Below are 46,152 nucleotides of genomic sequence, written 5' to 3' on the forward strand. Positions count from 1 at the left end.
GGTGGGCGAGGAGATCGCCCGGGTGTGGCGGCTCTATCTGGTGGGAGGCGGGCTGGCGTTCGAGTCGGGACGCATGTCCGTCCACCAGATCACCCTGGCCCGCCCCTCGTGAGGTGTCGTAGCCGATCCGGTTGATCTGCCGTCCCGGTCACATGCCCAGACGGGCCCCCATCAGCTTCTCCACCGCCCACGGCTCCCCGTCGAGCGCCACCCGCGCGTGGTCCTGCCGGCCGAACGCGAACAGCAGCAGCTCCTGCGACGGCCCCGTGACCACCACGGCCGGGTCGGACATCTTCGCCCCCGCCTTCTGCCCCGTGCCCGCCCGGCGCAGCACCACCCCCACCGGCGACTTGCGGAAGAACACCCGGGCCCCGGCGGCGACGCGCTTCCACAGCAGGTCGTCGAGGTCGGCCGGGAGCTCGCGGGGTTCCCAGCCCGCCTGGGCACGCCGCACGTCCTCGTGGTGGACGAAGAACTCGATCGTGTTCACCGCCGAGTCGAGGCCGGGGATCAGGCCGTAGGGCGTCCACAGGGGAGGACCCTGGCGGACCTCGTTCACCAGCTCGGCGTAGGGACGTGCCCGGACCTGCTCCTGCACGGTGCGCGTGTAGGGCGCCAGGAACTTCACCGCGATCCCGGCGGCGGCGTCGATCCGCCGCTCCCGGACGACGAGGTGGGCGGCGAGGTCGGCGGTCTCCCAGCCCGCGCACAGGGTGGGCGCGAACGGCCCCAGATCGTCGAGCAGTTCGGTGATGGCGGCACGTTCCGCGCGGGCGTAACTCATGACTCAACCCTAAGCACCCGCCCGGCGGGAATAAGAGCGGTGATCGTCGTGATTTCCCCACGTGGGCTTTCCCGGCCCTACGCCCATGGGCCCGGGCCGTGGTCAGACCTTGGCCCGATCCCGACTGTCGGCCGTCGTTTGTATGGTCGAACCCGAACCACCCGAACGGAAGGAACCCGAGTGCCCGACAAGGTGTCAACCGCGGTCATGCGCCAGGGGTTCCGCGTCATCGGTCACGCCGTCAGGACCGAACCGAAGATCTTCACGGGGGCGGTCCTGGCCAGCGCCGTCTACGGCGTGACGACCGTGCTCTCCTCGTGGGCGCTCGGCTGGGCGACCGAGAACGCCGTGCTCCCGGCCTTCCGCGACGGCGACGCCACCGGGGGCACCCTGGCGCTGGCGGCCACGCTGATCATCGGGGTCGCCGCCGTCAAGGCGCTCGGGATCATGGGCCGGCGCATCATGGCCGGCATCCACCAATACCGCATGCAGGCCCACTTCCGGCGGTCGCTGGGCCGCCAGTTCCTCCGCCTGCCGCTGTCGTGGCACCACCGCCATCCGACCGGCCAGCTGCTCTCCAACGCCAGCTCCGACGCCGAGGCCGCCTGGGGGCCGCTCGCGCCGCTGCCGATGGCGGTCGGCGTGATCGTGATGCTCGTCGCGGCCGCCGTCGCGATCGTGCTGACCGACCCCGTGCTCGCCGTGGTCGGCTTCCTGATCTTTCCGGCCATCGCCCTGCTGAACCTCGTCTACCAGCGCAAGCTCACGCCGCTCGCCACGCGGGCGCAGGAGTTGCGCGCGGCGGTGTCCGAGGTCGCCCACGAGAGCTTCGAGGGCGCGCTCGTGGTCAAGACCCTCGGCCGCGAAGACGCCGAGTCGGCCCGCTTCGACGACCGGGCCGCCGCGCTGCGCGACGCCAACATCGCCGCCGGGCGGGTGCGCGGCATGTTCGACCCGCTGCTGGAGGCGCTGCCGACCCTCGGCGTGCTGGCCGTGCTGCTGTTCGGCTCCTATCGCCTCGCCTCCGGCGACGTCACCGCCGGCGAGCTGATCCAGGTGTCCTACCTGTTCACGCTCCTGTCCTTCCCCGTGCGGGCGCTCGGGTGGGTGCTGGGTGAACTGCCCCGCTCCGTCGTGGGCTGGACCCGGGTGCAGGAGGTGCTGCAGGCCGAGGGCTCCATGAGTTACGGCTCCGCCCAGCTGCCGGCCGACCGACCCGCGGAGCTGACCGTCACAGACGTCTCCTTCGCCTACGAGCCCGGCGTGCCGGTGCTGCGCGACGTCGGCTTCACCGTCGAACCGGGCCGCACGGTCGCCGTGGTCGGGCCCACCGGCTCCGGCAAGTCCACTTTGACCCAGCTGCTGGCCCGCCTGGTCGACCCCGACGAGGGCGCGGTCGCGATCGACGGCGTCGACCTGCGCGAGGTCGGGCGCGACGGCGTGAGCGGCGCGGTCTCGCTGGTCCCGCAGCAGACCTTCCTGTTCGACGACACCGTCCGGGGCAACATCACGCTCGGCGCCGACGTCTCCGACGAGAAGGTGTGGGCCGCGCTGCGGCTGGCCCAGGCCGACGGGTTCGTCAGCGCCCTGCCCGACGCCCTCGACACCCGGGTCGGCGAACGCGGCACCACCCTGTCGGGCGGCCAGCGCCAGCGGCTCGCCCTGGCCCGCGCGCTGGCCCGCGAGCCCCGGCTGCTGATCCTCGACGACGCCACCTCCAGCGTCGACCCGCAGGTCGAGAAGCGCATCCTGTTCGGCCTGCGCGACCAGCACGCCACGGTCATCGTGATCGCCTACCGCATGGCCACGATCTCCCTGGCCGACGACGTCGTCTACATCGAGAACGGCACCGTCGCCGACCACGGCCCCCACGAGACCCTGCTGGCCCGCTGCGCCGGCTACCGCGATCTCGTGACGGCCTACGAACGTCAGGAGGCCGAGAACACGGCCCTCGAAGAGGAGGCCGTGGCCCCGTGACGACCCAGACGCTGCAGAACGTCGAGCGCGGCGCGCTCGAGACCATCCGCCACGGCCTGCGGTTGTCGCCGGAGTTCCGCCGCGGCCTCGGGGTCACCCTCGGGCTGGCGATCCTGGCCACCGTCGGCAAGGTGATCGTCCCGATCGCCATCCAGCAGGTCATCGACCAGGGGCTCAGCGGCTCCGCGCCCGACCTGCCGTTCATCCGCAACGCCGTGCTGGCCTGCGCGGCCGCGATCCTGCTGACCGCGCTGGCGGGCTACGCCATGAACGTGCGGCTCTACCGGGCCACCGAGTCGGGCCTGGCGACACTGCGCGGCAAGGCGTTCCGGCACGTCCACGACCTGTCGGTGCTGACCCAGAACACCGAGCGCCGGGGAGCCCTGGTGTCGCGGGTGACCGGTGACGTCGACCAGATCAGCACCTTCATGCAGTGGGGCGGCCTGCTGATCATCGTGGCCGGCGGCCAGCTGGTGATCGCGACCGTGCTGATGGCCGTCTACTCCTGGCAGCTCACCCTGCTCGTGTGGGCGCTGTTCCTGCCGCTGGTCTTCGCGCTGCCGAGGTTCCAGCGCATGGTGGCCCGCAACTACCTGACCGTGCGCGAGCGCACCGGCGACACCCTGGCCGCGATCAGCGAGTCGGTCGTCGGCAGCGCGGTGATCCGGGCCCACGGCGCCGAGGAGCGCACGGCCACCCGCATCGACGCCGCCGTCGACGCCCAGCGGGCCGCGCAGACCCGGGCCCAGAAGATCATCGGCTTCACCTTCCCGATCACCGAGCTGGTCGCCTCGATCGCCATCGCCGGGGTGGTCGTCGTCGGCGTGCTGCTCGGCGTCGGCGGGTCGATCACCCCGGGCCGCCTGGTCGCTTTCCTGTTCCTGATCACCCTGTTCATCGCGCCGCTGCAGACCGCCACCGAGGTGCTCAACGAGGCCCAGAACGCCATCGCCGGCTGGCGGCGCGTGCTGAGCGTGCTCGATACCCCGGCCGACGTCGCCGACCCTGGCGAGGCGGGCGTCACCCTGCCGCGCGGCCCGATCACCGTGGCGTTCGAGGACGTCGGCTACGCCTACCCCGACGGCCCGCCCGTCCTGCGCGGGGTCGACGTCGTCATCCCGCCGCGCCGCCGGGTCGCCGTGGTGGGCGAGACCGGCTCGGGCAAGACCACCTTCGCCAAGCTGCTCACCCGCCTGATGGACCCGGTCGGGGGCCGCGTCACGGTCGACGGCGTCGACCTGCGCGACCTGCGCTTCACGTCGCTGCGCGAGCGCATCGTGATGGTGCCCCAAGACGGCTTCCTGTTCGACTCGACCCTGGCCGAGAACATCCGCTTCGGCCGTCCCGACGCCACCGACGCCGAGATCGCCGAGGCGCTGACCGAGCTCGGCCTGGCCGACTGGCTCGACGGCCTGCCGGGCGGGCTGCGGACGGCGGTGGGCCAGCGCGGCGAGTCGTTGTCGGCGGGCGAACGCCAGCTGGTCGCGCTGGCCCGCGCCTACCTCGCCGATCCCGACCTGCTGCTGCTCGACGAGGCGACCTCGGCGGTCGACCCGGCGACCGAGGTCCGCATCGCCCGCGCCCTCGACAACGTCACCCGGGGCCGCACGGCCGTCTCGATCGCCCACCGCCTCTCGACGGCCGAGGCGGCCGACGAGGTGCTCGTGTTCGACCGGGGCGAGATCGTGCAGCGGGGCTCCCACGCCGAGCTGCTCGCGGAGCCGGGCGTCTACGCCGACCTGCACGCCTCCTGGGCGAGCGCCACCCGAAGTTGATGATCATCGTTGTGCCGTTGTCGCTGGTCGCTGCGGCAGAATGGTCATATGTCCCTGGACCCGAAGATCGCAGACCGGCTCAAGCGCACCGGCGACGGGCTGGTGCCCGCCGTCGTCCAGCAGCACGACACCGGCGAGGTGCTGATGCTCGCGTGGATGGACGACGAGGCGCTGCACCGCTCGCTCACCACCGGCCGGGCCACCTACTGGTCGCGCAGCCGGGGCGAATACTGGGTCAAGGGCGAGACCTCGGGCAACGTGCAGCACGTCCGGCACGCCGCGCTCGACTGCGACGGCGACACCATCCTGCTCAAGGTCGACCAGCGCGGCCCCGCCTGCCACACCGGCACCCGCACCTGCTTCGATGACGACGTGCTTCCGGTGATCGAGGGATCATGAACCGCCGCGCGCTCTACGCCTGGCTGATTCTCAGCGCCGCCGCCGGGGCGCTGGCCCTATTGGCGGGCGGCCGGGTGTGGGCGCAGTTGCTCGCGCCCACCGGGCCGGCCAACCCGGAGGCCGTCCACGACGTCCCCGGCGCGGAGGTCGCGCCGGTGATCACGCCGGTCGTGCTGGCGGCGCTGGCCGGGTGCGTGGCCGTACTCGCCACCAAGGGCGTCCTCCGGCAGGTGATCGGCGTGCTGGTGGCCGTCTGCGGCGGAGCGGTCGTGGTCGGGGTGACGCGGGTGTTCGACGACGTCCTGCTGCTGGAGTCGGCCGACCTGCCCGGCGCGTCCGTCGACGTCACCATGTGGCCGTGGATCACCGGCCTGGGCGGGTTGCTGCTGGTCGCGGGCGGTCTGTGGGCCGCGGTCTCGGGCGGGAACTGGCCGGGCATGTCGTCCCGCTACGACCGCCCCGACCGGAAGAGGCCGGCTTCCGAACGGTCGATGTGGGATGCCATCGATCGCGGAGACGATCCCACCTGATTACAACTTGTCCTCAGGTTGCCCTGATTTGATGGGGATGTCGGCGCCCGTCGCTACAGTCGTCGCATGACTTACGGGAACCAGCCCGGCGACACGGGGGACCCAGGCAACTACCCGGGTTACGGTCAGCAGCCGGACTACGGCCAGGGCGGCTATCCCCAGCAGCCCGGCCACCCCCAGCAACCCGGCTACGGCCAGCAGCCCGGCTACGGCCAGCCCGGCTACGGGACGCAGAACACCCAGCCCGCCGGGGGCTACGGCCAGCCCGACTACGGCTACGGCCAGCAATACCAGCAGCCCGGCTACGACCAGCAATACCAGCAGGGCTACCAGCAGCCGGGCTACGGCTACGCCCCGCCCCGGCCCACCAACGGCCTGGCGGTCGCCTCGCTCGTGATGGGCCTGATCGGCCTGGTGTTCTGCGGCGTGACCGCGATCCTGGGCGTGATCTTCGGCCACATGTCGCTGAGCCGCATCAAGACCAGCGGCGAAGACGGCCACGGCCTCGCGGTGGCCGGCCTGGTGACCTCCTACATCACCATCGGCCTGTGGGTGATCCTCTGGCTGATCTTCGGCGCGGCCCTGCTGACCCTGGTCGGCCTGGCCGAGAGCGCCCAGGAGCTGAGCGACCCCAGCCTCTACGACTTCCCCACGGACTTCCCCACCTCCTGATCTAACCTGGGGCGATGACCTCCAGAACCGCCGCGGTCGCGCTGCCGGTGTCCGTCGGCGGCCTGCTCGCGGCGGCGACCGCCTTCGTCGCGGTCGTCGACCCGTCGCGGCCCGGCCACTACCCGCCGTGCCCGTTCCTGCTGGTCAGCGGTTTCCACTGCCCGGGGTGCGGCGCGCTGCGGGCGGTCCACGCGCTGACCCGCCTCGACGTGGGCGGCGCGTTGTCGTTCAACCCGCTGTTCGTTGCGGTCGCACCGTTCCTGGTGTACCTGTGGGCGAAGTGGCTCTCGTCCGCCTGGCGGGGGAGGCCGCTGCGGACCCGCCTGACGGCACCCGTGGCCGTCTGGTCGTTCGTCGCGCTGGCCTTGTTGTTCGGGGTTTTCCGCAATACGCCGTACGGTGCTTTCCTGGCTCCGTGACCGGCACCCGATGGCGGGCCGACGTCGGCAAGGCCGATACCATCGGCAGGACGCAGTCGACCTGGAGGGATCCGGAGCACGTGAGCGAACGAGCCAGCAAGGGCGGTGAGGTCCGATGACGGTTCTCGACGACATCCTCGAGGGCGTCCGCGAAGACCTCGCCGAGCGGCAGAAGGCCGTGTCGATCGATGAGCTCAAGGAACGCGCCCGGCGCGCACCCGCTCCGCGTGACGTCTACGGAGCCCTGAAGGCCGACCGCGTCTCGGTGATCGCCGAGGTCAAGCGGTCGAGCCCGTCCAAGGGCGCGCTGGCCGCGATCGCCGACCCGGCGGCGCTGGCCGTCGACTACGAGGCCGGCGGCGCCCACGTGATCAGCGTGCTGACCGAGCGCCGGCGTTTCGGCGGGAGCCTCGACGACCTCGCGGCCGTGCGCGCCGCGGTCGACATCCCGATCCTGCGCAAAGACTTCATCGTCACCGCCTACCAGCTGTGGGAGGCCCGCGCCTACGGCGCCGACCTGGCCCTGCTGATGGTGGTGTCGCTCGACCAGAACGCCCTGGTCTCGCTGATCGAGCGGGCCGAGTCGATCGGGCTGGTCCCGCTGGTCGAGGTGCACACCGAAGAGGAGCTGGAGCGCGCGGTCGACGCGGGCGCCAAGCTCATCGGCATCAACGCCCGCGACCTGCGCACGCTCGAGGTCGACCGCGAGGTCTTCGCCAGGCTCGCCCCGAAGGTGCCCGAGGGCGTCATCCGGGTCGCCGAGTCGGGCGTGCGCGGCCCGCACGACCTGCTCGCCTACGCCCGCGCCGGCGCCGACGCGGTGCTGGTCGGCGAGAGCCTCGTGACCGGCAAAGACCCGCGTTCGGCGGTGAACGACCTGGTCACCGCGGGCGCCCATCCTTCGTCCCGCCAAGAACGGCAGTCGTGACCGGAGACTCGTCCATGTCCATCTCTGAGGGCACCCTCATCACCCCCGCCGACTTCACCGGCGCCGGTTCCGGCGGCGACGTCAGCGAGCGGGGCAAGTTCGGCGTGTTCGGCGGGCGCTACGTGCCCGAGGCGCTGATCCCGGCCCTCGACGAGGTGGCCGCCGAATACGAGAAGGCCCGCACCGACCTGGCCTTCATCCGCGAGTTCGACCACCTGCTGCGCACCTACGCCGGCCGTCCCACGACGATCACCGAGGTGCCCCGGTTCGCCGAGCAGGCGGGCGGCGCCCGCATGCTCCTCAAGCGCGAAGACCTGACCCACACGGGCGCCCACAAGATCAACAACGTGCTCGGCCAGGCCCTGCTGACCAAGCGCCTGGGCAAGAGCCGCGTCATCGCCGAGACCGGCGCGGGCCAGCACGGCGTCGCCACCGCGACCGCCGCCGCCCTGATGGGTCTCGAGTGCGTCATCTACATGGGCGCGGTCGACTGCGAGCGCCAGGCGCTCAACGTGGCCCGCATGAAGCTGCTCGGCGCGCGGGTGGTGCCGGTCACCAACGGCAGCCAGACCCTCAAGGACGCCATCAACGAGGCGTTCCGCGACTGGGTGACCAACGTCGACTCCACCCACTACCTTTTCGGCACGGTCGCCGGTCCCTATCCGTTCCCCGGCATCGTCCGCGACTTCGCCCGCATCATCGGGGTCGAGGCCCGCCGCCAGGTGCTCGAACTGACCGGCAAGCTGCCCGACGCGGTCTGCGCCGCCGTCGGCGGCGGCTCCAACGCCATCGGCATCATGCACGTCTTCATCGAAGACGAGGGCGTGCAGTTGCACGGCTACGAGGCCGGGGGCCGGGGCGCCGAGACCGGCGAGCACGCCCTCACCCTGACGCAGGGGTCGATCGGCGTCCTCCACGGCAGCCGCACCTACGTCCTGCAGGACGACGAGGGCCAGACCATCGAGTCCCACTCCATCTCGGCGGGCCTCGACTACCCGGGCGTCGGCCCGGAGCACGCCTGGCTGAAGGACAGCGGCCGCGCCACCTACCACGGCATCACCGACGCCGAGGCGATGGACGCGTTCGCGCTGCTCGCCCGCACCGAAGGCATCATCCCGGCCATCGAGTCCTCCCACGCCCTGGCCGGCGCGCTCAAGCTGGGCCGTGACCTCGGTCCCGACGCCACGATCCTGGTCAACCTGTCCGGTCGTGGTGACAAGGACATGGGGACCGCGATGAAATACTTCAACCTGTAGCCGGAAGCCAGCCATGACGACACTTGCCACGGTCTTCGAGAAGGCCCGCGCGGAGAACCGCGCCGCGCTGGTGGGCTACCTGCCCGCCGGGTTCCCCACGATCGACGGCGCCATCGCCGCCGCGACCGCCATGGTCGAGGCCGGCTGCGACGTGATCGAGATCGGCCTGCCCTACTCCGACCCGCTGATGGACGGCCCGACCATCCAGGACGCGGTCCACCGCGCCCTGGAGAACGGCACCCGCATCGCCGACGTGATGCGCACCGTCGAGGGCGTGGCCAAGTCGGGCGCGGCGACCCTCGTCATGACCTACTGGAACCCGATCGACCGCTACGGCGCCGAGCGGTTCGCCCGCGACCTGGCCGACGCCGGGGGAGTCGGGACCATCACCCCCGACCTCACCCCCGAAGAGGCAGGGCCGTGGCGTGAGGCCAGCGCGTCGGCCGGCATCGACACGGTCTTCCTGGTCGCGCCGAGCTCGACCGAGGAGCGCATCGCGATCGTGACGGAGTGCTGCACCGGCTTCGTCTACGCCGCCTCGCTGATGGGCGTCACCGGCGCCCGCGAGTCGGTCGGCGCGGCCGCCGCCGGGCTGGTCGAGCGCACCCGCCCCCACGCGAAGGTCCCGGTCTGCGTCGGTCTCGGCGTCGGCACCGGCGCCCAGGCCGCCGAGGTCGCCGCCTACGCCGACGGCGTGATCGTGGGCTCGGCCTTCATCCGCCGCCTGCTCGACGCGCCGAACGAGCAGGAGGGCCTGCGGGCCGTCCGTGAACTCGCCGCCGAACTGGCGGAGGGCGTCCGCCGCTAGTTCTCCCGTACGAAGCCAGCCGGCCGGTCACCTGTGAGGTGGCCGGCCGTCGGCGTGAGTGAGGCGATCATGGTGAACCCGCGAAGTGCGGCGGCGTTGCTGGTCCTGGCGTTGGCGGCGGTTCCGGCGCTCGCCGCCGCCGGCCCTCCGGAGTGCCGGGTGCGGCCACTCGGCGCCGCCGAGCGCTCCGCGCTCTACGAGGCGGCGCTGAGGAGGGCGATGGAATGGCCCCTCCCTCTGGAGGGACCTGCTTCGTCCGGGCAGCGGCCCGGCGGCTTCCCCGCTGACTCCAAGCCGGGAGTGGTGCCGGCGATCGGGATCGAGATCGCGGATCCGACGGTCTGCCTCCCGTAGTCGTCGGCGGTTCGGGGTGCGGGATTTACCGGGACCACCCTCCCCATACCCGCCCCCAGGTTTCGCCTTACCCGGTGTTTATCGAGGTCATGGTGGGGTGGACTCCAATAGGTTCCGTGTCGGTGGCCGTAGAGGCGGCCCCGGGACCTGGGAGGAGTCTCCGTGTCAACGCATCGTCGCGGCCCGAGTTCGTCACTCAGCGCATCTGTGGTTGTACCCTGGGTGACGACCGTCGCCCGGCTCGTGCTCGCCGGCGTGCTGATCGTCGCGGGGTGGCTGAAGGTCGGCGCCCCCGCTCTGTCGGTGCAGGCCGTGCGCGCCTACGAACTACTGCCGGACCGGATCGCCACGGCCGTCGGATACGGCCTGCCCGTGCTGGAGATCGTCGTCGGAGTGCTCCTTGTCCTTGGCCTGCTCACCCGCCTGTCGGCGGTCGGCGCGGGGCTGCTCATGGTCGCCTTCGTCATCGGCATCGCCTCGGCGTGGGCGCGGGGGCTGCGCATCGACTGCGGCTGCTTCGGCGGCGGCGGGCCGCTCGCCGAAGGACAGGAGCCGTCGTATCTCCCGGAGTTGCTCCGCGACTTCGGGCTGGTGCTGCTGGCGGGCTGGATCGCCTGGTTCACCCCGGGCCGGTTCGCGCTCGACACGCCCCTGGGCCTGGCCCCCCGCCCGTACGCCGAGGAGGAGTCCGGCGATCACGAGCCCGGTGCGAGTGATCACTTGGATGAAGTGAAGGAGAACCACTGATGGGCAAAGGTGCGCGCGAGGCGACGGCCCGGGAACGGATCGCCGCGCTGCGGCAGGCCGACCGCAAGAAGGACCGCCACCGCCGCCTCGCCACGATGGTCACGATCGCGGCCATCGCCGTCCTGGCCATCGGCGGCGGCGCCTGGTACGCCGCCGCCCGCGACACCGCCGAGCAGCAGACGGCGGCCGCCAAACTCGCCCCGACCACGGTCAACGCCGACGGAACGGTCACCATGGCCCGCCCGGGCGTGACCGGGCCGGTGCTCGACGTCTACGAGGACTTCCAGTGCCCGGCCTGCAAGGCGCTGGAGGAGTCGTCGGGGCCGACGATCAAGAACCTGGCGTCCGAGGGCAAGGCCAAGGTCGTGTTCCACCCGATCACGATCTTCTCGATGGAGCCGACCAAGTCCAACTCGGTCCGCGCCGGCGCGGCCTCCCGCTGCGTCACCGACGGGGCGGCGTGGCCGGCCTTCCACGACCGGCTCTTCAAGGAGCAGCCGTCGGAGACCGTCGAGGGCTTCGCGCTGACCGACCTGGTCGCCTGGGGCAGGGACGCGGGCATCACGGCGCCCGGCTGGGAGACGTGCGTGACCTCCCAGAAGTACGCCCAGACCCAGCTCACCCAGTCCGACAAGGTCATCCAGGCCCAGAAGATCACCGGCACGCCCACGCTCAAGCTGAACGGCAAGGAGCTCGACTCCAACGTGTCCTTCGTGCCGAACAAGCTCCGCCAGGCCGTGCTCGCGGCCGGCAAGTGAGCCTGTCCGAGACGGACGCGGCCCGCTTGAAGATGGGGTGATCAACCTGAGACGGGCTCATTGGTGACGGGGGTGCGCGAGTGCGCCTCGGAGGCGGTAACGTCCTGTGACATGCCCCTCGCCTCGATCCCGAGCCCGTCGCAGGGGGTCTGGTACCTCGGACCCCTTCCCATCCGGGCCTATGCGCTCTGCATCGTGCTGGGCGTCGTCTTCGCCGTCTGGCTCGGCGAGCGCCGCTGGCGCGCCCGTGGCGGCCTGCCCGGCACGATCACCGACCTGGCCGTCTGGGCGGTCCCGTTCGGCCTGGTCGGCGGCCGGCTCTACCACGTCATCACCGACAACCAGCTCTACTTCGGAGCTGACGCGGAGAACCCGTGGTACCACGTGTTCTTCATCTGGAAGGGCGGCCTCGGCATCTGGGGGGCGGTCGCGCTCGGCGGGGTCGGCGTCTGGATCGCCTGCCGGCGGCGCGGCATCTCGTTGTCGGCCGTCGCCGACGTCGTCGCGCCCGGCATCCTGATCGCCCAGGGCATCGGCCGGTGGGGCAACTACTTCAACCAGGAGCTCTTCGGCGGTCCCTGCGACTACGCCTGGTGCCTGGAGATCGAGCCCGGCCGCCCCGGCACCGTGCCCGGCGCGCTGACCTACCACCCGGCGTTCCTCTACGAGTTCGTCTGGACCCTCGCGGTGGCGGGTGTGCTCCTGCTGCTCGACCGGCGCTTCAGCTTCCGCCACGGCCGCCTGTTCGCCCTCTACATCATGGGCTACACGCTCGGCCGCTTCTTCATCGAGGGCCTGCGGGTCGACCCGGCCCACGAGATCCTCGGCATGCGTCTCAACCAGTGGACGTCCATCGTCCTGTTCCTCGCCGCGCTGGCCTACTTCTGGCTGACCAGGAACAAGACCACCGAAGAGGTCATCGTGCCCGCCGGTGAGCTGCCGCCGGTCGCCGAGGGCGAGGAGGCCGACCCGGCCCACCTCCACGACCAGGCCGACGACCACGAGAACGACCCGCCGGGAAAAGCCCCGGCTGACGCCGAGCCCGCGACCGAGACAGAGAAGGCCGAGGAGGCCGGTCAGCGATGACCGGCCCCGCCGGTCCGGAACTGCCCTCTCACCACAGCCACCGCGACGTCCAGGGTGGCTGGCTGCGCCCGGCGGTGTTCGGCGCGATGGACGGCCTGGTGTCGAACTTCGCGCTCATCGCCGGCGTGGCCGGCGGCACCGCCAACACCCGCGTGATCGCGCTCGCGGGGGTGGCGGGCCTGGCCGCCGGGGCGTTCTCGATGGCCGGCGGAGAGTACGTCTCGGTGGCGAGCCAGCGTGAGCTGGCCGAGGCCGAGATCGCGGTCGAACGCCGCGAGATGGCCGTGCACCCCGAAGAGGAGGAGGCCGAGCTGGCCGCCCTCTACGAGCGGCGCGGCGTCGACCCCGAACTGGCCGCCGAGGTGGCCCGGCAGATCTCCCGCAACCCCGAACAGGCCCTGGAAGTGCACACCCTCAACGAGCTGGGCGTGAAGCCCGACGACCTGCCGTCGCCGGTGACCGCCGCGTCGTCGTCGTTCCTGTCGTTCGCCGTCGGCGCCGTGATCCCGCTGGCGCCCTACCTGGCCGGGGTGACCCACCTCTGGTTGTCGGCCGCGTTGTCCATGGTCGCCCTCTTCGGGGCGGGCGCGCTGGTGTCGCGGGTGACCGCGCGCAAGTGGTGGTTCACCGGCCTGCGCCAGCTCCTGGTCGGCGGGATCGCCGCCGCGCTGACGTGGGGGCTGGGTTCGCTGATCGGGGCGAGCGGCCTGTGACCCCCGCCAAGCCCTCCCGCGTCAAACGCCGCCCGGCGCCCGATGAGACCTGGGGCAGCGTCAAGCTGGCCGAATGGGGGCTCACCGGCGGCCAGCAGAAGATCCTGGCGGTGCTGGCCACCGTCGTCGGCGTCCTGCTCATGGCGTTCCTGCTGGTCTTCGTGGTCGAGGCGTTCGACGACGACCCGACGCCCGAGCAGCTGTCGAGCTCGCCGCTGGGCCAGGCCCGTCCGGCGGCCTACCGGGCCTGGCCGTCGCTGAAGCAGTTCGCGCCGATCGCCGACCGCGCCGCCGACGCCAAGCCGCTGACCGTCGAAGAGGTCTTCACCACCAAGACGCTGAAGGCCGGCAAGATCACCCTGAAGCTCGGCGAGCGCCGGCTCGACGCCGACTGCGCGAGCACCGTCTGGGGCGAGGCGCTGACCGAGGCCCTGACCTCGGCCGGCTGCACCCAGGCCGCCCGCGCCCAGTTCACCAGCTCCGACGGCCGCTACGTCGCCCAGTACGCCCTGTTCAACCTCGAGTCGGCGACCGCCTCCGACGCGCTGGTCCAGCAGATCTCCAACCTCTACCGGGGCGGCTGGTTGTTGCCGCTGCCCTCGGCCCAGCCGGCGCTGACCGGCTTCACCGAGTCGAGCGGCCACGCGATGGGCCACTACCTGGGCCTGGTCTGGATCGGCCGGGCCGACGGCGAACGCCCCGACGACACCGACGACATGGTGACCCTCGGCCTGGCGGTCCGCGAGGCGGAGAAGGTCGTCTACCGGCGGGTGGTCGCGGTGACCGGGGTGCCCGCCGGCTGAGCAACCGACAGGAACCGCCCGCCCACGCTGGGTGTCCACCTTTCGAGATGTGCGCCCGCCCGCACCCCCTTCCCCGTCATGATGGTGCGGTGAGGGTGGGACTGATGATGCGCGTGGTGACCCTTCCGGTGCTGGCGGCGGCGCTGGCCGGGTGCTCCGCCGCCGACCGCGCCGACCGGCCCGGCACCGTCCGGGCCGAGATCAGCTCGGCGATCTACGCGCCGATCGCGCAGCAGAAGGCCGACGCCGCGCCGCTGACCGAGCAGGAGGTCTTCCCGGCCCCGGCGCTCGGGGTCATGAAGAAGGAGTCGGTCAGCCTGACCGCCAACTGCGCGGCGGCCGTGGGCGCCGACGTCGACGGGTGCTCCCAGGTGGTCCGGGGGCTGTTCCGGGGGCCCGAGCTGGTCGGGCAGGTGGCGGTGTTCAACCTGGGCGACGTGGCCCAGGCCGACGCGCTGGTGCACCGGTTCCGCGAGGAGCTGTTCCTGACGCCGCTGGCGTCGGAGCGGGCCGGCACCGCGATGGTCAGGGCGATGGGGCACTTCGTCGCGGTCAGCTGGGTGTCGGCCGAGGGCGACGCCAGGCCCGACCTGGCCGAGCCGCTGGCCGCCCTCGACCTGGCCTCACGCTTCGTCCAGGCCCGCATCCTCGCGTCGTGAGTCGGCGACCGCCGCGGCCAGGCCGGTCAGGCGGTGGAGCGGGAGTTCGAGCGCGGTCGCCCCGGCCCAGGCCGGGATGCGCGCCCTGGCCTGGTTCTTGGTCAGGCCGAGCTCGGCGGCCAGGCCCTCGCGCCAGGAGTTGGCGACCTTGCCGTGGCTGTTGGCGAGGATCCTTGCGGTGATGGCGTCGGGGGCGGGCGGGAGCCGTACCGGAGAAGTGGCGCCGAAGACGCGGACCTCCGCGTCGCGGGCGGCGAGCACCAGGCGCGGGAGCGCGGCGTCGAGGCCGGGGGCGTGCACGGCCACCCGGGAGACCTGCGCGGCGTAGGGCTTGGCGAGCCAGGTCGAGAGGCGGACGCGGGGCACGCCCGGGAGCAGGTCGCGGGGCCAGTCGCCGACGAGCAGATCGGGGGCGTAGTCGCCCAGGTCGGGCGGCGCGGCCTCGGCCGACTCGACCGCCTGCGGGCCCTGGGTGTAGATCGCGGTGGCAAGGCGGTCGACGCGGGAGGCGACGGCGGGCCAGCTCTTGGTGGTCGGGCGCAGGACGTAGAGGTCGGCGGCGCTGCCGATCGCCTCGGCGCCGTCGTAGCGGTTGAAGTCGGGGTAGATCGCCTCGTTGAGCAGCTGCAGGTCGGCCAGGGCGTGCTGGACCTTCAGGGCCAGCATGGGGGTGCGCTCGGAGGCGCCGTAGGCGAGCAGGACGCGGCCCTCGTCGCGGTCGCGCAGCCCTTCGAGGCCCCGGGCGACGAACAGGCCGACGCCGTCGGGGGTGTAGGGCGGGTCGGTGATCGCCAGGTCGCCCCAGCCCCGGGCCGACGGGGGCAGGCCGAGCCGCAGATCGGCCCAGCGGGTGGTGACCCCGAGGTCCTGCTCGTCGATGTACGCCAGGATCCGGTCGTCGACGTCGACGACCATCACCTCGACCTCCGGGTGGATGAGACGGACCGCCAGCGACGTGAGGTCGTGGTCGCCCACGCAGAGCAGCCGCGAGCCGGGCAGCCAGAACCGCGCGCCCAGCAGCAGAGCCCGTCTGACCACGGTCTCGGGGGTGGCCGACACGTGGTCGAGGGCCGTGCGCCCGCGCGGCGCCTTGGCGATGAGATCGGCCATCCTCTCGACCACGGATGCGTCCACCAGGTGAGACACCGGGTCCGAAATAGAGGACGATATCGAAATGTTGTAGAGTTTGACCTGTTCAGTTGGGATTCGGACGTGCTGGTCGCGATGCTCAAGGGGGAGCACGCGCATGAGCGCCTCGATCGTCCTGCGGGACGTCGCCGTCTCCCTGACCACATCGGCGAGCGTCCACCAGCGTCCGTCCGACAGGAGAGAGACAGCCTTTCGCAACCGCCGTCCGTCCACACCGGCACGCGCGTAGAGCTCGTCGATCGACATACGCGAAACCTTAGTGGGCCCGGCAGGTGCCATCCGGAAACGGTGGGGTAACCTCTACTCACTACAACTGCAGCAGGGCCAGCGTCGTCCCTCTGTCACCACGCAGAAGATGACGACGGGAGTGATTTCATGCCTGCTGCCCGCCATGGCCGTCCTGGGGACCTTCCCGAGCCTCAGGGCCTTTACGACCCCTCGTACGAGCATGACGCCTGTGGTGTCGCCATGGTGGCCGACGTCCACGGCCGCCGTAGCTACGACATCGTCGAGAAGGCTCTGACCGCGCTCATCAACCTCGATCACCGGGGTGCTCGGGGGAGTGAACCGGACACCGGTGACGGCGCCGGCATCCTGACGCAGATCCCGGACGCGTTCTTCCGCGCGGTCGTCCCCTTCGACCTCCCGGAAGCCGGGAAGTACGCCGCCGGCATCGCCTTCCTGCCCATCGACGCGCAGGCCCGGGCGACCGCCCTGCGGATGATCGACGAGATCGCGACCGAGGAGAACGTCAAGGTCCTCGGCTGGCGCGACGTGCCCGTCGACACGCGGCACGCCGGGCCCACCGCCCGCGCCGTGATGCCCCACTTCATGCAGCTGTTCGTGAGCTCCGAAGACCTGTCGGGCATCGACCTCGACCGGGCCGCCTTCGCCTTCCGCAAGCGGGCCGAGCACGAGGCCGACGTCTACTTCGCCTCGCTCTCCAGCCGGACCACGGTCTACAAGGGCATGCTCACCCCGCAGCAGGTCGAGCCCTTCTTCCCCGACCTGTCGGACGAGCGCTACGTCACCGCCATCGCGCTGGTGCACTCGCGCTTCTCCACCAACACCTTCCCGTCGTGGCCGCTGTCGCACCCCTACCGCTACGTGGCCCACAACGGCGAGATCAACACCGTCAAGGGCAACCGCAACTGGATGCGCGCCCGCGAGACGATGCTGGAGACCGGCCTCATCCCCGGCGACCTCGAGCGGCTGTTCCCGATCTGCGACCCCGACGGCTCCGACACCGCCTCGTTCGACGAGACGCTGGAGCTGCTGCACCTCGGCGGGCGCTCGCTGCCCCACGCGGTGCTGATGATGATCCCCGAGGCGTGGGAGAACCACACGGAGATGGACCCGGCCCGCCGGGCCTTCTACGAGTTCCACTCCACGCTGATGGAGGCCTGGGACGGCCCCGCGTCGATCTCCTTCTCCGACGGCACCGTCGTCGGCGCGGTGCTCGACCGCAACGGCCTGCGCCCCGGCCGGTTCTACGTCACCGACGACGGCCTGGTCATCCTGGGCTCCGAGGCCGGCGTGCTGAGCGACATCCCCGCTGACAAGATCGTCCGCAAGGGCCGTCTCCAGCCCGGCAAGATGTTCCTCGTCGACACCGAGCGCGGCCGGATCATCGAGGACGACGAGATCAAGGCCGAACTCGCCGCCGCCGAGCCCTACGAGGAGTGGCTGCACGCCGGTCTGGTGCGGTTCGAGGAGCTGCCCGAGCGCGAGCACGAGCACCCCACCCACGAGGCCCTGGTCAAGCGCCAGCAGACCTTCGGCTACACCGAGGAAGAGCTGCGCATCATCCTCACCCCGATGGCCGCGACCGGCGCCGAGCCGATCGGCTCGATGGGCACCGACAGCCCGGTCGCCGCGCTCAGCGACAAGCCGCGGCTGCTGTTCGACTACTTCAGCCAGTTGTTCGCCCAGGTCACCAACCCGCCGCTGGACGCCATCCGCGAGGAGCTCGTCACCTCGCTGCAGTCGACCATCGGCCCCGAGCACAACCTGCTCGAGCCCGGCGCGGCCTCCTGCCGCCGCCTGGTGCTGCCCTACCCGGTGATCGACAACGACGAGCTCGCCAAGATCGTCCACATCAACGACGAGGGCGCGCTGCCCGGCTTCCAGCCCCACGTCGTCTCCGGCCTCTTCCACGTCGGCGGGGGCGGCGACGCCCTGACCCGCCGCCTGGCGGAGATCCGCGCGGAGGTCTCGCAGGCGATCGCCGACGGCGCGCGCATCATCGTGTTGTCCGACCGCGGTTCGAACGCCGAGAAGGCGCCGATCCCGTCGCTGCTGCTCACCGGCGCGGTGCACCACCACCTGATCCGCGAGAAGTCGCGCACCCGGGTGGGCCTGGTCATCGAGACCGGCGAGGCGCGCGAGTGCCACCACATGGCCCTGCTCATCGGCTACGGCGCCAGCGCGATCAACCCCTACCTGGCGATCGAGACCGTCGAGGAGCTGTTCCCCGGCGACCCCAAGGCCGTCAGGAACCTCATCAAGGCGTACGGCAAGGGCGTCCTCAAGGTCATGTCCAAGATGGGCGTGTCCACGGTGGCGTCGTACACGGGCGCCCAGATCTTCGAGGCCCTGGGCCTCGGGGCCGAGGTCATCGACGAGTGCTTCACCGGCACCACCTCGCGGCTCGGCGGCGTCGGGTTCGACGTGCTGGCCAAGGAGGCGCTGCAGCGGCACACCCGGGCCTACCCGAGGGCCGAGAACGCCCACCGGCGGCTGGAGGTCGGCGGTGAGTACCAGTGGCGGCGCGAGGGCGAGCCCCACCTGTTCAACCCGACGACCGTCTTCAAGCTCCAGCACGCCACCCGCACGCGGCGGTACGAGATCTTCAAGGAGTACACCGACCTGATCGACGGTCAGGCCGAGACGCTGATGACGCTGCGCGGCCTGTTCAAGCTGCGGCCGGCGGCCGGCGGCCCGGTCCCGATCGACGAGGTCGAGCCGGTCTCCGAGATCGTCAGGCGGTTCTCCACCGGCGCGATGTCCTACGGCTCCATCTCGATGGAGGCCCACGAGACCCTGGCCATCGCGATGAACCGGCTCGGCGCCAAGTCGAACACCGGTGAGGGCGGCGAGGACCCCGAGCGCCTCTACGACCCGGCCCGCCGGTCGGCGATCAAGCAGGTGGCCTCCGGCCGTTTCGGCGTGACCTCCGAATACCTGGTCAACGCCGACGACGTGCAGATCAAGATGGCCCAGGGCGCCAAGCCCGGCGAGGGCGGCCAGCTGCCCGGCCACAAGGTCTACCCGTGGATCGCCAAGACCCGGCACTCCACGCCGGGCGTCGGCCTGATCTCGCCGCCGCCGCACCACGACATCTACTCGATCGAGGACCTGGCGCAGCTCATCCACGACCTGAAGAACGCCAACCCGCAGGCCCGCATCCACGTGAAGCTGGTCTCCGAGGTCGGCGTCGGCACGGTCGCGGCGGGCGTCTCCAAGGCCCACGCCGACGTCGTGCTGATCTCCGGTCACGACGGCGGCACCGGCGCCTCGCCGCTGACCTCGCTCAAGCACGCGGGCACCCCGTGGGAGCTCGGCCTGGCCGAGACCCAGCAGACGCTGCTGCTCAACGGGCTGCGCGACCGGATCGTGGTGCAGGCCGACGGCCAGCTCAAGACCGGCCGCGACGTCATCATCGCCGCCCTGCTCGGCGCCGAGGAGTACGGCTTCGCCACCGCTCCGCTGGTCGTCTCGGGCTGCGTCATGATGCGCGTCTGCCACCTCGACACCTGCCCGGTGGGCGTGGCCACCCAGAACCCCGAGCTGCGCAAGCGCTTCACCGGCAAGCCGGAGTTCGTGGTCAACTACTTCGAGTTCATCGCCGAGGAGGTCCGGGAGTACCTGGCCGAGCTGGGCTACCGCTCGCTCGACGAGGTCATCGGCCGCAGCGACCTGCTCGACACCGAGGCCGCCGTGACCCACTGGAAGGCGCAGGGCCTCGACCTGTCGCCGGTCCTCTACCAGCCGGAGCTGCCGCAGGGCACCCCGCGCAAGCAGGTCGTCGCGCAGGACCACGGCCTGGCCGAGGCGCTCGACAACACGCTGATCCAGCTGGCCGAGGGCGCGATCGAGTTCGGCCAGCAGGTCACGCTGGAGCTGCCGATCCGCAACGTCAACCGGACCGTCGGCACCATGCTCGGCCACCACGTCACCAAGAAGTGGGGCGGGGCGGGCCTGCCGGAGAACACGATCGACGTGAGCTTCACCGGTTCGGCGGGCAACTCGTTCGGCGCGTTCGTGCCGAAGGGCATCACGCTGCGGTTGACCGGCGACGCCAACGACTACGTCGGCAAGGGCCTGTCGGGCGGCCGGATCACGGTCACCCCGCCGAGCGACCTGCTCGACGGCCAGATCATCGCCGGCAACGTCGGCCTCTACGGCGCGACCTCCGGCGAGGCGTTCATCCGGGGCGTGGTGGGCGAGCGGTTCTGCGTCCGCAACTCCGGCGCCACGGCGGTCGTCGAGGGCGTGGGCGACCACGGGTGCGAGTACATGACCGGCGGCCGGGCCGTCGTCCTCGGGCCGACCGGGCGCAACTTCGCGGCCGGCATGTCCGGCGGCGTCGCCTACGTACTGGACCTCAAGCCCGAGCGGGTCAACCGCGAGATGGTCGAGCTGGAGGCCCTCGGCGACGACGACTCCGAGATCCTCCGCGAGCTGGTCGAGAAGCACCTGGCCGAGACCGGCTCGCCGGTCGCCAAGGGCCTGCTCGCCGACTGGGAATCCGCTCTAGAACGGTTCGGCAAGATCATGCCGATCGACTACAAGCGCGTCCTCACCGCCAGGGCCACGGCCGAGGCCGAGGGACGCGACATCGACGAGGCCATCATGGCCGCGGTTCACGGATAAGGGGGTTTCGACATGGCCGACCCGAAGGGGTTCCTCACACACCAGCGTGAGCTGCCCGCCCGCCGCCCGGTGGACGTGCGCATCCGCGACTGGCGCGAGGTCTACGTCGACTTCGCCCCGGAGAAGCTGTCCAAGCAGGCGTCGCGTTGCATGGACTGCGGCATCCCGTTCTGCCACAACGGCTGTCCGCTCGGGAACCTCATCCCCGAGTGGAACGACCTGGTCTACCGCGACGACTGGCGCGAGGCCGTCGAGCGGCTGCACGCCACCAACAACTTCCCCGAGTTCACCGGCCGCCTGTGCCCGGCTCCGTGCGAGGCGGCCTGCGTGCTCGGCATCAACTCCGACCCGGTGGCGATCAAGCGGGTCGAGGTCGAGATCATCGACCGCGCCTTCGCCGAGGGCTGGGTCACCCCGCAGCCGCCGGAGAACAAGACCGGCAAGAAGGTCGCGGTCGTCGGCTCCGGCCCGGCCGGCCTGGCCGCCGCCCAGCAGCTCACCCGCGCCGGGCACGACGTCGTCGTGTTCGAGCGGGCCGACGCCATCGGCGGGCTGCTCCGCTACGGCATCCCCGAGTTCAAGATGGAGAAGCGGCACATCGACCGCCGCCTCGACCAGATGAGGGCCGAGGGCACCGAGTTCCGCACCGGCGTCGACGTCGGCGTCGACATCACGGCCGCCGAGCTGCGCGAGCAGTTCGACGCGATCGTCCTGGCGGGCGGCGCGACGGCCTGGCGCGACCTGCCCGTCACCGGGCGCGACGCGGCCGGCGTCTACCAGGCGATGGAGTACCTGCCCCCGGCCAACCGGTCGCTGGCCGACTCGGAGATCAACGCGAGCGGCAAGCACGTCGTGGTCATCGGCGGCGGCGACACCGGCGCCGACTGCATCGGCACCGCGATCCGGCAGGGCGCCCTCTCGGTGACCCAGCTGGAGATCATGCCGATGCCGCCGGAGGCGCGTCCGGCCGGGCAGCCGTGGCCGACCTTCCCCATGCTGTTCAAGATGGAGTCGGCCCACGAGGAGCTCGCCGACGGCGGGGGAGCGCGCGTCTACGCCGTCTCCACCACCGAGTTCGTCAAGGACGCCGAGGGCAACCTCCAGGCGATCAAGGTGGTGGACGTCGAGGGCCCGGCGGCCGGCTTCAAGCCGATCCCGGGCACCGAGCGCGAGCTGCCCGCCCAGCTGGTCACCCTGGCGATGGGCTTCGTCGGCCCGCAGCACGCCGGCCTGCTCGACGCGCTGGCGGAGTTGTCGGCCGGGGAGTTCTACGACCCGCGCGGCAACGTATCCCGCAACCGCACCTACCACTCGGGCGTCGAGGGCGTCTTCGTGGCCGGTGACATGGGCCGGGGGCAGTCGCTGATCGTGTGGGCGATCGCCGAGGGCCGCTCGGCCGCCGCCGCGGTCGACGACTACCTCACCGGGGCGACCGCCCTGCCGGTGGCCATCCCGCCGACGGCGCGTCCGTTGGTCTAGTACGTCAAAACGGCGCCCCCTGGTATTTCCGGGGGCGCCGTTTCGTTGTTTTCCGTATCTTGCTCAAGGGCAATTCCGAAATATCTACTTTTGGCCGATCAAGGAGGACCGGTGCGGAAGGCAGTATTCGCGGGGTTGGCGCTGACCCTGCTGACCACGGCCTGCGCGGCCTCCCAGGAGACGGCCGCCGTCTCGACCGACTACCTGGTGTTCTACGCACCCGGCCAGAGCCGGGCCGCGACCGACGCGGTCGAGGCCGCCGGCGGCGACGTGTTGTCCGACGACGCCGCACTCGGGTACCTGGTGGCCCGCACGCCCCGCGCCCCCTCGGGCCCGGCGATCGTGGGCGTCCTGTCCGACCGGCCCATCGGCGAGGTGACCCGGGCCCGGCCGGCCGCCGGTCCGCGCCGGGCGGCGGTGAAGAACGAGCCGCTCTCCAGCCGCCAGTGGGACATGCGCATGATCGGGGCGACCGCGTCGGGGTCGTACAAGAAGGAGATCGGCAACCACAAGGTGCTGGTCGGGGTCATCGACACCGGGATCGACGGCAAGCACCCCGACATCGCGCCCAACTTCAACCGGAAGTTGTCGCGCAACTTCGTCACCGACCGGCCGAAGGACTCCAAGGGCAAGAACCTCGACGGCCCGTGCGAGTTCAAGGGCTGCAAGGACCCGGCCGACCACGACGACGACGGCCACGGCACCCACGTGGCCAGCACGATCGCCTCGCCGCTGAACGGCATCGGCATCGGCGGCGTCGCGCCCGGCGTGTCGCTGGTCAACCTGCGGGCCGGCACCGACTCGGGCTACTTCTTCCTCAAGCCGACCATGGACGCCCTCAAGTACGCCGGCGACCACGGCATCGACGTGGTCAACATGTCGTTCTACGTCGACCCGTGGAACTTCAACTGCCCGGCCAACCCGGCCGACACCCCGGCGCAGCAGTCGGAGCAGAAGGCCATCATCGCCGGCATGACCCGCGCGCTCGCCTACGCCCGCGCCCGCGGCGTGACCCTGATCAGCGCCATCGGCAACGGCTCGACCGACCTGGGCGACCCGAAGCAGGACAACGGCAGCCCCGACTACCCGTCGGGCGCCGCCAAGTCCCGCAAGATCGACAACACCTGCCTGAACATCCCGGCCGAGCTGCCCGGCGTGATCGCGGTGACCTCGGTCGGCCCGAGCAAGCGCAAGGCGGTCTACTCCGACTACGGCGCCGAGCAGGCCGACGTGTCCGCCCCCGGCGGCGACGCCCTCGACACCGGCACCTCGCTGAAGGGCGCCGCCCGCGAGATCCTGGCCGCCGCGCCCCGCGGCGCGCTGCGGGCCGCGACCACGATCGACGCCAAGGGCAAGCCGCTGACCTCCTCGGTCATCCGGGAGTGCAAGAACGGCACGTGCTCGTACTACCAGTACCTTGAGGGCACCTCGATGGCCGCCCCGCACGTCAGCGGCGTCGCGGCGCTGCTGGTGGCCCGGTTCGGCAAGCCCGGCCCGGGCGGGTTGCAGCTCGACCCGGCCCGGCTGGAGAGCCTGCTGTACGCCTCCACCTACGACCGAGGCTGCCCGGCCTCGGGCAACTACCGCTACTCGGCCGACGCGACCCACGCCTGCGTGGGGTCGGCCTCGCGCAACGGCTTCTACGGAAACGGCATCATCAGCGCGCAGAAGGCGGTCACGATCGCGGGTACCTAGAGAGGAGATGAGTAGCCGGACGGATTCCGGCCTTCGGTTCTCTTTCTAGGTTCGAGAGATGATTTATCACGTTCTGTGGCAATCCGTGATGGTCGTGCACTTCCTCGTCATCGCGTACATCGCCCTGGGCGGCTTCCTGGCCTGGCGGTGGCCCCGCCTGATCTGGCCCAGCCTGGGGTTCGCCATCTGGGGCGCGATCCAGCTCACCGGGGTGGTCGAGTGCCCGCTGACGGCCCTGGAGAACTGGGCCCGTGAGCGGGCGGGCGCCCATCTGCTCGAACCCGGCGGGTTCATCGACACCTACATCACCGGCGTGGTCTACCCGACGCGATATCTCGCGGAGGTCCGCATCGGGGTCGTGGCGGTGGTCGCGATCTCCTGGATCGGGTTCGCGGTCATCCGGTACCGCCGCCGTCAGGTGGCGGGGAAGTCGCAGACGTCGATGGCGTAGTCGAGCAGCTTCTCCTGGACGTCCTTGGGCGGGGTGACGATCATCCGGTAGGTCTCCCCGCCCTCGGTGTGCCCCCAGACCTGGAACAGGTACGCCTGCTTGGCCTCGGCGAAGGCGTGCGGGTCGCAGCGGGTGGGGCGGATGGTGACCGGGATCTCCGCCGTGCCCGGGGCGATCTCGGCGACCGGCCGCCTTCTTTCGGGCTCCAGCACGTAGTGGGTGGTGCCGTCGACGTCGTCGACGGTCACCGGGCGGGTGCTCGTGACGGTCAGCACCCCCTTGAGGTCGTCGCCCTCCCGCCGGAACGGCCCGAAGGCGATCGTGGCCGACTGCTTCAGGATGTGCTCGCCGCACTCGTACTTCACCAGCCGGGTCAGCAGCGGGTCGGTGACCGGGATCGGGAAGCGGACCTCCTTGGCCGGGGCGTCGCCCACGGCCATCGTCGCGACGACGTCGGTCGGCTTGACCGGCGGGATGGCGGCCGCGTCGCAGCGGGCCTTCCCGTAGGTGATCGGGAAGTCGGTCCGGGGCGTCGTCGGCAGGGTCGTGTCGACCCGCACCGGGGCGGCCGGCTCGAACGATCCGGAGTCGAGCCGCAGGTCGGTGATGTGCAGGGGCGTCGCGGCGGCGTTGGTGACCGAGACCTGGATGCGATGGACCGCGACATCCGAACGCCATTGCTGCAACGCGACCGAAACGCCGGTAGGGGGCGCGGTCGATTCGGTAGCCTGTCCACCGCACGCGAGGGCGCTCATCAGCGTCAAGACGGCAGCCAGCCTCCGGAACCACCCCATAGCGGGACAGGTTAGGACACGTCGGCTATCGCGTGAAGTCATTGACAATTTGGCCACAGCTATGGGCGCCGTCACATTCAAGTGGTCTGGACCAATTAGGCTAGGACTCGTGAGCCGTCGAGCAAAGATCGTCTGTACCCTAGGTCCCGCCACCTCGTCCCCTGAACGGCTGCGGGAACTGATCAGCGCGGGCATGGACGTCGCCCGCTTCAACCTCTCCCACGGCAGTCATGAACTGCACAAAGAGGTTTTCGACCGGGTGCGGGAGGCGGCCGAGGAGCTCGGCCGCGCGGTAGGCGTGCTGGCCGACCTCCAGGGGCCGAAGATCCGGGTGGGCAAGTTCGCCTCCGGCCCGGTCCGCCTCGGCGTCGGTGACATCATCACGATCACCACCGAAGACGTCCCCGGAGACCGCGACCTGGTCTCCACCACCTACGAGGGCCTGCCCGGCGACGTGAAGCCGGGCGACACCGTCCTCGTCGACGACGGCCGTCTCCACCTGGAGGTCGACAAGGTCGAGGGCCCCCGGGTGACCACCCGGGTCGTCATCGGCGGCATGATCTCCGACAACAAGGGCCTCAACCTCCCGGGCGTCGCCGTCAGCGCCCCGGCCCTGACCGAGAAGGACGAGGCGGACCTCCGCTGGGCCCTTCGCACCGGCTTCGACATGATCGCGTTGTCGTTCGTGCGGTCGCCGGAGGACGCCGACATCGTCCACCGGATCATGGAGGAGGAGGGCGTCCACCTGCCCCTCATCGCCAAGATCGAGAAGCCGCAGGCCGTCGACGCCCTCGAGGCGATCGTCGACCGGTTCGACGGCGTCATGGTCGCCCGCGGCGACCTGGGCGTCGAGCTCCCGCTGGAGCAGGTGCCGATCGTGCAGCGCCGGATCATCGAGCTCTGCCGCGAGAAGGCCCACCCGGTCATCGTGGCGACCCAGATGCTCGACTCGATGATGGCCGCCCCCCGGCCGACCCGCGCCGAGGCCTCCGACGTCGCCTACGCGGTCATGGACGGCGCCGACGCCGTCATGTTGTCGGGCGAGACCTCGGTCGGCAACTACCCGATCGAGTCGGTCGCGACGATGGCCCGCATCGCCACCGCCGCCGAAGACTCCACCCTGCACGCGACCCACAACCTCGACCGGCTCCCCGAGTCGACCGGCGGCGCCATCGCCCGCGCCGCCGCCGAGGTCGGCGCCATCGTGGGGGCCAAGGCCCTGGTCGCCTTCACGATGTCCGGCGAGACCGCGCGCCGCCTGGCCCGCTACCGCAGCCCGATCCCGCTGATCGCGTTCACCTCCAACCCGGTGGTGCGCGGCCAGCTCGCGCTGACGTGGGGCGTGGAGACCTTCGAGGTGCCGTTCGTCCACCACACCGACGACATGGTGCGTCAGGTGGAGGCGTCGCTGCTGGCCCTCGGCACGTTCGAGAAGGGCGACAAGATCGTCATCGTGGCGGGCTCGCCTCCCGGCAACCCCGGGTCGACCAACGCCCTGCGCGTGCACACCATCGGATCGGCCGTGGCCCACCCCAACCTGGGCTGATCCGCACATCCGGAAGGGCCGTCACGTACGACGTGGCGGCCTTTCGGCGTTCCGGGCGGCGGCGATCTCGGCGTGATGGGCCACCGCCCAGTCGGCCAGCGCCGAGAGCGGCGTGAGCAACGAGGCGCCGAGCGCGGTCAGGGAGTACTCGACCGACGGGGGAGCGGTCGGCAGCACCTCGCGCCGGACCAGCCCGTCGTCCTCCAGCGTGCGCAGGGTGCGGGTGAGCATGCGCTGGCTGATGCCGTCGACGCCGCGGTGCAGCTCGTTGAACCGGTGGGGCCGGCGGCCGAGCAGGACGAGCACCAGGACCGTCCACTTGTCGGCGATCCGCCGCAGGACGCCGGTGACCGGGCAGTCCTCGTATTCCCGCGCCGGGACCGGTGAGGGCAGGTCGGCGGCGAGCACGGAGGGCACCCGCGTGTGCGTATCGGACATGGAACTGCCTTCTTGTCGCCGGATCGGCCGCTTTCCGATAGTGAGCGTATGGCAGTCATCGTGATCAGCGGCGGGACCGACGGCATGGGCCGCGCCCTCGCGCTCGGGCGGGCCGCCCGGGGCGACCGGGTGCTGGCCATCGGCAGCAACGCGGCCAAGGGCGCGCGGCTCGGGGGCGGGGTCGAGTTCGTGCACGCCGATCTGAGCACCCTCGCCGGCAACCGCGCGGCCGTCGAGGCGATCGCCGCCGCGACGCCGGTGGTCGACGCGCTGGCCCTGTTCGCCAACCGGCAGTTCCCCCGGCGGGTGGAGACCGAAGACGGGCTGGAGGCGACGTTCGCGCTCTACTACCTGAGCCGCCACCTGCTGGGAAAGGGGCTGACGCCCCTGCTGCGGGCCGCCGCCCGGCCGGTGATCGTCAACGTCGCGGGCGTGGGCGTCACCAGGGGCGCGATCGCCTGGGACGACCCCCAGCTCACCCGGGGCTACGGCCTGGTCAGGGCGCAGCTGCAGGCCGGGCGGGCCAACGACCTGCTCGGCGTCGCGCACGCCGCCGAGCACGGAGAGACGGTGCCCTACGTGCTCTACCACCCGGGGTTCACCCGCAGCGGCGACGCGTCGGCGCTGCCCGCGCCGGTGCGGGTGGCGCTGAGGCTCGCCGCGCGGCTGGCGGCGCGGCCGGTGGAGGAGTCGGTGGCGGCCGTCCACGAGTTCGTCGACGATCCGCCGAAGGCGCCGCTCACCGCCGTCGACCGGGGGAGGAGGCTGCCGCTCACGCTGCCGACCCTGGACGCGGGCGACGCCGCGCGCCTGGCCGCGATCACCGCGGGGATCAGGGCATGACGGAGGAGTGCCCCGAGTGGGATTCGAACCCACACTTGATGGATTTTGAGGCCATTGACTCTGCCGTTGGTCTATCGGGGCGTGCGTGGTCCCAATCTAGCGGACGTCGGTAACCTCTTGTGCGTGAGTGGAACGCAGCGGCGAGTGGTGATCGCGGAAGACGAGGCCCTGATTCGCCTCGACCTGAAGGAGATGCTGGAAGAAGACGGTTACGCCGTCGTCGGCGAGGCCGGTGACGGCGAGACCGCCGTCAAGCTCGCCACCGAGCTCCGGCCGGATCTGGTGATCCTCGATGTGAAGATGCCCGTGCTCGACGGCATCTCGGCCGCCGAGCAGATCGTGTCGGAGCGCATCGCGCCCTGCCTGATCCTGACGGCGTTCTCGCAGCGCGACCTGGTCGAGCGGGCCAGAGACGCCGGGGCGATGGCCTACCTGGTCAAGCCGTTCACCAAGGGCGACCTGGTGCCGGCCATCGAGATGGCGGTCAGCCGCCACGAGGAGATCGCGGCCCTGGAGAAGGAGGTCACCACCCTCTCCGACCGGCTTGAGACCCGCAAGCTGGTCGAGCGGGCGAAGGGCCTGCTCATGGCCCAGCACGGGTGGTCGGAGCCGCAGGCCTTCCGGTGGATCCAGAAGGCGTCGATGGACCGCCGTCTCAGCATGCGGCAGGTCGCCCAGATCGTCGTCACCGAGGCCGCCGGGCCGCCCGACAAGTCGGCCTGACCGGCCCAAGATCCCTCCGGCTCGCGACCCCGCAGGTCAGGGCCGGAGGGCGCGGTGTGTTGAGGACTTATTACGACTCCGCATCCAAGTGTCCACAGTTCAGACGCATTCCTGGCAAGGCGTCGAGGAGTTATGTACGTTTCCAGCATTCGAACGGGACGGTGTCCTGGTTAAGCCCGGCGTTCCGTTGCATGGATGAAGGAGACACTTCATGATCCGCATTGCCCCCATGGGGCGGGTGCTGGCAGTCGCAGCGGCCGCCAGCCTTGCCCTGACGGCCTGTGGTGGTGGCGAGGAGACGGCCGCGCCGGCCACCTCGGCGCCGGCCACGACCGCCGCCGCTCCCGCCACCACGGCGGCGGCCGCGGGCGACGGCACCCTCACCATCGGCTCGATCCTGCCGCAGACTGGCGACCTGGCCTTCCTTGGCCCGCCGGAGTTCGCGGGCGTCGACCTGGCCGTGGAAGAGATCAACGCAGCCGGCGGTGTCCTCGGGAAGCCGGTGACCAAGATCCACGCCGACTCCGGTGACGCGAAGACGGACATCGCCTCGCAGTCCGTCGACAAGCTGCTGCAGCAGAAGGCCGACGCGATCATCGGTGCCGCTTCGTCGGGTGTGTCCCTCACCGTTATCGACAAGATCGTCAACGCCGGTGTGGTCCAGTTCTCGCCCGCGAACACCTCGCCGGAGTTCACGTCGTACAACGACAAGGGCTTCTACTTCCGCACCGCCCCGTCGGACGTCCTCCAGGGCCGCGTGCTCGGCGACCTGATGATCCAGGACGGCGGCGAGAACATCGCCATCATGAACCGCCAGGACTCCTACGGCACCGGCCTCGCGGCCGAGGTCAAGAAGTCCGTCGAGGGCGGCGGCGGCACCATCGCCGGCGAGGTCGCCTACGACCCGGCCGCTCCCGACTTCTCGGCCGACGTCGCGAAGATCAAGGAAGCCAACCCCGACTCGATCGCGCTGATCTCGTTCGACGAGACCAAGAAGCTCATCCCCGAGCTCGAGAAGCAGGGTCTCGGCCCCGACAAGGTCAAGATCTACTTCGTCGACGGCAACCTGGCCGACTACTCGGCCGACTTCCCCGAGGGTCTGCTCGAGGGCGTCAAGGGCACCCTGCCCGGCGCGGCCTCGGAGGGCAAGTTCAAGGAGAACCTGCTCAAGACCAACCCCGACCTCAAGGACTTCAGCTACGCCCCCGAGTCCTACGACGCCACGATCCTCATCGCCCTCGCGGCCGAGGCGGGCAAGGACGACTCGGGCACCGGCATCTCGAAGAACCTGGTCGCGGTCAGCAAGGGCGGCACCAAGTGCACCGACTACAAGGCCTGCCTCGACCTGCTGAAGGCCGGCACTGACATCGACTACGACGGCGTCAGCGGCCCGGTCGAGTTCTCCGACGCGGGCGACCCGTCGGAGGCCACGATCGGCATCTACAAGTACGGCAAGGACAACAAGTACACCAACGAGACCTACCTCGCCGGTAAGGTCGACGGCTGATCTTCCCCCGCTCAGCCTGAGGTGATCGAGGCCCCCGTCGTTCGAAAGAGCGGCGGGGGCCTCAGTCCGTTCTGAGGGCTTTGCGTCCCGGTATGACCCCGTCCCCCTCGGCGGCCCGTCTCCGGCCGCCAGGAGGGCGATCAGGGGCGCGGATGCTATGTCACATCCTGTCTACGAACATGTCTCCTCGATCGCCGTGGCCGCCGCGCGCCACTCCTTCAGCGCCGCCACCGCCTCCGCGTGCGGGGTCGCGGCGGGCGCGAGCACCCGGATCGTGCGCTTCAGGGTCGCCGTGTGCTCGGCCAGCCCGGCCGGCAGCTTCTCGCCGTAGCTGAGGATCACGCCCTCCACGTAGGCGATCCGGCCGCGCACCCCCTCGCCGAACTCCTGCGCCTCCTCCTGCCCGGCCGGTTTCAGCACGTGCTCGGCGAAGCCGAGCGCCGAGACCACCCGCTCGCACGGATCGTCGGCGGGGTCGGCCCCCGTGACGTACAGGTCGGTTGCGGCGGCGGCGGGCGGAGACGGCGCCGAGGCGCAGGCGGTGAGCAACCCGAAGGCGGCGAGGGCGAGCAGACGGCTGGGCGCCATGAGAGACCCCTTTCCGGTACGGAAGCGGAAAAGGCCACCGGGACGACCCGGTGGCCTTTTCGAGGAGGGAAGACGTCAGGCGCGGGCCAGCGTCCCCAGGTAGAGCTCGATGACCTTCGGGTCCTTGATGAGGTCCTTGCCGGAGGCCGTGTAGGCGTTGCGCCCCTGGTCGAGGACGTAGCCGCGGTCACAGATCTGCAGGCAGCGGCGCGCGTTCTGCTCCACCATGATCACGGTCACCCCCGCCCGGTTGATCTGCTGGGCCTGGATGAACACCAGGTCCTGCAGCTTGGGCGACAGACCGGCGGACGGCTCGTCGAGCAGCAGGACGGACGGCTCGGTCATGAGGGCGCGCCCCATGGCCACCATCTGCCGCTCGCCGCCCGACAGGGAGCCCGCCCGCTGCCTGCGCCGGTCCTTGAGGGCCGGGAAGATCTCGCAGACGAAGTCGAAGCGCTCCTTGAACTTCTTGGGCACCTGGAAGGCGCCCATCTCGAGGTTCTCCTCGACGGTCAGCGACGGGAACACGTTGTTGGTCTGCGGCACGAAGCCGACCCCGCGCTCCACGAGCGCGTGGGCCTTCAGGCCGGTGATGTTCTCGCCCTTGAGGGTGATCGAGCCCGTCCGCACCTCGACGAGGCCGAACAGCGACTTGAGCAGGGTCGACTTGCCGGCGCCGTTGGGGCCGATGATGCCGATCAGCTCGCCCTCGTTCACGTAGAGGTCGGCGCCGTTGAGGATGTTCACGCCCGGCAGGTAACCGGCGAACAGCTCGTCGCAGCGCAGCAGCGCGTCGCCGGCCGCCGCCACGTGGGCCGAGCGGTCGACGATCGCGTTCGGGTCGGCGGAGCTCATTCCGTGCTCTCCTTGTCGAGTTCGGCCTCGGCTTCGTGGAGCTGCCGCTCCTCCTCCTCGGCCGAGAGCGGGGCGTCGTGGTGGGCGCCGAGGTAGGCGTCCACGACCCGCTCGTCCGACATGACGCTGTCGGGCGGACCCTCGGCGATCACCTCGCCCTGGGCCATCACGATGACCCAGTCGGAGATGTCGCGCACCATGTCCATGTCGTGCTCGACGAACAGCACGCTCATCCCGAGCTCGCGCAGGTTCTTGACGTGGCCGAGCAGCGACTGCGTCAGGGCCGGGTTCACGCCGGCCATCGGCTCGTCGAGCATGACCAGCTGGGGGTCGCCCATGAGGGCGCGGGCCATCTCCAGCAGCTTGCGCTGGCCGCCCGAGAGGCTGCCGGCGAAGTCGTCGCGCTTGGCGTCGAGCTTGAAGCGCTGGAGCAGATCCTCCGCCTTGGCGGTGATCTCGTCCTCCTGGCCGCGCCACAGGCCCGGGATCAGGCCGCGGAAGAAGTTCTCACCCTTCTGCGACTGGGCGCCCAGGCGCATGTTCTCGATGACGGTGAGCTTCGAGAGCGCCTTGGTCAGCTGGAAGGTGCGGACCATGCCCTGGCGGGCGACCTTGTAGGCCGAGACGCCGTTCATGTTCCGGCCGTTGAAGGTCCACTGACCCTCGTCGGCGGTGTCGAAGCCGGTCAGCTGGTTGAAGAACGTCGTCTTGCCGGCGCCGTTGGGGCCGATCAGGGCGGTGATGCTGCCCCGCTGGATCTCGACGTGGTTGACGTTCACCGCGGTCAGGCCGCCGAAGCGGCGCACCACGTTGTCGACCACGAGGATCGGGTCGGGCTTGGGGACCCCGGGCTCGGCGGCCATGCCCTCGAACGCCTTGAGGGCCGCCGCCTTGCCGGCCGGGAGCGATTCAGCGTGCATCGATTGAGATCTCCCTCTTGTCCCCGAAGATGCCCTGCGGCCGGTAGATCAGCAGCAGCATGAGGCCGAGGCCGACGAGCATCAGGCGGATCGCGCCGACCTGGTTGACCGTGATGAAGGTGATCGCGCCGCTGTTGACGGCTTCTTCCATCCCGGTGCCGATGAAGATGAGCAGCAACCAGAAGAGCATCGAGCCGACGATCGGGCCGAGGATCCGGGCCGCGCCACCGAGGATCAGCACGGTGTACGCGTAGAACGTCAGGTCGGTCGAGAACAGGTCGGGCTGCACGGCCGACCGGCTCAGGGCGAAGATGAAGCCGCCGAGCGAACCGATGACGCCGCCGATGACCAGCGCCTGCATCTTGTACGAGAACACGTTCTTGCCGAGGCTGCGCACGGCGTCCTCGTCCTCGCGGATCGCCTTGAGGACGCGGCCCCACGGGCTCTTCATCGCCATGAACAGGATGAACGACGCGATCGCCACCAGGGCCCAGCCGACCGTCAGCACCCACATCGACCGGTTGTCGAACCCGATGATCGGGGGGATGCCGTACTCACCCGGGGGATAGGGGTTGAGGTCGTAGAAGGCGCCGGAGAAGGCCTGGAGGCCGTCGGTGCCGCCGAAGGTGTCCGACAGCGCGACCGACCGCACGACGAGGCGGACGATCTCCGCCGCCGCGATGGTGACGATGGCCAGATAGTCGGCCCGCAGCCGCAGGGTGGGGATGCCCAGCAGCAGGGCCATCAGGACGGCCAGCAGCAGGCCGATGCCGACGCCCAGGAAGAAGGGCAGCCCGAAGGTGGCGACGGTCACCGCGATGGCGTACGCGCCGATGGCCAGGAAGCCCGCCTGGCCGAAGTTGAGCAGGCCGGTGTAGCCGAACTGCACGTTGAGGCCGATCGCCGCGAGGGCGTAGATGATGGCCTCGGAGCCGATGCCCGCTTCCACGGCCCGGCTGAAGATGAGTGTCCAGTCCATGTGTGCCTCCTAGCCGATCCGCTCGCGACGGCCGAGGATGCCCTGCGGCCGGACCATGAGCACGATGATCAGCACGACCAGCGCGCCGATGGTCTTCATCTCCGGCGGGATCCACAACGTGGAGACCTGGACGAACATGCCGACGACCAGCGAGCCGACGAGGGCGCCGAACGCGGTGCCCAGGCCGCCGAGGGTGACGCCGGCGAACATCAGGAGCAGGACCTGCTGGCCCATCTGGAAGTTCAGGTTCTGGGTGGTGCCGAGCAGGATGCCCGCCAGCGCCGCGATGCAGGTGCCGGAGGCCCAGACGAGCCGGATGACCCGGTCGACGTTGATGCCCGACGAGGAGGCCAGCGCCGGGTTGTCGGCGACCGCGCGGGTCGCCTTGCCCAGCCGGGTGTACGTCAGGGCGAGGCCCACCGCGATCAGCACCACGATCTCGATGCCCATGGCGATGAGGCTCTTGGGCGTGGCCGAGATCGGGCCGATCTGGATGCCGGCCTGGGCGACGTACTGGTCGTAGGACTCGCCGCCGCCGCCGAACAGGAACAGCAGCAGGGCCCGCAGGAACAGGGCCAGGCCGATCGAGATGATCATCATGGAGATCAGGCCGGTCTTGCGGCGCCGCAACTGGCCCCAGAAGAAGCGGTCCTGTCCCCAGCCCAGCCCCGCCGCGATCACCAGCGCGATCGGCGCGGCGATCAGCAGGTGGAGGCCGATGACGGTGTTGAAGAAGAACGCGAGAAAAGCGCCGATGGTGAGCAGCTCACCATGGGCGAAGTTGGTCAGGCCGGTCGTTCCGAAGATCAGGGACAGACCGACCGCGCCGAGCGCGATGATCAGGCCGAGGTTGAGGCCCTCGAACACGAGCTGGGCCACGCGGGTCCAGTAGGAGCTGCCACCGCCCCCGTCGCCCTGCTGCCCCTGGGGTGGGGCGTTCGCGTCGACCAATCCGAACAGCACGTTGCGCGCGTTGCCCTCGAACACCTGGACGGTCAGCGTCCCACGGTTGGGGTCTCGCAGCGCTTTCCCTGCGGGAAGGGTGGCCTGGTCCAGCGTGACCTTGTAAGAACCGGCCTTGTCGACGGCGACCTTCCAGGTCCCGTCCGCTCCGGTCGTGGCCTCTCCGACGGGCGCGTCTGCGTCGGTCGCCACGGTGATTTTCACGCCTGCTACAGGCTGGCCTTGGATTCTGAGTGTGCCTCGGACTTCTTCGCCTTCGGCCGCCCACGCTGTGGACGCTCCGGCCAAGAAGACGAAGATGAGTCCACCCATGAAGGCCGTGAACGCGATCACGGCTCTGCGCAATGGTGCTCCTCGTAGGTCATGACGGGGTTGTGCCTCGCCATCCCGAACACGGGACACCGCGATAGGTCCACGGTGTAATGGCCGGAGCATAGAGCCGAACGCCCGTTTACGGACAGTTCGTCACCAATCGGTGACCTGGCTGTGTCGTGTGCGTTTTGCATCGTCCCCGCAGGTGGGGGTGGCCGAGCCGGAGGAACGGCGAGGGCCCGTGGCCGGCCTTTGGGGCCGTGCAGAGCTTCCCCGGCGCTGCACGTTGTCTACTCAGCCCGCCACGGGCCCTCAACCACAAGACAGTAGCGACAGGCGTGCCCCCTGTGCAGCCTGATGCCGCTTTGTGATGTCCGGATGTCAGGACGCCGCTTGATCGCGAAGCATGCAGGTCAGCCGGGAGGTGCAGACCGTGCGGCCCTCGTCGTCGACCACCTCGATCTGGTACGTCGCCAGCGTGCGCCCCCGGTGCAGGGAGAGCGCGGTGGCGGTGACGTGACCCGACCGGGCCGACCGGTGATGGGTCGCGTTGATCTCGATGCCGACGGCGGCCCGGCCCTCGCCGGCCTGGAACATCGCCGCGATCGAGCCGACCGTCTCGGCCAGCACCACCGAGGCGCCGCCGTGCAGCAGCCCGAACGGCTGGGTGTTCCCCTCGACGGGCATCCTGGCGACCACTCTCTCCGCGGTCACCTCGAGGAACTCGATGCCCATCCGGTCCTGCAGATGACCCGTCCCTGCGGCGTTCATCAGCGCGACGAGCTCTTGGGTCAAGGCTCTTCCTTTCCGGGTGGTTCTGTCGTAGGGGGAGACTAGGCTCTGAGCGTGCCGAAGACCGAAGAGACCCCCCGCTTGCTGCTGCTGGACGGCCACTCGCTGGCCTACCGGGCGTTCTACGCGCTGAAGGACGCCAACCTCATGACGACCGACGGCCAGCACACCGAGGCGGTCTACGGCTTCCTGTCGATGCTGACCAACATCATGCGCGACGAGGCCCCCAGCCACCTGGTGGTCTGCTTCGACCGCAGCGAGCCGACCTTCCGCCACGAGGCCTACGCCGACTACAAGGCCAACCGGTCGGAGACGCCCGAAGACTTCCGCGGCCAGATGCTGCTGATCCACGAGCTGCTCAACACCCTCAAGGTGCCCCACCTGTCGCTGGCGGGCTTCGAGGCCGACGACCTGATCGCCACCCTGGCCACCCGCGCCTCCGGCGAGGGCATGGACGTGCTGATCGTCACCGGCGACCGCGACGCGCTCCAGCTCGTCGACCCGAAGGTCACCGTCCTGATGACCCGCCGGGGCATCAGCGACATGACCCGCTTCACGCCCGAGGCGGTCGTCGAGAAATACGGCCTGACGCCGAACCAGTATCCCGACTTCGCCGCCCTGCGCGGCGACCCCAGCGACAACCTGCCGTCCATCCCCAGCGTGGGCGAGAAGACCGCCACCAAGTGGATCAGCGAGTTCGGCTCGCTCGACGAACTGGTGCGCCGGGCCGACGAGGTCAAGGGCAAGGTCGGCGACAAGCTGCGCGAGCACCTCGGCCAGGTCATCCACAACCGCATGCTCACCGAGTTGCGCCGCGACGTCGCGATCGACGTCGAGCCGGCCGGCCTGACCATGGGCCAGTGGGACCGCGAGGAGATCAACAAGCTGCTCGACAGCCTCCAGATCCGGGGCGAGCTGCGCGAGCGCCTGTTCAAGGTGCTCGGCACCGCCGAGCCCGAGGTCCAGGGCGGCTTCGAGGCCGACATCGTCACCCTCGAACCCGGCGGCGTGGCTGCCTGGCTCGGCGCGCTCCCGGCGGGCCGCACCGGCCTGGCCTTCGCCGGGGCGTGGGGCAGCGGCACCGGCCGCATCGACGCCATGGCCTTCGCGGCGGCCGGCGGCTCGGCCGCCTACCTCGACCTCACCCGGCTGACCGCCGACGACGAGGCCGACCTGGCCGCCTGGCTGGCCGACGAGTCGATCGAGAAGGCCGTCCACGACAGCAAGGGCCCGCTGCTGGGCCTGTGGGCCCAGGGTCTCGACCTGCGCGGCCTCACCTGCGACACCGCCCTGGCCGCCTACCTGGCGATGCCCGGCCAGCGTGCCTTCCCGCTCGACGACCTGGTGCTGCGCTACCTCCACCGCACCCTTGAGAACACGGCCGAGTCCAATGGTCAGACCAGCCTGTTCGACGACGCCGACGACACCGCCGCCCGCGACCTGGCGATGAAGGCCGTGGCCGTGCTCGACCTGGCCGAGGCGCTGGAGAACCACCTGTCCCAGCGCGGCGGCGCCCGCCTGGTGACCGACGTCGAGCTCCCGCTGGTCCGGGTGCTGGCCGAGATCGAGCGCGCGGGCATCGCCGCCGACGCGCAGTACCTCGCCGCGCTGGAGGCCGAGTTCGCCGCCGCCGTGAAGATGGCCGTCGACGCCGCCCACGCGGCCGTGGGGGAGCAGTTCAATCTGGGCTCGCCCAAGCAGCTCCAGGAGATCTTCTTCGAGCGGCTCAACCTGCCGAAGACCAAGAAGATCAAGACCGGCTACAGCACCGACGCCGACCAGCTCGCCTGGCTGGCCACCCAGACCGAGCACGAGCTCCCCACGATCATGCTGCGCCACCGCGACCAGCAGAAGCTGCGGACCACGGTCGAGGGCCTGATCAAAGAGGTCGCCGACGACGGCCGCATCCACACCACGTTCAACCAGATCATCGCCGCGACCGGCCGCCTGTCGTCGGAGAAGCCGAACCTGCAGAACATCCCGATCCGCACCGCCGAGGGCCGCCGCATCCGCAAGGGCTTCGTGGTCGGCCCCGGCTACGAGACCCTGCTGACGGCCGACTACAGCCAGATCGAGCTGCGCATCATGGCCCACCTGAGCGGCGACCGCTCGCTCATCGAGGCGTTCGGCTCGGGCCACGACTTCCACGCCGCCACCGCCGCCAAGGTCTTCGACACCACGCCCGAGGCGGTCACGGGCGAGATGCGCGCCAAGATCAAGGCGATGAACTACGGCCTGGCCTACGGCCTGAGCGACTTCGGCCTCTCGGGCCAGCTCAACATCCCGGTGGCCGAGGCGCGCACCCTGAAAGAGGAGTACTTCGAGGAGTTCGGCGGCATCCGCGACTTCCTCGGCGACATCGTCGCCCAGGCCCGCACCGACGGCTACACCTCCACCATCCTGGGCCGCCGCCGCTACCTGCCCGACCTGACCAGCGACAACCGCCAGCGCCGCGAGATGGCCGAGCGCATGGCCCTCAACGCCCCCATCCAGGGCAGCGCGGCCGACATCATCAAGGTGGCGATGCTCAACGTGCAGCGGGCCATCGCCGGCATGCGCTCCCGCATGCTCCTCCAGGTCCACGACGAACTCGTCTTCGAGGTCCACCCGGGCGAGCTCGACGACCTCCGCCAGGTGGTCGTGAAGGAGATGGCCGCCGCCTACGACCTGACCGTGCCCCTCGACGTCTCGGTGGGCGTCGGCCCCAACTGGGAAGACGCCGGCCACTAAGAACTCTTTTCCGTTACGGCTCCGCCCACCCCGGCGCCGGCCGCCGCCCCCGGTTCGCGCCGCGCCCGGCGCCGACCGGGCGCGCCCGCTCGGTCCTCGACGACGGACATGCCAGCGGTGGACTGGCGGCCCGCGGACCGGTCGTGCCGCCCGATACGCCGGTCTGGTTATGCCCCGGGTCTTTGAGTGCTTTCGCGTCGTTTCGGAGCGCGATCACGACTAGGGTCAGATGATTGTGCGGAAGGTTGTCTCCCTGACCGGCGTGGCCAACGTCGTGGTGGTCACGCTCGGGTTGATCGCGCTCTCGCTGATGCGCGGACCGGCCGCTCCGCCCCGCGGCGGCGTGCCCCACACCGAGGCCCAGAAGAAGCCCGGCCAGAGCCAGGAGGCCCCGCCCCAGCCCGTGTTACCCGGCTTCGCGCTGCCCGCCCCCGTCGAGGCGACCGAGGAGTCGGCCCGCAAGGCGAAGGCCAACGAGGTCGGGCTGGTGCCGGTGCTCATGTACCACCGGATCCGGTGGGACCGCAGCGCGTCCATCGACCGCACCCCCAAGCAGTTACGCGTCGAGCTCGAACGGCTGGCGCGGGCCGGCTACGTGCCCGTCACGGCGGCCGAGTTCGTCGAGGGCCGCATGGACGTCGCCGCCGGGGCCCACCCGGTCGTGCTCACCTTCGACGACGGCAACCCCAGCCACTTCGCGCTCGGCGGCGACGGGCTGCCGATGAAGGACACCGCCGTCGAGATCATCCTCGCGGTGGCCGAGAAGTACCCCTCGTTCCGCCCGGTCGCCACCTTCTACGTCAACCGCGAGCCGTTCGGCCTCCAGGGCAAGGAGGCGCAGCAGGCCGGGGTGCGGTGGCTGATGGACCACGGCTTCGAGGTGGCCAACCACACCTACGCCCACAAAGACCTGCGCAGCCTGTCCAACAAGAAGGTCAGCGAGCAGATCGTGCGCGGCGAGCGGCTGCTCAGGCAACTGGGAGTGGAAGATTTCTCCACGTTCGCCCTACCGTTCGGCTCGCGCCCGAGAAAGAGCTCACTGGGCCGGGGCGGGTCGTGGGACGGCGACAAGTACCGGTACGAGGGCGTGTTCCTGGCGGGGGCCGAGCCGTCGAAGTCGCCCTTCGCGAAGGGCTACGACGCCCGGCAGATCCAGCGCATCCAGTCGAACGGGCTGGCCGGCGACTGCCGCAAGTGGTGCTCGACCTACTGGCTCAAGTGGCTCGACGAGCATCCGGAGGAGCGCTACACGGCCGATGGCGATCCGGACAGTCTCTCTCTGCCACGCCAACTTCGCGCTAATGTTGCGTCAAAGCGTGGCAAAAAGGTTATCTACTATTAAGCTGCGTCCCGGGCCTCCGGATTGACCCCGCTCGCCAGGTCTCATATGCTGATCGCTGCGCTGTGGGCTCGCGCGCGCCTCGAAGGGAGCGGGCTCGCGCTCGCTCAATCCTGATCCCCGGCTTGAACGAAGCAGGCCTGCTGCGCCTCGACACAACGACATCTGTCCGGTTCGGAGCAATTCCACACATGACGAGCAGCACTGAGGCCACCTCGAACACCCCGCAGGTAGCGGTCAACGACATCGGTTCCGAGGAGGCCTTCCTCGCCGCGATCGACGAGACCATCAAGTACTTCAACGATGGCGACATCGTCGAAGGCACCGTAGTCAAGGTCGATCGAGACGAGGTCTTGCTCGACATCGGCTACAAGACCGAGGGTGTCATCCCCTCCCGCGAGCTTTCGATCAAGCACGACGTCGACCCCGCTGAGGTCGTCGAGGTCGGCGAGCACGTCGAGGCCCTGGTTCTCCAGAAGGAGGACAAGGAAGGCCGTCTGATCCTGTCCAAGAAGCGCGCCCAGTACGAGCGCGCCTGGGGCACGATCGAGAAGATCAAGGACGAGGACGGCATCGTCACCGGCACGGTCATCGAAGTTGTCAAGGGTGGTCTCATCCTCGACATCGGCCTGCGTGGCTTCCTCCCGGCGTCCCTGGTCGAGATGCGCCGCGTGCGCGACCTGCAGCCCTATGTCGGCCGGGAACTCGAGGCCAAGATCATAGAGCTCGACAAGAACCGCAACAACGTGGTTCTGTCGCGCCGTGCCTGGCTGGAGCAGACCCAGTCCGAGGTCCGCCAGACCTTCCTCAACACCCTCCAGAAGGGCCAGGTCCGCAAGGGCGTCGTGTCCTCGATCGTCAACTTCGGCGCCTTCGTCGACCTTGGCGGCGTCGACGGTCTGGTCCACGTCTCCGAGCTCTCCTGGAAGCACATCGACCACCCCTCCGAGGTCGTCGAGGTCGGCCAGGAGGTCACGGTCGAGGTCCTCGACGTCGACATGGAGCGCGAGCGCGTCTCCCTGTCGCTGAAGGCGACCCAGGAAGACCCGTGGCAGCAGTTCGCCCGCACCCACCAGATCGGCCAGGTCGTCCCGGGCCGCGTCACCAAGCTGGTGCCGTTCGGCGCGTTCGTCCGGGTCGAGGAGGGCATCGAGGGCCTGGTCCACATCTCCGAGCTGGCCGAGCGCCACGTGGAGATCCCGGAGCAGGTCGTCCAGGTCGGCGACGAGATCTTCGTGAAGATCATCGACATCGACCTCGACCGTCGTCGGATCAGCCTGTCGCTCAAGCAGGCCAACGAGGGCGCCGGCGTCGACGTCGAGTTCGACCCGACCCTCTACGGCATGGCCGCGACCTACGACGACCAGGGCAACTACATCTACCCCGAGGGCTTCGACGCCGAGACCGGCGAGTGGCTCGAGGGCTTCGACAAGCAGCGCGAGGAGTGGGAGCGGCAGTACGCCGAGGCCCAGGCCCGCTTCGAGGCGCACAAGAAGCAGGTCGAGCAGGCCCGCGCCGAAGACGCCGAGGCCAGCGAGGCCGCGCCGTCGTCCTACAGCGGCGAGACCCAGACGACCAGCCAGTCGACCGGTGGCGCCCTGGCCTCCGACGAGGCGCTGGCCGCTCTCCGCGAGAAGCTCGCGGGTGGCCAGAGCTAAGTAGCTCGACGAAAGCCCCGTCCACCTCGGTGGGCGGGGCTTTCTGTTGGGCCGATTCTGATCTACTTTGTAAAGGCGTCGGGCCGGGTATGGTGGCGCGATGGTCATCATCGAGCGCGCCGAGCCCCTCGACGCCGGGGAGATCCTCACCCTCCAGCGCGCCGCCTACGTCAGCGAGGCCCAGCTCTACGGCGATCCGTTCATCGCCCCGCTGGTCGAGTCGCTGGAGCAGCTCCGCAAGGCGGTCGAGAGCGCGGTCCTGCTCAAGGCCGTCGACGGCGGGCGGGTGGTCGGGGCCGTGCGCGGCCTGGTCGCCGACGTGACCCCCGGCACCACCGCCGGCCGCGTCTGCGTCGTCGGCCGCCTCGTCGTGGCCCCCGACCGGCAGGGCGAGGGCGTCGGCACCGCCCTCCTGGAGGCCCTGCACGAGCGGGTGGCCGCCGAGCACCCCGACGTGCACGCCTTCGACCTGTTCACCGGCCACCTGTCCGACGCCAACCTGCGCCTCTACAAGCGCCTCGGTTACGGCGAGACGCGTCGCGAGCGCCTGCAGGACCATCTGACGATGGTGCACATGCGACGGGTCGTCGAGCCGTGAAGATCGGGCTCACCGGCGGCATCGGGTCGGGCAAGAGCGAGGTCAGCCGGCGCCTGGGCGACCGCGGCGCGATCGTCATCGACGCCGACAAGATCGCCCGCGAGGTGGTGGAGCCGGGCACCGAGGGCCTGGCCGAGGTCGCGGCGGCCTTCGGCGACGGGGTGCTGCGGGCCGACGGCTCCCTCGACCGGGAGAAGCTGGGGTCGATCGTCTTCGCCGACCCCGAGAAGCTCGCCGTCCTGAACGGCATCGTGCACCCCCGGGTCGGAGCCCGGGTCCAGGAGCTGCTCGACGACGTGCCGGCCGGGGGAGTGGTCGTCTACGACGTGCCGCTCCTGGCGGAGAACAAGCTGGCCCCCACCTTCGACCTAGTGATCGTCGTCGACACGGCCGACGAGGTCCGGATCCGGCGGCTGGCCGAGAATCGCGGCATGTCCGAAGCCGACGCGCAGGCCCGGATCGCGGCCCAGGCGACGCGGGAGGAGCGGCTGGCGGTCGCCGACTTCGTGATCGACAACAACGGCGGCCTGGCCGAGCTCGACCGCCAGATCGACGAGGTGTGGGCCCGGCTGACCCCAGGCTGAGCCGTTCGGGTCGCTACCAGCCCATGTCCCGGGTGACCTCCTCGGCGGTCGCCTCGGTGACGTCGACGTCGGCGGCCCACTCGAATCTGGACAGCACGTCGGCCAGCGCCTGCTTCTGCGCCGGATGGGTGATCGGTACCGTGTTCAGATCGGTGGTGTCCAGCCAGTGGAACAACACGATCGCGTCGGCACGCCACAGTCTCAGGTTCACGGTCGGGAGGTCGGGTTCCGCTTCCACGGAACTCATCATGCCCCCAGCGCGCCGGCGACGGAACGGCCTCCGCCCCCGCGGAAGCCGTACCGGAAGATCAGAGACTAGAACCAGCCGCGGCGCTGGGCCATCTGGTGGAGGCCGTTGTTGAGGGCCTGCTCGGCCGCGTTCAGGTTGCCGTTGAGGGGGACCGTGAAGCGGTTGTAGGTGTCGTGGCTGGAGCTCATGAAGCCGCCGCGCTTGTCGGCCTCGAGGATGACGTCCATCGAGTGGGGGTTGGTGATGAAGGTCAGCTCCAGGGCGTTGAAGTGGCGGCTCCACTGCGGGCCGGCGTAGTACTCGATCTCCTGGAAGAACGGCATACGGGAGCCCTGGAGGGTGCCGCGCTCGAGGTCGGCCTTGCTGAACCGGAAGCCCTGGCGGTCGAGCGCCATGATCAGGTGCTCCTGGATGGGGAGCGGGGTGACGAACAGCGGGTCGAGGTCGCCCTTGTCGAGGGCGCCGGCGAGGGCGAGTTCGGTCTTCACGCCGAGCTTCATGCCGCGCAGCGGGTGGCCGCCGATGGCGCTGATCGGGGTCTCCCACGGGACCGGGATCTGGAAGGGCGCGGAGTGGCGGGCGCCGGCGGTCAGGTGGAACGGGCCGGCCACCGGCTGGCGCAGGAAGCTGTAGTTGGCGTTGTACTCGCTGTCACCGCTCTCGACCTCGACGACGGCCGTGAAGTCGATGAAGATGCCCTCGACGTTGTAGTCGCTGCCCCCACCCACGAAGTTGACCTGGCCGGAGAGGGTCTCGCCGGGACGGACGGTCGAGGTTGCGAGGACGGTGTCGACCTCGACGCCGGCCCCGAAGGCGGCCATGAGCTTGCGGAAGACCATTTCAGGAGGCTCCTACTGATTTGTAACGGTTGATCGCTTCAACGGCCGGTTCGTACCGCCGGGTTCCCCAACCTGGTGCGAACGTAACCTAACGAGGCTGACTTGCCGCGCGCTTGCAAACGGGTGACCCCGGAATTGTCGGTGGGGGAGCGTAGGTTATGGAGTCGTGAGGCCGGTAACAGATTTGCAGCGCAAGGTGGCGCCCTTCCAGGTCGTCACAGAGATGTCGCCGTCCGGTGACCAGCCGTCGGCCATCGCCGACCTTGAGCGCCGTGTGAGCGCGGGCGAGAAGGACACCGTCGTCCTCGGCGCGACCGGAACCGGCAAGACCGCGACCGTGGCCTGGCTGGTGGAGAAGCTCCAGCGGCCCGCCCTGGTGATGCAGCCCAACAAGACGCTCGCGGCCCAGTTCGCCAACGAGCTGCGCGAGATGCTGCCCAACAACGCGGTCGAATACTTCGTCAGCTACTACGACTACTACCAGCCCGAGGCGTACGTCCCCCAGAGCGACACCTACATCGAGAAGGACTCCTCGATCAACGAGGAGGTCGAGCGGCTGCGCCACTCGGCCACCAACTCGCTGCTGACCCGCCGCGACACGATCGTGGTGGCGTCCGTGTCGTGCATCTACGGTCTGGGCACCCCGCAGGAGTACGTCGATCGCATGCTGCGCCTGAAGGTCGGCCAGGAGATCGAACGCGACCGTCTGCTGCGCCGCCTGGTCGACATGCAGTACGCCCGCAACGACCTCGCCTTCACCCGGGGCACCTTCCGGGTCCGCGGCGACACGATCGAGATCATCCCTCAGTACGAGGAGCTCGCCGTCCGCATCGAGATGTTCGGCGACGAGGTCGAGAAGCTCGCCACCCTCCACCCGCTGACGGGCGAGGTGATCACGGAGGACGACGAGCTCTACATCTTCCCGGCGTCCCACTACGTGGCCGGTCCCGAGCGCATGGAGCGCGCGATCAACGGCATCGAACGCGAGTTGTCCGAGCGGCTGGCCGAGCTGGAGGGCCAGAACAAGCTGCTGGAGGCCCAGCGGCTGCGCATGCGCACGACCTACGACATCGAGATGATGCGCCAGATCGGCTCGTGCTCCGGCATCGAGAACTACTCCCGCCACATCGACGGCCGTGAGGCCGGCACGGCGCCCTACACCCTGCTCGACTACTTCCCCGAAGACTTCCTGCTGGTCCTCGACGAGTCCCACCAGACCGTCCCGCAGATCGGCGCGATGTACGAGGGCGACGCCTCCCGCAAGCGCACCCTGGTCGACCACGGGTTCCGGCTGCCGTCGGCGATGGACAACCGCCCGCTGAAGTGGGAGGAGTTCCTGGAGCGCATCGGTCAGACGGTCTACCTGTCGGCCACGCCGGGCCCCTACGAGATGGGCCGCTCGAAGGGCGAGTTCGTCGAGCTGGTCATCCGCCCGACGGGCCTGGTCGACCCCGAGGTCGTGATCAAGCCCACCAAGGGCCAGATCGACGACCTGATGGAGGAGATCCGCGCCCGCGCCGAGCGTGACGAGCGGGTCCTGGTCACCACGCTGACCAAGAAGATGTCCGAAGACCTGACCGACTACCTGCTCGAGAACGGCATCCGGGTCCGCTACCTGCACAGCGAGGTCGACACGCTGCGGCGCATCGAGCTGCTGCGCGAGCTGCGGGTGGGCGAGTTCGACGTCCTGGTCGGCATCAACCTGCTCCGCGAGGGCCTCGACCTGCCCGAGGTCTCGCTGGTGGCCATCCTCGACGCCGACAAGGAGGGCTTCCTCCGGTCCGAGACGTCCCTGATCCAGACGATCGGCCGCGCGGCCCGGAACGTCTCGGGCCAGGTCCACATGTACGCCGACAAGATCACCCCCAGCATGGAACGGGCGATCGACGAGACCAACCGCCGGCGGGCCAAGCAGATCGCCTACAACGAGGCGGCCGGCATCGACCCCCAGCCGCTCCGCAAGAAGATCGCCGACATCCTCGACTCGCTGAACCGCGAAGACGCCGACACCGCCGAGCTCCTGGGCGGCGGCGGCCGCCAGCAGTCGCGCGGCAAGGCCCCCGTGCCGGGCCTGAAGTCCCGCCAGGCCGGGCAGCACGCCAAGGCGATCGTGGGCGACATGCCCCGGGCCCAGCTCGAATCCCTGGTCGAGTCGCTGACCGAGCAGATGCACGCGGCGGCGGCCGACCTCCAGTTCGAGGTCGCGGCCCGGCTGCGCGACGAGATCAAGGAACTCAAGCGCGAGGTCCGCGACATGAAGACGGCAGGGGTCGGGTGACCCAAGCGCCTGCGGCGTCAGGTGACCACCCGGGTCGAGGACGACTGGCGGAAGTCGTGATGTGCTCCTGCGTGGCCGACGTCAGGGCACCGGGCACCACGAGAGATGAGGCGGGTCGGGTAAGACGCGGACCCGACCTGCGCGGCCGGGGTTCGATGAGGCGGGTCGGCTGCGACCGGGAGCGGTGCCGGGCCTGCGTGCTGAGGTTCGGTGTGTCCGGCACATGTGATGCTTGAGCTGGGATGAGGCGACCGGGAGCAGTGCCGAGACTGCGCGCGTGGTTCGGGTTCGGTGTGCCT

The 46,152-nt window shown here is 70.2% G+C and carries 43 protein-coding genes and 1 tRNA gene (1 of these 44 only partly in view); 31 read left to right on the top strand and 13 right to left on the bottom strand.

The genetic code is table 11. The features are described 5' to 3' along the window. Positions 1–112, top strand: partial view of an SAM-dependent methyltransferase gene (locus AW271_RS00285; protein ID WP_062330148.1) — the end only. Its footprint begins 1,061 nt before the window's first position; the window shows 112 of its 1,173 coding nt (coding positions 1,062–1,173); the start codon falls outside the window, past its left edge; it ends in the stop codon at positions 110–112. Between the two features lie 36 nt (positions 113–148). On the opposite strand, the gene AW271_RS00290 is transcribed toward AW271_RS00285, so the two are convergent. Further along, positions 149–784 carry a TIGR03085 family metal-binding protein gene (locus AW271_RS00290; RefSeq protein WP_062330150.1) on the bottom strand — a complete coding sequence of 212 codons (636 nt, stop codon included), beginning with the start codon at positions 782–784 and terminating at the stop codon, positions 149–151. Between the two features lie 207 nt (positions 785–991). On the opposite strand from AW271_RS00290, the gene AW271_RS00295 reads away from it, so the two are divergent. From AW271_RS00295 to AW271_RS00370, 16 genes are all read left to right on the top strand, one after another. Next, complete coding sequence (locus AW271_RS00295; RefSeq protein ID WP_062332866.1) at positions 992–2,761, top strand: ABC transporter ATP-binding protein; 1,770 nt, start codon at positions 992–994, stop codon at positions 2,759–2,761. Next, on the top strand, positions 2,758–4,536 hold the full coding sequence (locus AW271_RS00300; protein WP_062330152.1) for an ABC transporter ATP-binding protein: 1,779 nt from the start codon (positions 2,758–2,760) through the stop codon (positions 4,534–4,536). The genes AW271_RS00295 and AW271_RS00300 overlap by 4 nt, the downstream gene beginning before the upstream one ends. Before the next feature lie 48 nt (positions 4,537–4,584). Then, positions 4,585–4,935 (top strand): phosphoribosyl-AMP cyclohydrolase, encoded by a 351-nt coding sequence (hisI, locus tag AW271_RS00305; protein WP_062330155.1) that lies wholly within the window; start codon positions 4,585–4,587, stop codon positions 4,933–4,935. Beyond that, on the top strand, positions 4,932–5,465 hold the full coding sequence (locus AW271_RS00310; RefSeq protein WP_062330157.1) for a Trp biosynthesis-associated membrane protein: 534 nt from the start codon (positions 4,932–4,934) through the stop codon (positions 5,463–5,465). The genes hisI and AW271_RS00310 overlap by 4 nt, the downstream gene beginning before the upstream one ends. A gap of 66 nt (positions 5,466–5,531) precedes the next feature. Further along, a complete protein-coding gene (locus tag AW271_RS00315; RefSeq protein ID WP_062330159.1) occupies positions 5,532–6,137 on the top strand; it encodes a DUF4190 domain-containing protein in 606 nt (201 codons plus the stop codon). 14 nt (positions 6,138–6,151) lie between these two features. Beyond that, positions 6,152–6,556 (top strand): DUF2752 domain-containing protein, encoded by a 405-nt coding sequence (locus AW271_RS00320; RefSeq protein WP_062330160.1) that lies wholly within the window; start codon positions 6,152–6,154, stop codon positions 6,554–6,556. A gap of 115 nt (positions 6,557–6,671) precedes the next feature. Beyond that, on the top strand, positions 6,672–7,484 hold the full coding sequence (gene trpC, locus AW271_RS00325) for an indole-3-glycerol phosphate synthase TrpC (protein ID WP_062330162.1): 813 nt from the start codon (positions 6,672–6,674) through the stop codon (positions 7,482–7,484). Positions 7,485–7,498: 14 nt separating this feature from the next. Continuing rightward, the gene (trpB, locus tag AW271_RS00330) at positions 7,499–8,740 is read left to right on the top strand and encodes a tryptophan synthase subunit beta (protein ID WP_083976115.1); all 1,242 of its coding nucleotides are present in this window, start codon (positions 7,499–7,501) and stop codon (positions 8,738–8,740) included. Positions 8,741–8,753: 13 nt separating this feature from the next. Continuing rightward, the gene (gene trpA / locus AW271_RS00335) at positions 8,754–9,548 is read left to right on the top strand and encodes a tryptophan synthase subunit alpha (protein WP_062330164.1); all 795 of its coding nucleotides are present in this window, start codon (positions 8,754–8,756) and stop codon (positions 9,546–9,548) included. Positions 9,549–9,602: 54 nt separating this feature from the next. Next, on the top strand, positions 9,603–9,902 hold the full coding sequence (locus AW271_RS00340) for a hypothetical protein (RefSeq protein ID WP_157553832.1): 300 nt from the start codon (positions 9,603–9,605) through the stop codon (positions 9,900–9,902). 222 nt (positions 9,903–10,124) lie between these two features. Then, the gene (locus tag AW271_RS00345) at positions 10,125–10,649 is read left to right on the top strand and encodes a MauE/DoxX family redox-associated membrane protein (RefSeq protein ID WP_083975869.1); all 525 of its coding nucleotides are present in this window, start codon (positions 10,125–10,127) and stop codon (positions 10,647–10,649) included. After that, a complete protein-coding gene (locus AW271_RS00350) occupies positions 10,649–11,407 on the top strand; it encodes a thioredoxin domain-containing protein (protein WP_062330169.1) in 759 nt (252 codons plus the stop codon). Before AW271_RS00345 ends, AW271_RS00350 begins: the two co-directional genes overlap by 1 nt. A gap of 111 nt (positions 11,408–11,518) precedes the next feature. Continuing rightward, positions 11,519–12,493: a prolipoprotein diacylglyceryl transferase gene (lgt, locus tag AW271_RS00355; protein WP_062330171.1), complete on the top strand. Its 975-nt coding sequence runs from the start codon at positions 11,519–11,521 to the stop codon at positions 12,491–12,493. Beyond that, positions 12,490–13,206, top strand: a complete 717-nt coding sequence (locus AW271_RS00360) for a VIT1/CCC1 transporter family protein (protein ID WP_062330173.1) — start codon at positions 12,490–12,492, stop codon at positions 13,204–13,206. The genes lgt and AW271_RS00360 overlap by 4 nt, the downstream gene beginning before the upstream one ends. Continuing rightward, positions 13,203–14,009 carry a hypothetical protein gene (locus AW271_RS00365; RefSeq protein ID WP_062330174.1) on the top strand — a complete coding sequence of 269 codons (807 nt, stop codon included), beginning with the start codon at positions 13,203–13,205 and terminating at the stop codon, positions 14,007–14,009. The genes AW271_RS00360 and AW271_RS00365 overlap by 4 nt, the downstream gene beginning before the upstream one ends. An 89-nt stretch (positions 14,010–14,098) precedes the next feature. Beyond that, positions 14,099–14,668 carry a hypothetical protein gene (locus tag AW271_RS00370; protein ID WP_157553833.1) on the top strand — a complete coding sequence of 190 codons (570 nt, stop codon included), beginning with the start codon at positions 14,099–14,101 and terminating at the stop codon, positions 14,666–14,668. On the opposite strand, the gene AW271_RS00375 is transcribed toward AW271_RS00370, so the two are convergent. Further along, positions 14,633–15,778: a bis-aminopropyl spermidine synthase family protein gene (locus tag AW271_RS00375; protein ID WP_245652873.1), complete on the bottom strand. Its 1,146-nt coding sequence runs from the start codon at positions 15,776–15,778 to the stop codon at positions 14,633–14,635. The genes AW271_RS00370 and AW271_RS00375 overlap by 36 nt on opposite strands. A gap of 414 nt (positions 15,779–16,192) precedes the next feature. On the opposite strand from AW271_RS00375, the gene gltB reads away from it, so the two are divergent. The 4 genes from gltB (at position 16,193) to AW271_RS00395 (ending at position 24,317) form a co-directional block, all read left to right on the top strand. After that, positions 16,193–20,692, top strand: coding sequence for a glutamate synthase large subunit (gene gltB, locus AW271_RS00380; RefSeq protein WP_083975871.1), 4,500 nt, complete (start codon positions 16,193–16,195; stop codon positions 20,690–20,692). Positions 20,693–20,704: 12 nt separating this feature from the next. Next, complete coding sequence (locus tag AW271_RS00385; protein ID WP_062330180.1) at positions 20,705–22,171, top strand: glutamate synthase subunit beta; 1,467 nt, start codon at positions 20,705–20,707, stop codon at positions 22,169–22,171. A 111-nt stretch (positions 22,172–22,282) separates the two neighbouring features. After that, positions 22,283–23,866 carry a S8 family peptidase gene (locus AW271_RS00390; protein ID WP_062330182.1) on the top strand — a complete coding sequence of 528 codons (1,584 nt, stop codon included), beginning with the start codon at positions 22,283–22,285 and terminating at the stop codon, positions 23,864–23,866. Between the two features lie 58 nt (positions 23,867–23,924). Further along, positions 23,925–24,317, top strand: a complete 393-nt coding sequence (locus AW271_RS00395; protein WP_062330183.1) for a DUF2784 domain-containing protein — start codon at positions 23,925–23,927, stop codon at positions 24,315–24,317. Here the strand turns inward: AW271_RS00395 and AW271_RS00400 are convergent. Next, positions 24,281–25,003, bottom strand: a complete 723-nt coding sequence (locus tag AW271_RS00400) for a hypothetical protein (protein ID WP_062330187.1) — start codon at positions 25,001–25,003, stop codon at positions 24,281–24,283. The two genes, AW271_RS00395 and AW271_RS00400, sit on opposite strands and share 37 nt — an antisense overlap. Positions 25,004–25,220: 217 nt before the next feature. On the opposite strand from AW271_RS00400, the gene pyk reads away from it, so the two are divergent. Further along, entirely contained in the window at positions 25,221–26,657 is a 1,437-nt protein-coding gene (gene pyk, locus AW271_RS00405) for a pyruvate kinase (RefSeq protein ID WP_062330190.1), read from the top strand. A gap of 21 nt (positions 26,658–26,678) precedes the next feature. On the opposite strand, the gene AW271_RS00410 is transcribed toward pyk, so the two are convergent. Then, positions 26,679–27,095, bottom strand: a complete 417-nt coding sequence (locus AW271_RS00410) for a winged helix-turn-helix transcriptional regulator (RefSeq protein ID WP_062330192.1) — start codon at positions 27,093–27,095, stop codon at positions 26,679–26,681. Between the two features lie 48 nt (positions 27,096–27,143). On the opposite strand from AW271_RS00410, the gene AW271_RS00415 reads away from it, so the two are divergent. Continuing rightward, positions 27,144–27,938 (top strand): SDR family NAD(P)-dependent oxidoreductase, encoded by a 795-nt coding sequence (locus tag AW271_RS00415; protein ID WP_062330197.1) that lies wholly within the window; start codon positions 27,144–27,146, stop codon positions 27,936–27,938. A gap of 8 nt (positions 27,939–27,946) precedes the next feature. Here the strand turns inward: AW271_RS00415 and AW271_RS00420 are convergent. Further along, positions 27,947–28,019, bottom strand: a tRNA-Leu gene (locus AW271_RS00420). 36 nt (positions 28,020–28,055) lie between these two features. Here AW271_RS00420 and AW271_RS00425 point away from each other — a divergent pair. Beyond that, positions 28,056–28,661, top strand: a complete 606-nt coding sequence (locus tag AW271_RS00425) for an ANTAR domain-containing response regulator (protein WP_232320136.1) — start codon at positions 28,056–28,058, stop codon at positions 28,659–28,661. A gap of 211 nt (positions 28,662–28,872) precedes the next feature. Beyond that, on the top strand, positions 28,873–30,168 hold the full coding sequence (locus tag AW271_RS00430; RefSeq protein WP_062330201.1) for an ABC transporter substrate-binding protein: 1,296 nt from the start codon (positions 28,873–28,875) through the stop codon (positions 30,166–30,168). Positions 30,169–30,339: 171 nt separating this feature from the next. On the opposite strand, the gene AW271_RS00435 is transcribed toward AW271_RS00430, so the two are convergent. The 6 genes from AW271_RS00435 to AW271_RS00460 all read right to left on the bottom strand — a co-directional run bounded on the left by AW271_RS00435 (position 30,340) and on the right by AW271_RS00460 (position 35,556). After that, on the bottom strand, positions 30,340–30,756 hold the full coding sequence (locus tag AW271_RS00435) for a hypothetical protein (RefSeq protein WP_062330203.1): 417 nt from the start codon (positions 30,754–30,756) through the stop codon (positions 30,340–30,342). 75 nt (positions 30,757–30,831) lie between these two features. After that, entirely contained in the window at positions 30,832–31,611 is a 780-nt protein-coding gene (locus AW271_RS00440) for an ABC transporter ATP-binding protein (protein WP_062330205.1), read from the bottom strand. After that, positions 31,608–32,531, bottom strand: coding sequence for an ABC transporter ATP-binding protein (locus AW271_RS00445; RefSeq protein WP_062330207.1), 924 nt, complete (start codon positions 32,529–32,531; stop codon positions 31,608–31,610). The genes AW271_RS00440 and AW271_RS00445 overlap by 4 nt, the downstream gene beginning before the upstream one ends. Beyond that, entirely contained in the window at positions 32,521–33,510 is a 990-nt protein-coding gene (locus AW271_RS00450) for a branched-chain amino acid ABC transporter permease (RefSeq protein WP_062330209.1), read from the bottom strand. Before AW271_RS00450 ends, AW271_RS00445 begins: the two co-directional genes overlap by 11 nt. Before the next feature lie 9 nt (positions 33,511–33,519). Beyond that, the gene (locus AW271_RS00455; protein WP_245652874.1) at positions 33,520–34,665 is read right to left on the bottom strand and encodes a branched-chain amino acid ABC transporter permease; all 1,146 of its coding nucleotides are present in this window, start codon (positions 34,663–34,665) and stop codon (positions 33,520–33,522) included. Between the two features lie 501 nt (positions 34,666–35,166). Further along, positions 35,167–35,556, bottom strand: coding sequence for a hotdog fold thioesterase (locus tag AW271_RS00460; RefSeq protein WP_062332875.1), 390 nt, complete (start codon positions 35,554–35,556; stop codon positions 35,167–35,169). Positions 35,557–35,631: 75 nt separating this feature from the next. Between AW271_RS00460 and polA the strand changes: the two genes are divergently transcribed. The 5 genes from polA (at position 35,632) to coaE (ending at position 42,486) form a co-directional block, all read left to right on the top strand. Further along, positions 35,632–38,307, top strand: coding sequence for a DNA polymerase I (gene polA, locus AW271_RS00465; RefSeq protein ID WP_083975873.1), 2,676 nt, complete (start codon positions 35,632–35,634; stop codon positions 38,305–38,307). A gap of 229 nt (positions 38,308–38,536) precedes the next feature. Further along, a complete protein-coding gene (locus tag AW271_RS00470; protein ID WP_062330214.1) occupies positions 38,537–39,649 on the top strand; it encodes a polysaccharide deacetylase family protein in 1,113 nt (370 codons plus the stop codon). Between the two features lie 188 nt (positions 39,650–39,837). Further along, entirely contained in the window at positions 39,838–41,304 is a 1,467-nt protein-coding gene (rpsA, locus tag AW271_RS00475; protein ID WP_030450235.1) for a 30S ribosomal protein S1, read from the top strand. 100 nt (positions 41,305–41,404) lie between these two features. Beyond that, positions 41,405–41,902: a GNAT family N-acetyltransferase gene (locus AW271_RS00480; protein WP_062330216.1), complete on the top strand. Its 498-nt coding sequence runs from the start codon at positions 41,405–41,407 to the stop codon at positions 41,900–41,902. A gap of 2 nt (positions 41,903–41,904) precedes the next feature. Beyond that, positions 41,905–42,486, top strand: coding sequence for a dephospho-CoA kinase (gene coaE / locus AW271_RS00485; RefSeq protein ID WP_083976118.1), 582 nt, complete (start codon positions 41,905–41,907; stop codon positions 42,484–42,486). 13 nt (positions 42,487–42,499) lie between these two features. Here coaE and AW271_RS00490 read toward each other — a convergent pair whose 3' ends face one another. Both AW271_RS00490 and AW271_RS00495 read right to left on the bottom strand, forming a co-directional pair. Beyond that, the gene (locus AW271_RS00490) at positions 42,500–42,724 is read right to left on the bottom strand and encodes a hypothetical protein (protein ID WP_218007901.1); all 225 of its coding nucleotides are present in this window, start codon (positions 42,722–42,724) and stop codon (positions 42,500–42,502) included. 77 nt (positions 42,725–42,801) lie between these two features. Continuing rightward, a complete protein-coding gene (locus tag AW271_RS00495) occupies positions 42,802–43,575 on the bottom strand; it encodes a sporulation protein (protein WP_062330220.1) in 774 nt (257 codons plus the stop codon). 166 nt (positions 43,576–43,741) lie between these two features. Here AW271_RS00495 and uvrB point away from each other — a divergent pair, with 166 nt between their 5' ends. Further along, the gene (gene uvrB / locus AW271_RS00500) at positions 43,742–45,853 is read left to right on the top strand and encodes an excinuclease ABC subunit UvrB (protein WP_062330222.1); all 2,112 of its coding nucleotides are present in this window, start codon (positions 43,742–43,744) and stop codon (positions 45,851–45,853) included. The last annotated feature ends 299 nt before the right edge of the window (positions 45,854–46,152 follow it).

Source organism: Herbidospora sakaeratensis (genome assembly GCF_001570525.1).
Taxonomy (GTDB): Bacteria; Actinomycetota; Actinomycetes; order Streptosporangiales; family Streptosporangiaceae; genus Herbidospora; species Herbidospora sakaeratensis.

What these genes read in the sequence shown, in the direction of transcription:
- AW271_RS00290 (WP_062330150.1), bottom strand. Translation starts at nt 784, where the DNA reads ATGAGTTACGCCCGCGCGGAACGTGCCGCCATCACCGAACTGCTCGAC.
- AW271_RS00295 (WP_062332866.1), top strand. Translation starts at nt 992, where the DNA reads ATGCGCCAGGGGTTCCGCGTCATCGGTCACGCCGTCAGGACCGAACCG.
- hisI (WP_062330155.1), top strand. Translation starts at nt 4,585, where the DNA reads ATGTCCCTGGACCCGAAGATCGCAGACCGGCTCAAGCGCACCGGCGAC.
- AW271_RS00310 (WP_062330157.1), top strand. Translation starts at nt 4,932, where the DNA reads ATGAACCGCCGCGCGCTCTACGCCTGGCTGATTCTCAGCGCCGCCGCC.
- AW271_RS00315 (WP_062330159.1), top strand. Translation starts at nt 5,532, where the DNA reads ATGACTTACGGGAACCAGCCCGGCGACACGGGGGACCCAGGCAACTAC.
- AW271_RS00320 (WP_062330160.1), top strand. Translation starts at nt 6,152, where the DNA reads ATGACCTCCAGAACCGCCGCGGTCGCGCTGCCGGTGTCCGTCGGCGGC.
- trpC (WP_062330162.1), top strand. Translation starts at nt 6,672, where the DNA reads ATGACGGTTCTCGACGACATCCTCGAGGGCGTCCGCGAAGACCTCGCC.
- trpB (WP_083976115.1), top strand. Translation starts at nt 7,499, where the DNA reads ATGTCCATCTCTGAGGGCACCCTCATCACCCCCGCCGACTTCACCGGC.
- trpA (WP_062330164.1), top strand. Translation starts at nt 8,754, where the DNA reads ATGACGACACTTGCCACGGTCTTCGAGAAGGCCCGCGCGGAGAACCGC.
- AW271_RS00350 (WP_062330169.1), top strand. Translation starts at nt 10,649, where the DNA reads ATGGGCAAAGGTGCGCGCGAGGCGACGGCCCGGGAACGGATCGCCGCG.
- lgt (WP_062330171.1), top strand. Translation starts at nt 11,519, where the DNA reads ATGCCCCTCGCCTCGATCCCGAGCCCGTCGCAGGGGGTCTGGTACCTC.
- AW271_RS00360 (WP_062330173.1), top strand. Translation starts at nt 12,490, where the DNA reads ATGACCGGCCCCGCCGGTCCGGAACTGCCCTCTCACCACAGCCACCGC.
- AW271_RS00375 (WP_245652873.1), bottom strand. Translation starts at nt 15,778, where the DNA reads ATGGCCGATCTCATCGCCAAGGCGCCGCGCGGGCGCACGGCCCTCGAC.
- gltB (WP_083975871.1), top strand. Translation starts at nt 16,193, where the DNA reads ATGCCTGCTGCCCGCCATGGCCGTCCTGGGGACCTTCCCGAGCCTCAG.
- AW271_RS00385 (WP_062330180.1), top strand. Translation starts at nt 20,705, where the DNA reads ATGGCCGACCCGAAGGGGTTCCTCACACACCAGCGTGAGCTGCCCGCC.
- AW271_RS00395 (WP_062330183.1), top strand. Translation starts at nt 23,925, where the DNA reads ATGATTTATCACGTTCTGTGGCAATCCGTGATGGTCGTGCACTTCCTC.
- AW271_RS00410 (WP_062330192.1), bottom strand. Translation starts at nt 27,095, where the DNA reads ATGTCCGATACGCACACGCGGGTGCCCTCCGTGCTCGCCGCCGACCTG.
- AW271_RS00415 (WP_062330197.1), top strand. Translation starts at nt 27,144, where the DNA reads ATGGCAGTCATCGTGATCAGCGGCGGGACCGACGGCATGGGCCGCGCC.
- AW271_RS00430 (WP_062330201.1), top strand. Translation starts at nt 28,873, where the DNA reads ATGATCCGCATTGCCCCCATGGGGCGGGTGCTGGCAGTCGCAGCGGCC.
- AW271_RS00435 (WP_062330203.1), bottom strand. Translation starts at nt 30,756, where the DNA reads ATGGCGCCCAGCCGTCTGCTCGCCCTCGCCGCCTTCGGGTTGCTCACC.
- AW271_RS00440 (WP_062330205.1), bottom strand. Translation starts at nt 31,611, where the DNA reads ATGAGCTCCGCCGACCCGAACGCGATCGTCGACCGCTCGGCCCACGTG.
- AW271_RS00445 (WP_062330207.1), bottom strand. Translation starts at nt 32,531, where the DNA reads ATGCACGCTGAATCGCTCCCGGCCGGCAAGGCGGCGGCCCTCAAGGCG.
- AW271_RS00450 (WP_062330209.1), bottom strand. Translation starts at nt 33,510, where the DNA reads ATGGACTGGACACTCATCTTCAGCCGGGCCGTGGAAGCGGGCATCGGC.
- AW271_RS00460 (WP_062332875.1), bottom strand. Translation starts at nt 35,556, where the DNA reads ATGAACGCCGCAGGGACGGGTCATCTGCAGGACCGGATGGGCATCGAG.
- AW271_RS00470 (WP_062330214.1), top strand. Translation starts at nt 38,537, where the DNA reads ATGATTGTGCGGAAGGTTGTCTCCCTGACCGGCGTGGCCAACGTCGTG.
- rpsA (WP_030450235.1), top strand. Translation starts at nt 39,838, where the DNA reads ATGACGAGCAGCACTGAGGCCACCTCGAACACCCCGCAGGTAGCGGTC.
- AW271_RS00480 (WP_062330216.1), top strand. Translation starts at nt 41,405, where the DNA reads ATGGTCATCATCGAGCGCGCCGAGCCCCTCGACGCCGGGGAGATCCTC.
- AW271_RS00495 (WP_062330220.1), bottom strand. Translation starts at nt 43,575, where the DNA reads ATGGTCTTCCGCAAGCTCATGGCCGCCTTCGGGGCCGGCGTCGAGGTC.